The organism is Desulfitibacter sp. BRH_c19 (assembly GCA_001515945.1).
In the GTDB taxonomy this organism is placed as follows: Bacteria; Bacillota; DSM-16504; order Desulfitibacterales; family Desulfitibacteraceae; genus Desulfitibacter.
Genome location: LOER01000006.1, coordinates 1 through 50,319, shown reverse-complemented (window position 1 = coordinate 50,319; position 50,319 = coordinate 1). Strand labels below are relative to the sequence as shown.

Below are 50,319 nucleotides of genomic sequence, written 5' to 3'. Positions count from 1 at the left end.
TGATAGGCGGGTTCGCGCTAAAGCGCTCCCAACATCGCCTATCAGCAGGTTTGCAAAATTGCTTTTCCGGACAAGAAAACCCTTGTCCTCCAAAGCAACTTCGCAAACCCGCGCCACGTTATACGACAGACCCTTTGTGTGAGGAGGAAGATTAATGCGAAAATTAATGTGTGCTTTACTTTGCTTTATTATTGTTATTTTTACTGGTTGTGGAGGTACAAGTGAAATTGAACTACCTAAAGATGTAAGAGCAATATCAACAGAATGGCAGGATGATCAATTACTATATGCAACTGATAATGGATTATTTGCCTACTTTCCCTTAAATGGTAGAACCGAGAACTTAATGTCAGACAATACATTCAAAGGAAATATTACCTCATTAGATTGCGATTTATCACCTGATAAATCGCAAATTATAGTAATAAAAACGATAGGGTATTATGATAATGACGTAGAAATACGTAATTTAGAAACAGACAAATCCGTACTGCATCTTGATCTTGATAAATATCGTGAAGGAGTTGGGGTATACAGACCTCGGGTGGAGCAGGTTGAATGGTTTGATAACGAAAATATCTTATTCTCTAATAAATTCCGTCTTTTCTTGATTAATACTAAAACAGGTGAAGAAGTCCAAATAACCGAAGAGTGTGCCCCCGTTACTACAAAGGCAGACCCTGAAACGGTAGCTCCATACCTTTCATGGGCGATTAATGTTAAGAAGATTGGTGATAAGCTTTATTATAATAGCAAACGCCAACTTGATAACTTTGTATTGGGTAGCATTTACGTCGGCAATAAAACAGGTGAGAATGAATTAATAAAAAATGCAAAGTTATTATTGGTGGTTGATGATAAACGTTTTGTTTATCTTAAGGAGTCCCAACCGGATGTAATGGAAACTTATCTTTATGATATTCCCACAGGAGTATCCTCACTAATAACTGCTGAACGTTGTTTAAGAGGAGGAATATTCCGTACAAATGAAGGTAATTTAGTTTTTATGACTGGAGAAATGACCGGGGGTATTTACCAAGGTGTAGTTTATAATCCTGATACCAAGCAGTCTCAGGTATTTGATATCTACAACGGAGAAAAAGATTTCCCTGATGAAGATATAGATAGAAGACAGTTCATACGTTTTATGGGGGCTTTCGAACAGGATGAGGAATGCGTATTCATGTTCGGCGTTGAAAACTACAGCAAATCTAAGGAAGAATATGTGGGAGAATATTTTGCATATAGCACCAAGAGTAAGAAACTTATCAAAGTTGACGACTATCGAGACACATTTATGGTGTATATGAACATCTGCCCATCAGGTGACTATATTGTTGTAACAAAGTATAAGAGTCTTGGCGATGATGACTTTTTATTTGATGTGCTAAAATCTGATAATCTACTTAATCGACTTAAGTGAAAGGGGTCCGTCGTATAACAGTAAATTCCCAAAATCTGAGAGAATATGAGTGTAGTAACCAGACTTCGGGAATTCACGGAACGTTATCGGAAAGATGAGGCGGGGTCGCCGCGTCCTGCGGCGAAATATTGTTAAGAGAGAGGTAATTCTATGGAATGCGAAATCAATGATGTCATTATAAATGAATTTCTTAAAGATATTGAAAAACCACGAACGGTAGAGGAAATGAATCTCTATTATAAGGAGATCATGGATAAAGTCGGGAGTAACACAGAACTAATTAAGCTTGCTAGGTTAAGGAAAGGTCTTTTTAAGGAATTTTATGAAGAATTTATTCCCCTATATAAGTTTGCAAAATCTGAGTTTGGCGTTTCAGATAATAGATATAATGTTGTAATTGGAAATCAGAAGTATGACGGGATTATTCAAGGGCCTGGCGGAAGTATTAAAATTGAAATTTCAAAATATCATGACGGATATTTAAAGAATAAGAGTGCAAAAGAGTTAAATTCCAGAGGAGTGACAGAGGTAATTGTTGGGGATGTAAATGATGCATTTGATACCTACATTCATCGATTTCTTAATTGTGTTCTTGAGAAGAAAAGTAAAAATTACATTGACACTTTGATTCTTTTTGTAATTGACGCAGGTGAAACCTGGTGTTATCTATTCGATTTTAACAAAGACTTACTAATTGAGAGATTGAAACAAGGGATCGGTCAAATTTTTGAGGGGTCATCAGGAGTATACTTACTTGTTGAAAAGCAAGGTGACACATTCCCAGAGGACGTAGTAATTAAAATTTGTTAAAGCATTAATTATTAAGGGTGCGACGTCCTGTCGCACTCTGGCTTCGGGGGGCCTCATCCATCCGATAACAGCGAATTGCCAAAATCTGAGAGAATATGAATGTAGTAATCAGACTTCGGCAATTCGCGGAACGATAGGACGGAAATTGCTCGCTGCGCACACAATTCCGTCCTATCGTGGCGCCGGTTACACCCGCTGATAGGCGGGTTCGCGCTGAAGCGCTCCCAACATCGCCTATCAGCAGGTTTGCAAAATTGCTTTTACGGACAAGAAAACCCCTTGTCCTCCAAAGCAACTTCGCAAACCCGCGCCACGTTATACGACAGGATGTGTTCGGAGAAATAGATGGAGGGAGCGGGAAATTATGAGAAGATTACATGGGGTATGGAGTCTTGTACTCATCTTAGTAGCTATTTTAATAGGAGCTGTATCAATTGCGCAATCGTCGAGAATCACTGCTTTAACTTACTTCGTGCTTTGTACAGTTTTATTTTTCATAATTGTTTATGCCTTTTGTTCGAAATGTCCGTGCCGTCGAAACTCATGTGGACACATTTTGCCAGGGAAAGTTACGAAATTATTACCGGAAAGATCAGAGGAGCCATATATGATAGGAGATTACATCGGTGTTTTACTTCCATTATTATTCATCGTTGGATTTCCCCAATTTTGGCTAATAGGCAGACTACAATTGATGGTTATTTTTTGGGTGTTAATTATTGTTTCAGGTGTAGAGATAACTTTTAAAGTTTGTAAGGGATGTGGGAACAGAGCGTGCCCCATGAACATTAGCCTCAACTAATTATTACGTACACATTCATTTAAAGGTTTGTTGGAGCTTGATTTGGGGACACATCCCATCGTATAACAACGTATTAGCGAAAGTAGTAAATAGTTTTTGAATAGTCCTGAGAAGGTTAAAATTGCGTTTGTAATGGATTTTGAGGTAGTTTCTAATACCTTCGCTAATACTGGAACGTTATATAAAAAAATCGCGCGCGGTGGCCGCCACATCGTGGGGCGGATAGATCTGATTAGTGATGTTTAGTAAATATCAATATGAAGGGGTTAATCACTAATGGACATTAAATACCCAGATATGGGGATATGTGGTCTTTCATGTCAATTGTGTCCAATGTATCATACGGATGCTAAGAGTAGATGTGACGGGTGCAAGAGTCAATCGCGAATGACTCTTGGATGTCCTTTTATAACGTGCGCTATAAAGAAAAAAGAGGTTGAATTTTGTTGGGAATGTAAGGAAAGTTCTAATTGTGAAAAATGGGGGAAACATCGGGAAGCGGGAGCAAAATATGACTCATTTAAATGTTATCAAAAGCTTAAGGAGGATATTATTTATATCCAGAAAAATGGATTTGAAGAATATAAAAGATTGCAGGACATAAGAGAAGAACTGCTAAAGGATATGTTAGATAATTTTAACGAAGGTCGCTCAAAAAGCTATTATTGTGTAGCAGCAACCGTTATGAAAATTGAAGAGATAAAAGAAGCATTAGTAGGAGCAAAAGAATCATCATATGGTTTAGATATTAAAGGTAAATCTAAAGTTCTGCATTCCATACTTGGCGAGATTGCACGACAGAAAGGATATTATCTAGGACAACGAAAAAAAAGGTGAACTATTAAATATCTATTTGGAGGGGCTAACGTCCTGTCAGCCTCTGAAACTAGAGGCGCGCGACTTTTACATAACACGAGCTTTCCCGGTGCGTCCTGGCAGGTCGCACATTCTAGCAGGGGGAGATCCTGCCGAGGTAAGGACTAGCCATCCGCCTCGTATCGAGTCTTGGAGGCATTGCGGTAACGTAGTGTTTTAAGCGTAGACAGAAAGTCAGCGAGGTAGAATCGACTGGGTGGTATCCCAGCGGTGAACGGGATTGAGCCCCGAAAACTCTGTAACTAATGATAGAGGCAGAAACGGTCGGGAACGTGGAAAGCAATATCACCTTGTGCGTATAAGGCGAGGACAAGGTGACCTATCCGGGGTCGAAGACCATACCTAGCAGAACACTAAGAATGTGTGGAAACCCAGGGAGATCCCAACGGTCTTCTCACCATAGAGAAGTATGCCAAACAAGCTGAAGAGGTAAGAGAGGCAAATGCCAATGGGAAGTCGGACACTCTCATAGTACCGATGAAAACGGGTAACGCCGGAAAGAGGGAAGGAGAGTGACATATGAGACCGTATGCAAACGACACATTGCCTGGACTCAGAACCAGGATAACAGTGAGAACAAAACTTGCAGACATAGCACAACGTGCAAGGGCAGATAAAAGTAGCAAATTCTGTTCACTAGCTCATCTTATGGGTAAAGGAACATTAAGAGAAGCTTTCAAAAGAGTATCAAGCTCGGCTGCCCCTGGAATTGATGGAGAAACTAAAGAGATTTACAAATTACATCTTGAGGAGAATCTAATCAACCTACTGGAGAAGCTGAAGAGAGGTACATATAAACCACTCCCAGTAAGAAGGAAGTATATTCCCAAAGCAGGAAGCAATAAAATGAGACCGCTTGGAATCCCAGCTTTAGAAGATAAACTGGTTCAAACAGCACTAGTTATCATACTAGAAAGCATATACGAACAAGACTTCCTTGATTTCTCCTTTGGATTTAGACCAAAAAGAAACTGTCATGAAGCTCTAAAAGACTTAAGCCGTAACATAGGAACAAAGAAAGTAAGCTATATAGTTGAAGCAGACATTCGTGGCTTTTTCGATCATGTGGACCACGAATGGCTAATGAAAATGCTAGAACACCGAGTTAAAGACACCAAAATACTCAGGTTAGTTAAACGTTTTCTCAAAGCAGGAATAATGGAAGAAGACACTTTCATCAACACTACAGAAGGTGTCCCGCAAGGGGGTAGCTTATCGCCGTTACTGGCAAATATATATCTTCACTACACCCTTGACCCATGGTTTGACAAAGTTATTAGAAAAATGAGTATTGGTGAAGCATACCTAACAAGGTATGCTGATGACTTCGTAGTTTGTTTCCAATATAAGAGAGATGCACAACTTTTCTACCAATCATTAAAGGACAGACTGGCAAAATTCGGGCTAGAAGTAGCTGAAGAGAAAACAAGAATTATAGAATTTGGTCGGTTTGCTGAGAGAGATGCAAAAAGACGTGGCGATGGAAAACCTGAGACTTTTGACTTTCTGGGAATTACCCACTACTGCGGAAGAAGTAGAAAAGGACGCTTCAAATTGAAATGGAAAACAGCACGAAAGAAATATAACGCAAAGGTGAAAGATTTTGCTCAATGGATTAAGGAAAATAGACATCAATCCCTAAAAGAAATATGGAAAACAGTAAACTCTAAACTAAGGGGTCACTATCAATACTATGGTGTTAGTGATAACTGGCAAAATCTATTGAACTATAAAAGGCAAATCATTATTCTGCTAGCAAAATGGCTTAATCGGCGTAGTCAAAGGAATAATTTAGAGTGGAGTAAATTCAATAAGATGTTGAAGCTCTATCCACTAGAAAATCCTAAATCTTTAGTTAACCTTAATTCAGCATATGTGTAAAGAGGCTCATATGGGGAGCCGGATGCCTTAATTGGGCATGTCCGGTTCTGAGAGGGCGAAATTTCGTGAGAGATTAGCTACTCACCCAAGCGGCGGTGGGGTGAGTTTTGAGGTAAGCCGCCCACATATCCTCTGTCACAAGACTTGCATTTGGGAATGTACCATAGGGTGGGCAAGTCTTGCGCCAGCCCTAGCGGGACGGACACGTCGGGAATGCAAAGAGCGTTATGTGAAATATACTTTTGAAAGGAAGGCGAAAATGAAGAAAGTAACGATGAAAATAATTGAAGATATGTTTAGGAATCAAGTGCGAAAAGATTCTAAAGTAAAGAATGCTTATTTATTAGTTCATTCGCAGAAGTTAGATTTTCATATGAATATTGCTGAAGGTTCAACAGGTGATATGCGTGCCAACCCTCAGCAACCTAATTATATGGCTAGTGTTGGCAAATTATTTACATCAACTATAATTAGTATGTTATTTGAAAAGGGAGAGCTATCTTTTGGTGATAGCATTAGCAACTATTTAGATGAGGAATTACTGAATGATCTTCATATTTACAAGGGTAAAGATTATACAAATAATATTAAAATCAAACATCTGTTGAAACAAACATCAGGTTTATATGATAACTTTTGGCCACTACTAGATAAGCTTCTTGAGGAGAAGGAATTTAATATGAGCCCACGGGAAGCTATTATCTGGGGTAAAAATAATTTAAAACCTTATTGTCCACCAGGGAAAAAGACAAAATATACAGATACTAATTATCATCTTTTGGGATTAATCATTGAAAATATTACAGGTAAGCCATTCCATGAAGTATTGAAGGATTATATTTTTGTTCCTCTTGGAATGGAGAACTCATCTATGCTTAACTATTCTGATCCCATAAAAGAATATTCATATCCAATTGCGCATTTTAGTATTGATGGGACAATAGGGAACGATTTAAAAAACTATGCTGGACTTGACTATGCTGGTGGTGGAGTTGTAGCTACTAATGAGGATTTACTTAAATTTATGAATGCTTTAGTGGCAGGTCAAATAGTTTCAAAAGATACTTTAGAAAAAATGAAGAATGATTCAACTAAATTATTTTTTGGAATAGATTATGGTTATGGTATTTGGCAGTTTAGAACTATACCAGTCTTACTCCCAGGAAAATATAATTGCTGGGGATGTGTTGGGGCAACAGGGGCATTTATGTTTTACCATCCAGGATTAGATGCTTATTTGATTGGGAATTTTAATGATGTATCTTATAAAAGTAAAGGTCTTAAGTTTATGATAAAAGTAATTAAAGAATTGTTAAAAGTAGCAGATAAATGAAAACGGCTGGGGTTGTATACTTCACATAACAAAAAGTTTACGGTTCCGCTACGCTTCACCCAAATTCATGCCTAAGCCAAGTCTGGCTAAGACCCATGAACTTCGTAAACTCGGTTGCGTTATCGGGAATCTCCATTTCGGAGCATAATTTTAAGCTTATTTTTTGGAAAACAAAAAAGACCTGCAAGAGGTCTCAGTTATTTACTTCTATTATTTTGTCGAGGATTCTAAAAAATTCATCTCCATCTAATTCTCCACAATAAGAGCCAAGTTCATCTTTGGCAATTCTATGGAGTTTATGAGTCTTAACATAAGATAGGCGGGAAAGTCCAGCATCTTTCCATTTATAAATGGGCTCTTTAAATTGATCGAAGTACGTTGCAGGATTATTTGGCGGAGAACTAGTAATTTCAGCTATTGTGAGGAGATTAGAATCTTTCTCATGGTTTACAATCAATATGGGTCTGATTTTAGATTCATCTTTGTCTTCGTAATAAATTTCAAGCCAATAAATATTACCAATGTAAGACATCACTTATACTATTTATCCTCATACCAATCTTTGTGGCTGGGATTGTCTGGATTTAATTTTACTTTACCTTTTTTTGCATTGAGTTTTGTAGTTTTTGAGCTAATTCTGTCTAATATAGATTGGCGATCAATCTGTACTTTCTTAGGAATTGCTGACATTTTTTTCTCCTCCTTATCAAGAGGTGCTTTTTTATCTTTATCCATATAATACCACCCTTTAAAAATCTATTCAATAAATATTATGCCCATATGATCTAATTTAGAAAAAAACATGGCATTGGCACATTATGGTATATAATAAATAAGAAAGCTTTGGTAAGCATTCTTTGAAGCTGGACCCTTCCGATAACACGATAATTTGCGGCTCCGGCTGCGCCTTCGACCTAACTTGAAGGTTGTCACGATTTTTGCAACGGAGAACGAGCGTGGCTGTCGAACTGAGTGGATATCTCCGATTTCAGCAATAATACCAGAAGCAAAAACAGGACCGATGCCATCCACAATCGCTTGGACAATGCTAAAGCATTGCCCACATACCCACAAGCCCTGCTACGATGAATAATTATTTGTTGTAGTTGTTAAAGAACAAAAATTAAAAAATGAGCAACTTCCCAACTGGAAATTACGTCCAGATCGGGTGCTGCTCATAGTATACAAGGAGGAATAAAAAAATGCCGAGAAAAGCTATTAATGCAGATGGAGCCGTATCAGTTGGTCCATATTCACACGCTGTTGAATCAGGTAATTTGATTTACCTTTCGGGACAGACTCCTATTGATTCCAAAACGGGCAAACTTGTAGAAGGTGATATTATTACTCAAACAGAGCAGTCTTTTAAGAATTTATTTAATGTGTTGTATTCAGCAGGCTTATCTCCAGATGATGTAATAAAGGTCACTGTTTTTTTAACTGATATGAGAGACTTTTTGGCTATGAATTCAGTCTACTCAAAACAATTTTCTTCTCCTTATCCTGCACGGACAACTATTGGAGTTAATGAGCTACCACTAGGGGCACAAGTCGAAATCGAAATGATTGCTAGAAGAGGTTAAATAGGCTATAGCCTATTTACAAGTTATCCGATGACTATCACCGCTAGCCTTGCATGGGTAACAGGGGAGTCCCGCAACTTAGAATAGATGAATTACTATGACGCTACGAGAATGCCGGGAACGTTACCTGCCATACTGGGCTTTTTTGGTTAATTATTAGAGTTACGAAAGGGGTGGAAGTTGAGTAAAATGAAAAATAATGGGAGAGAAATACTAAAGCTCTTAGAAGAAATGATAAAAATCAACTCGGTTAACCCTGTACTTGTTAAAGATGGAAATGGAGAATCTGAAATTGCTCAATTTATTGGCATCTATCTTGCTCAAATGGGACTAGTAGTTGAATATCAGGAAGTTGAAAGAGATAGATTAAATGTCATTGGCGTACTTAAAGGGAATGGTGATGGTAAAAATTTAATGTTGAATGGCCATACCGATACTGTAGCAATAGAAGGAATGGAAATTGAACCATTATTGCCAAAGCATGAAAATGGCAAAGTTTATGGCCGAGGCAGCTTAGATATGAAAAGTGGATTAGCTGCAATGATTGGAGCAGTAAAATCGATTATTGATTCAGGCGTAAAATTGAAGGGGGATGTGATTCTGGCATTTGTTGCTGATGAAGAATATGCTAGCAAAGGGACTGAAGTATTAGTTGAAAAATTCTCAGCTGATGCAGCAATAATATTTGAACCTACAGATCTAGAAATAGCAATTGCCCATAAAGGTTTTGCGTGGGCGAAAATCGAAATATTCGGTAAAGCAGCACATGGAAGTATGCCTGATAAAGGAATTGATGCAATTACAAAGGCAGGAAAAGTGTTAATCGAAGTAGAGAATTTACAAAAAAATGTACTTTCACGTAAACAACATCAATTACTTGGTTTCCCTTCAATTCATGCGTCATCAATAAGTGGAGGTAAGGAATTAAGCACATATCCAGATTACTGCAAGATAGAATTAGAAAGAAGAACACTACCCGGCGAAACTAGAGAAGATGTCATGGAAGAGATACAAGGTATTATTAACAAAATAAAGGCATCAGATGAAGAGTTTAAGGCTGATTTTGATGTATTTTTCTACCGTCCTGCACTTGAAGTATCGAAGGAAGAGCTAATTGTAAAATCTTTAGAAAAAGCATTTACAAATAGATTAAGGATTAGTCCACACTTTATAGGTATGAGTGGATGGATGGACTCAGCAATATTAGCAAGTGTCGGAATACCAACAGTTATTTATGGTCCAAGCGGCGATGGATGTCATGCTGCAACTGAATATGTTGAGTTTGCTTCGGTAATTGATACAGCCAGAATATTGACTGATGTGATTATTGATTTTTGTGGTATTTCGAAGTGCAATAACACGGGGTGAGTTATATAGGTACTATTCTAAATCTCTATCTTCGAAAATGAAAATTTCTTCAATTGTAGAATTAAAAACACGGGCAACTTTAGCAGCAAGTTTAAGCGAGGGATTATATTCTCCCTTTTCAAGAAACACAATAGTTTCTCTTCTTACACCGACTATTTTTGCTAATTGTTCTTGGGTTAGATCAAAACGTGCTCTAAGTTCCTTTATCCTAGTTTTCATTTTACTCAAAACCCTTTTTACGATTTAATAGTACCCATGATAGATAAAATGAAACAGTCATTCCAAATAAACCAATCATCAACAGATCGTCATCTAAGTATTTGTTAAATGCAAGTAGTAAAATCCAAACATATAAAGAAATGAAATAGGCATAGCCAGCAGCGTATAATCTAACCTTTTTTGTTCTTTCATCTTCACCTGGCACACCAGCTTTTAAATCATAATAGCACTTTCTGATAAAGACCGAAAGAATCCCTAAAGGGATAATCATTATGAATAATAGTACTAATGCCATTGAGCTATTTCCGAGTGAGATTAAATTAGCAGAAAAGAAGATAGTACCGATAACCATTAATAGGGATATAATTAGTAAGAAAACAAACCTTTTTTTAGAATTCATTTAAAAAACAAACCCTCCTTTTAGTTAGTTATATATAACTAAATGTTAGTTATATATAACATTATATAGAAATGCCATCTGACTGTCAATGGTCCTATGGATATATCTTGACAATGAGTTATCAGCAATTGCAATAAATGCCGAATTGTATGTCCCAGAGCATTTGGAAAAGAAATAAAACTTCACAAATCGGGCCATGTTCTACGAAATGGGAGGTAAAAGTTTGCACCTGTCCAATAGAAAGGAGCAAAAGGTATTATGAAATCTGAATTAATCAAAGAATTTGCGCTTAAAGCGGGAGCACATATGTGTGGAATTACAGGAGTTGAAAAGTTTGCAGATGCCCCTCAAGGGTTTCATCCAAAAGATGTTTTTAGTCAGTGCAAAAGTGTGGTTGTTTTTATTAAACAAATGCCCATCGATGCCATTCTAGCAGAGAATCCGGTTCCTTATACTCATACTGCATACAAGATGTATGAAGAGATTGACAGAATTGCTATGGAACTATGCCAGTTCTTTCAAAGCAGTAACGTAAAGGCTGCTCTAATCCCCGCCGATGTGCCATATTTATCGTGGGATCAGGAAAACATGCATGGAAGAGGTATCATATCACTAAAACATGCTGCAGTACTTGCAGGTCTGGGGATTTTGGGGAAAAATACAATTTTAATTAATGAAAAATTGGGGAACATGGTTTACATCGGAGCAGTACTAATTGATGCGGAAGTCGATTCAGACCCTATTGTCAAAGGTTTCAATTGTCCTCCTTCCTGCCATAAATGTCTGGACGCTTGTCCGCAGCAAGCCATGAATGGAATAACGGTCAATCAAAAATTATGTAGAGAAAAATCCTTCTTCAAAGCAGGAAGAGGGTTTGATCTATACAATTGTAATGAATGTCGTAAGGTTTGCTTGTACCGTACAGGCCGTAAATAAAGTTGCTACCATCTGTACAAAGGCATTATTCAGTTAAATAAATGAGGCTTTAAAAAGAATTGTGAATGTAAGAAAGTTTATCATCATTAGCGAAATTCTCAAGTTCGGGTTTTTAGAACATCGAAAAAAGAGCCTTTAGCCTAATTGTACTAATTGCTATTTTCCCTTCCATGGAATAAACATTAATGCGGCAGGGCATTAAATAGGTTAACAGATGTGGGGGTTGAAGTAACATTCCGAGCAGGAATTGGAATGGTTCATTGCTATCCATTATTAGCTCCAATGTTTAATGATGCGACAGAAGCTATGAATGAAATATGTAATTTTATTAGAGAGCATTTAAAGATTGATTAAACCTAAAATAACCAGAAACCATTAATAGTAAGGGTTAGGTGAGAGAGATGAATGTATTAATTTTTGGTGGGTCTGGTTTTGTTGGAAGAAAACAACAGAGGAATTACTTTTATTACACAGTCAAAGGGCTGTTTCGAAGAAAAGGGTGAAAATAACAATGGATATTAAAATCGATTATTTAATAAACCATCCTAACTTAATAGAGGAAATCTCAAAATATTTTTATAGTGAATGGGGTTATTTGTATCCGGAAAGGAGCATAAAAGAGTTTGAAGTTTCTATTTCTGAGAGATTGAATTTGAATAAACTCCCTCTAGCTTTGGTCGCTATGGATCAAGATAAATTTATTGGAACTGTATGCTTAAAAGAATATGACATGGAAACAAGAAACGATATTACTCCCTGGTTAGCAGGCTTGTATGTTAAAGAAGAATTCAGGAATAAAGGTGTAGGGAAAATACTTATTGATAACATAATTGAAGTTGCCAAGAAAATGGGTATTAATACATTATATTTATATACACCAAATGCTAAAGAATATTATAAAAAATTTAACTGGAGTGCTATTGACCAAAAAGACTATTGTGGCACAAACTTTACTATTATGAAAAAGAGTTTACAAGAATAAGCAAGTCTTGCGCCAGCCCTGCATCGGGTTGATACATATTTAATATTTATATTTTGCAAGCCCTTAGATATAAAAATGTATCGAGAAAGGTTGAGCAAAGGTAATGAAAAGAGGACAAAAGATAGTTATTACGATAATTATAGTTATAGGAATAGTGGTAGTGTATTTACACTTTGCTCCAGTAAGTTTTGATGCTTCAGCCTGTGGTGGGGGATATAAGAGATGGGTTGCAGATAGTCACTCAGAAGGTTTGATCAATCTTTTTATCGAGGAAAAAGGACTAGATAAAGGAACAAATTTGATTCTAATGTCAAAACCAAGTGACATCGCAGATACAGTAAATTGGAATGGTAGAGATATCTATGCAACAATTGAATTGGAGGTTGATGGGAGACCTTTTTCAGTATCTTATAGCGGGAAACGATATTGGATAGAAAAATATGCTTGGAAAATTGACAATATAGTAAGTGGGATTGTGATTAGGAGAGGGGCGAATTAAAATGCTGAAGAAAATTATGGGAATGTTTTTTGGTTGGGAGACTATTTACATGACAAGCAATCTTCAGGAATTTGCTACCATGAGGGGAAGACTATTAGACAATGGAATAAAAACCAAAACGAGAACCGACAATAATAGTTTTGGTGGTACAGGACAATCTAGAATAGCAATTGGTTCAAGTATCCGAACCAACTATGAAATTCTAGTGAAAAAAGAAGATGTACATAAAGCAAATCACGCAATACATGGTCCTAAGTAAGATTATTTTCGTATAATGTTTAAGGGGCATCTGGCGGCCTCCTGAATGGTGGGCTTCTACACTAAGTATAACAGGGGGATTAAGAGTGTGGATTATCAGGTTTTGACCAATCTTAAAATAGTAGTCCCTTCAATTCTCACAATTATATTATTCGGATTAGTTGTTAATTGGGGAATAGGTAAGCTATTCAATGAATTGGAATTGATTTCAAATAAAATCGCGCAAAAAATTGTTCCATGGTTATCAAAGTTTAGATTAAGCATTATAATTTTAGAATTTGCTTTTCTGGCTTTCTCAATTTTATTTCTTATTGTAATGTGTAAAGCAAAATATTGGGCCTTTATTCCTTATGTTATATATTCCTTTATCAATTCAGCAATCTTAATTACCCTGAGGAAACAAACACCTAAACAGGCTTCCTTTTTTGATTTAGCTGGGATAAGAAATAAGAAGTTTCATAATGAGAATTACTTTTTCAGCCGTTTAGGTTATTTTGGTAAAAATGGATTTAGTTTAATAATTCTTCTTGTGTTAATACAAATAATATTTCGATTTTTGCTTCTATTAGAGTGGCCAATTAGTGTGTATTACATTGCATATATTGTATTTCCTCTCTATGTAAATTTTTGGATATACTTTGATAAACTTAAATTTAATGAAGATAAAATAATTGTCAATCTTAGACGACTTATTGCATATTTTTTCTTGGTAGCATATGGATTTTTTAATGGGTATCAGAAAGTTATTAGTTTTTTTATTGACAATGAAGCAGTAGATGAATACAGTCTCTTTTTTTCTATTTCAAGTGTAATATTTATTGCCTTAGATAGATTTACTAAAGCTTTAGCTAATGATTATAAAGAATTTTATAATAAAAAAAGTAATGAGCTTTGAGAGGACATAAAAACAAAACTTGCGCCAGTAGTTCTAGCATTGTGCCTTTTGCAATGCGTAGAAATACCAGTACTATAGTGCGCCAAGTCCTTAGACGCGGGCGGAAGCATGCAATTATTGCACCAGGGCAAGGATTTTTTCCAAAGTTAGATTATGGACTATTTTCATCAAACCTCACAAAAATGGTGATTAATGGTGGTCTAGGAGAAAGTGTGTTACCTATTAGGTTTTATAATCGACCTGAGATTGTACTAATAACTCTGGAGACTGGGTAATGATTATTCATACTGTCATGAGGACAGGAGAAAATGCATAGTAGACGTTAAAGTTGAATTAGGTTTCTAAAAAGGTGGCTTATTATTGATGAATGATATCAGCTCTATTGACAGGGAAATCAAGTGGAATGAATCGGATTCAGAGCAATTTTTACAATTTGGAAAAGCACTTGTGCCATATCGCGAAAAGATGGAAAAGATATTAATTGATTTACTATTCACCTACTCTCAAAATGAATTTACAGTCGTAGATATTTGCGTTGGTGGAGGGTGGCTCGCAGAATCTATCTTGAAAAGATACCCTAAATCAAAGGTCATAGCATTAGATGGTTGCGAAAAAATGTTGAATTATGCAAAAGATAGATTAACTTCTTGTGCGGATAGGGTGACATTTAAAAAATTTGACATACATAAACAAAGTTGGGAAGAAAATCTCGGCAAAGTGGATTGTTTTACTAGTATATTAGCTATCCATCATTTAAATGATAGTGAAAAAGAAATGCTTTTTAAAAGACTCTACTCTGGTCTAAAGAGAAAAGGAAGATTCATTATTGCTGATATAATCAAACCCGTTACAGAGGAGTCAAGACTAATAGCAGCACGAGAGTGGGATGAAATTGTAGAAGAACAATCTATGAGTTTTTACGGGGATTTAAGGGCTTACAAGTTTTTTGAACGAGAACAATGGAATATATTCTATTATCCTGATCCAGTTGATAAGCCTTCTATACTTGCGAGTCAGTTGAAATGGTTGAAAAATGCAGGTTTCAGAAATATTGAAGTTCTATTTTACCATGCAGGGCACGCCCTTTTTACTGGCTCAAAGTAAACTTCTCATATTTGCAGAACGTTATATGATTTATTCTTAACGCATGGTTGTTAACACTCTCAATCTGCCTTATAAATTGGATATACTGGCAACCAACCTTTTAACTTTCCATATTTAAAGAGATTAAGCAATATTTCCATTTCCTCTTTTACAAAGTCTATAAACATAACACGTAAGGAATCATTGTTAAGGATCATCACAGCATTACGAAGGTTTTTCTCTACCGCTGCTATACACCCATTGCGCATTTGCTCAAATAAAAATTGGTCACTAATTAATGAACTATTATTTACGTCTTTAGAAATCTTAACACTTTTTGGTGACCTACTTGGTTGAGGTACTTTATATTTATCCAATTGTTCCTCTACTAAAGATATTTCCTTTTCCAAATAATTCAATCCTGCTTTAATAAGCGTTACAAAATCAGCATCATTTGCCCAGTTGTAATATTTATGAGTTTGTTCTAGACAACTATATCTATAATACAAATGCTGTGATAATATAAATGCTTCACCAATATCTATCTTTGGTGGTGTAACGCTATTAGTTGTACCAATGTGAAAGTTCCCAACCTGAATCATAATAATACCCCCAAACTAGTTAGTAATATTTATTTTGCCAATTTAGTGAAATTCAATACACAATTTTTGTAGTCCATCTTATGGGTTTGCCAGGATATGTAATGTATGGGAAAATAACTATATTCTATTTAATACTAACTAGGGGTCCTCATTACAGCTTTAGAAAAGGAGTATAGATAATGAAATTTAAAGCAGTTGAACTGGAAGAAGCGCAAGATATATTTTTCGATGATAAAACAGCAATAGCTGATAAAATTCTTGATGCTTTTCAGGAGATCGATTTAATAAAAAAGCACTCAACGCAGGTATTTAAGGGTGCATCTAAATTACGAAAAAGGACAATGGATTGCAAGGCAAATAGGTAAACAAGCATCAAGTGTAATGAGATCAATGGTTGGTTGTAATGCATTGATAGATATACCGGCAAATTCAGGGACAATCCCACTAGGAGCACTAGTTAAAGCAGTACTCTTAGGCGCGTTAGTAATGCCAGGAACGTTATCGGTTCATATCTCTAATGTTCTATTTTAAGGAGTGCAAAAACAACATTAATTAAATCTAATTTTGGGGTGATAGTTTTGAAAGATTTAGATCAGATAAAACATGATTTAAATTGTTATATTAACCATGACAAGGCCGAATTTCTTCCAAAATTTTTTAAGGCAGTACCCGGTGGTTATGGTGAAGGAGATCAATTTATAGGTATAAGAGTGCCTGATCAACGCAAAATTGCAATGAAACATTATCGAAATGTATCGTTAGAGACTGCTCAGGAGCTATTAAGAGAACCAATTCATGAATATCGATTTACAGCATTAATAATATTAGTCTACAAGTTTGAGAAAGCAACAACAGAGCAGGATAAAAAGAATATTGTAGACATGTATCTAAGAAATACTCTGTACATTAATAACTGGGACTTAGTTGATGTATCTGCAGAAAAGATTTTGGGTGCATATCTTATGGATAAAGATAGGAATATCTTATACGAACTTGCAAACTCAAATATTCTCTGGAAACAAAGAATTGCAATCATTTCTACATTCTATTTTATAAGAAAAAATGAGTTTAAAGAAACCTTAAAAATGGCCAAGATACTACTTCATCATGAACATGATTTAATACATAAGGCTGTAGGTTGGATGTTGAGGGAAGTAGGAAAGAGAGATTTTTTAACAGAACTTAAGTTCTTGGAGGAGCATTATCAATCAATGCCTCGGACAATGTTAAGTTATGCAATAGAGAGGTTTGAACCGGAATTGAGGCAGAAGTTTTTAAAAGGCCTGGTTTAGGAATAAAAAAGAGACATAGATTGTCATTTTACAGAAAAAGTAAATTAATGAAGGATAGATGGCACTTTTGTGGAATTAATTTATATGTTTAATAGATTCAAATGATGTAACATGTAATAAATTTGGAAATATGTGAATGCAATATGATATAGATGTTTGGAAGGGGGGAGAAGAACTTGGCCTTAAGATTTGTACTTGGTGCTGCAGGCTCAGGTAAAACGCAATACTGTCTTAGAAGCATAAGAGAAGAACTAAGGGACAAGCCTGATGGACATGCCTTGATTTATTTAGTTCCTGAGCAGGCTACCTTTCAGCTAGAGAAGGAGCTGGCTTGTACTCCTGGACTAGGTGGGTTAATGAGGGTTCAGGTTCTAAGCTTTCGGAGATTGGCCTGGAGAGTTTTTCGAGAAGTAGGTGGGGAAACTCGTAAGCCCATAGGAGAACTTGGAAAGAAGATGATCTTAAAAAGACTTTTAGAAAATAGAAAAGGAGATTTACAGGTATTTGCTCAAGCAGCAAAGCAGCCTGGATTTTTAGATATCCTCTCAAAAACCATGTCTGAAATGAAAACCTACTTGCTTACACCTGAGCAATTAAAGGGTAGCGCGGGTTTTTTTGACATGGATGAACAAAAATTGCTTGGTGCAAAGCTTAACGACATCAGCATTTTATATAAAGATTTTGAAGACTATCTAATGGATAAATATCTAGATCCAGATGATTATCTTACATCACTAGCAGAAAAAATAAGGCACTGTAATTTTGTGAGGCATTCGGAAATTTGGATAGATGACTTTACTGGCTTTACACCCCAGGAGTATAAAGTTATAGAGGAACTTATAAAAACAGCTAAGCAAGTAAATATTTCACTATCCTTGGACCCACAAAACATCAATAGGCCCTTAGAGGATGAAGACTGCTTTTACATAACAAAGGAAACCTATATAAAAATAAACAAGCTGTCTGTAGGTTTAAAAGTACCTGTAATTGAGAGACTCAGCTTGCCAACTCCTAGCTTAGTACCCTATAGATTTAGAGGATCTCCTGATCTGGCGTATTTAGAAAAGCATTATTATAATCCCGATTTACCTTGCTACCACCAGGAAGTAAATAATCTAGAAATAGCTTCGGCAGTAAATAGAAGAGCAGAAGTTGAAAGCATAGCCAGAGAGATCTTAAATTTATCCAGAACTAAAGGGTACAGGTGGAGAGAAATTGCTGTTATCCTCAGGGATTTTGAAGAGTACCAGGAGTTAGTGGAGACAGCATTCCTTGATTACGGAGTGCCCTTTTTTATGGATAAGAAAAGGTCTATGATTCACCATCCCCTTGTAGAACTGATTATTTCAAGTATGGAAACAGTTCTTGAAAACTGGCCTGTTGAGCCCTTATTTAGGTCATTAAAAACAGACTTTTTTCCTTTAGATAGGGATGCTGTAGATAGACTAGAGAACTATATTATTGCCCATGGTATTAGGGGCAAGGCTTGGCTCCAGTCATCTCCCTGGAGCTATAGAAGAAAAGGAACATTAGGAGAGGATAATGAATTAAGCTACTGGGAAAAAGATGAAATTACCTATATAAACAAAACCAAGGAAATGGTTCAGGAGGTCTTACTTGAATTCCATCATTCCTTAAAGAAAGCAAAGACTGCTATTGAGAAGACTACAGCAATCTATGAACTATTTGAAAGGTTAGAGGTTGACATAAAGCTTAATAACTGGATTGAGGAAGCCCGGGAGAATGGAAATCTTGAAGAAGAGAGAGAACACTCTCAGATTTACCAGGCAGTTATCCAGGTATTTGAGGAGCTAGTAGAATCCTTAGGTGATGAAAACTTAACCCTGGAAGAGTATTCTCAGATTTTAAAAGTAGGTCTTGAGGGTATTGAGCTTGGTTTAATTCCTCCTGGCCTTGATCAGGTAGTGGTGGTATGTCTCGGACGCTCTAGAACACCTAACATAAAAGCGGCATTTTTGGCAGGTGTTACAGATGGTGTTCTCCCTATGAGACCATCCGAAGAGGGCATGCTAACAGATAGAGAAAGAGAGGGTCTTCAAAGGGTGGGAATGGAATTAGCACCTGGAGATGAGAGGTTACTAATAGATGAGGATTATCTAGTTTATACAGGCCTTACTAGGGCAAGTGAGTACCTATGTATAAGCTACCCATTGGCTGATACAGAAGGAAGGGCTCTTATGCCCTCGATGGTCATAGATAATCTTAAAAGACTATTTCCTCAAATAAGGGAAAAGTTCTGGATACTAGAGCCTAAATCACCAGAGGAAACATTAGATTTTGTATGTAGCGGAAAAGGAACTCTACCTTTGATGGTAAGCCAGTTTCGTTATCTAAAGGAGGGAATGGAGGTTGATTCCCGCTGGTTTGATGTTTACAACTGGTTCATTAATCAAGAAGAGTATACACAGAAAATAAGTAGACTATTTCAGGGGCTTTTTTGGACCAATAAAGAGGAACCTCTTTTTATACACACCAGAGAAAAGCTCTTTCATTCAGTAAAAGGGGACACACCTGCTACGTCAGGAACCTCCTCAAGCTTAATAAAAACTAGCGTTTCTCGTTTAGAAAAATATAAGCAGTGTCCATTTGCTCATTTTCTAAACTATGGTTTAAAGCTCAGGAGGAGATTAACCAATAAGCTAGAGGCACCAGATTATGGGCAATTTTATCATGCTGCTTTAAAAGACTTTTTTGAAAAAGCTGCTTCAGAGCAATTGGACATGGCTGATATTACTGAAGCTAAGCTGACAACCATTCTTGATGAAGTGGTAGGTAATTTAGCACCTCAGATGCAAAATGAATTACTTTTAAGCTCAAACAGATATAAATTTCTTGCAAAAAGGCTACAAAATATTATTGAAAGCAGCCTAAAAGCAATGATAGATCATGCAAAAAAGGGCAAGTCCCGTCCCATTGGCCATGAGATAGACTTTGGTTACGAGGGTAGCATACTTCCTCCCCTGGATATACCAATTGATGAAGAAACCACTCTTCAGATTGCTGGTAGGATAGATAGGGTAGATTCTGTAGCTGGTGAGGATGCAAGATATCTTTTAATTATTGACTATAAATCAGGAAATACTCAATTAAAGCTTGATGATCTCTATCATGGCTTGAGCTTGCAGCTTCTTGCATATTTGCTGGTCTGTCTTGAGAACTCAGGATACTTGGAGTTAGATGAAGCTCTGCCAGGAGGCATATGCTATTTTAGGGTTCACAACCCTATAATAAAGCTTGATAAAATTGAAGATGAGGAAAAGATCAAGAAGGAGCTAGGTAAAGAGTATAAGCTTAGGGGAATAGTACTTGCCGATCAAAAATTTGTACGTCTAATGGATAGTGAATTTGCAACGGGCTGGTCACAAGTAATTCCTGTTGGATTAAAAGGGGATGGATTTTATCAGAAGTCCAAAGTATTTACTAGTGAAGATTTTGAACTTCTAAGAAATCATTTTTATAAAACAATTAAGAAAATTGGTCAAGAAATATTATCAGGTATTGTAGCAATTGAACCCTATAAAAAAGGTAAGATAAAGCCATGCACATTCTGTGATTATAAGGCAATCTGTCAATTTGATGTACTGTTCCAAGAGAACAATTACAGGGTTTTAAATAATATTCCTCATCATACAGTCTGGGAGCAGCTAAATAAGGAAAGGGGACACAAAGCTGATGAAGAGTCAAGTAATGCCCCTGAACCTGACATGGAATATGGTGTAAAGGAAGGTGACAATAATGAGTGAGCTAACAATACAGCAGCAGGGAGTAATAGAAGCAAGGGGTTGTAATCTATTAGTTTCTGCAGGGGCAGGTGCAGGTAAAACCCATACCCTTGTGGAACGAATTATTCAGCTTGTATCAAATGAACAAGAGCTTGTTGACCTTGATAGACTCTTGGTTGTCACCTTTACCAATGCAGCAGCGGCAGAAATACGTCAGCGTGTGGGAGAATCAGTAGCAGCTCAAATTCGTAGTGGAAACAGGTCAAAGCACTTACGCAGACAGGTCAGGCTATTGAATAAATCCTCGATTTCGACAATTCATTCCTTCTGTTTAAATGTTATAAGGCAGCATTTCCACAAGCTAGATTTAGACCCTACCTTTAGAATTGCAGATGAATTAGAAAGTGATATCTTAAGAACAGAGGTAGTTGAGAAGCTTCTAGACAGATACTATGATAACGGAGATCTGGATTTTTTGGATCTTTTAGAAAGCTATGGGGGGCAAAGAGAAGATACTCCTTTGCAAAAAATGATACTTCAGATACACAACTTCTCTGCAAGCACACCCTGGCCTGAGAGATGGCTTGATGGGGTTGCCTGTGGGTTTTGTGATGAAAACATTCAGAGCGTTGATGATTACCCATGGATTGACTATCTTAAAGAAGAAATCAGTCTTGAACTACAGAGAGTTAGAGGGGTCTTGGAAAGGGCTTTAAAGATAGCAAATCAAGCAAATGGCCCTACACCACTTGCTGAAAATTTAGAAGATGACATGAGTTTGGTGGATGATTTACTTCTTAACTGTAAAGGCAAATGGAATGTGCTAGAAGATGGATTTCATAGCCTCACCTTTACTCGTTTAAAAAGCTGTAAAGGAATAACTTTTGACGAAGACTTAAAAAAACGCATTCAAGATTTAAGGGATGAAGCTAAAAAGAGTCTTAAAAAAATAGAGGCCCAATATTTTTACAGAACAGAAGCGGAATTTTTGGAGGATATGCATAGTGCTGCTCCCTTAATTGAAAAACTTGTAGAGCTCGTTAAATCATTTAATGAAGACTATAAAAGGGTAAAGCTTGGTAAAGGTCTCCTTGACTTTGGTGATTTGGAGCATTACTGCCTGGAATTACTATCAGAGCATGTAGGTGGTGAGATAAAACCATCTGAAGTTGCAATGGAACTCAGGGAAAAATTCATGTATGTGCTAGTGGATGAATATCAAGATATTAATGAGGTTCAGGAAACAATCCTACAATTGGTCTGTAAACAAGCTCAGCAGGGTCCAAACTTCCTGATGGTTGGGGATGCAAAGCAGAGTATCTATCGTTTTAGGTTGGCAGAGCCTTCCCTTTTTCAGGATAAACAGCAAAGCTTTTCCACGATTGAAGGAAGTAAAAACAGGAAGATAGACTTAACAAAAAACTTCCGAAGCAGGGATTCAGTTATAAATGGTGTGAATTTTTTATTCAGGCAAATAATGACCTCTCTTGTGGGAGAAATAGAGTATAACATAGAAGCTGAGTTAGTTTGTGGTGCAGTTTATCCTGAGGCAGATCAAAATTGTGACAGAAGTATTGAGCTACTGCTTATTGATCGAGCTGAGGGAACTGCTTTGGATAATATATCTGAAGAATTAAATGCTGATGATAGAGATGAAGCCTCCGATCAGAATGATGAAGAAGAGGAACTTGAAGTTAGTCAAATGGAGGCCAGGACAATTGTCCGTAGAATAGAAGGATTTGTCAATGAGGCCTATCCAATCTATGACAAAAGACTTAAAGGCTACAGACCCCTAGAATATAGAGATGTTGTTATTCTACTTCGTGCAACAAGGGGCTGGTCAAATTCCTTCCTTGAAGAGTTCCGCAAAAGGGATATTCCAGCCTATGCAGAGCTTAGCTCGGGGTATTTTGAAGCAGTAGAAGTAAATACAATCATGTCACTATTGAGGGTTATTGATAACCCCAGGCAGGATATCCCCTTGGCCGCTGTACTGAGATCTTCTATAGTAGGGCTTACAGCTGATGAACTTGCTACAATGAGATTGAATAAAAAGGATGGAGATTTTTTCGAAGCAGTCATTGAAGCATCTAAAGGTGAGGACTCTCTTGGCAATAAATCAAAATTAATAGTAGACATGTTAGGAAGGTGGCGAACCATGGCCCGCCGAGGTAGTCTTTCAGGGCTACTATGGAATATTTATGGTGAGACCGGATATTTTGATTTTGTAGGAGGTCTTCAAGGGGGCCAGCAAAGACAGGCCAACCTAAGGTCTTTATATGACAGGGCAAGACAGTATGAGAATCTAAATTTCAGAGGTTTATCCCGTTTTCTGCATTTTATAGAGACATTTCTTGAAAAGGGAAAGGATTTAGGAGAAGCCCGTAGTATGGGAGAAAAGGAAAATGTAGTAAGGATTATGAGCATTCATAAAAGCAAAGGCCTTGAGTTTCCGGTTGTTTTTGTAGCAGGTCTTGGCAAGCAGTTTAATATGATGGATTTAAATAAGGATATTTTAATTCATAAAAAGCTAGGCCTTGGCCCAGAACTAGTAGATAGTAAATTACGTGTCAAAACGTCTACCTTGGCAAAACTGGCTATTAAAAATAAAATTCATCGAGAAAGTCTTGCAGAGGAAATGAGAATTCTTTATGTTGCCCTAACTCGAGCAAAGGAAAAACTCATACTTGTTGGATCGGTAAAGGAATTGAACAAAGCAGTTTTAAAATGGGAGCAAACCCTATTCCATGAGGGATGGCAGCTTCCAGATGGGAATTTGGCTGGAGCAAAAACCTTTTTGGATTGGCTTGTACCTGCCCTACTCAGACACAGAGACATGAAAAACTTGCGTACCTTCCTATCATCAGATAATATACCGAACGTGGGCATATATGAAGACCCTTCTATCTGGAAGTGTATGCTAATTAATAAATATGAACTTGGTATTAGTAAGCAGATTGAGGAAAAAAGTCAGACTATTAAAATTCTAGAAAGAATTAAAAATATAGAAGTAGTTGAAACTGATGGCTCTAATCTTGATACTGTTGAACAGATTTTATCTTGGAAGTATCCATTTCAAGCTACAGTTGGCAAATCTGCAGTTGTTTCAGTAACAGAAGCAAAGGGAATGCTGATGGAGCATCCTGACTTAGCCCCTAACCTAAATCAGGGAGAGATTGTTAAGTATCCTCCCAAAAGAAACAAACCAGTTTTTCTGCAAAAATTAAGGGACCTCAATCAGCTATCCTCTACAGAGTATGGAAATCTAATGCATAAGGTGATGCAGTATCTAAGCTTTGATGCTATTAGGGAGCAGTTAGATATTATAACAATAAAAGGGCAGGTTGAATTAATGCTTGAGCAGAATATCGTTACTCCTGAAGAAGCCAACCTAGTCAATTTTAATCAGGTACTGCAGTTCTTTGAGTCTCCACTAGGTGCTAGAATCTTAAAAGCTAGTGAGGTTAAGAGAGAATTGATATTTACTCTAGCAATTCCTGCTACTGACATTTATAAAGGGGAAGAAAAATTGCTTAAAGATGAATGTGTTCTAATGAGAGGCATCATAGACTGTTTGTTTTATGAAGAGGATGGTGCGGTTGTCGTTGATTATAAGACTGATTATGTTAACCAAACCAACCTTGAAGAAAAAGTTGAGAGTTATAAAAATCAGCTTAATCTTTATTCTCAGGCTGTGGAAACAATTTTAAAGAAACCTGTCAAAGAAAAACACTTATATTTTTTAAGCATCAACAAAGCCATTAGAATTCCAAAGGGAGTTGAATTTAATGAGAGTACTTCACACATCTGATTGGCATTTAGGGAAAAACCTAGAGGGACGAGATCGGCATAAGGAACAAGAAGATTTTATTGAGGAGCTTAGTCAGATCGTTAAGGATGAGAAGATTGACCTTGTTTTAATTGCGGGAGATATTTTTGATACATATAATCCCCCTGCCTTGGCAGAACAACTCTTTTGTAATGCTATAGATATACTGGCAGAAGGAGGTAAACGTGGGATAGTGGTTATTGCTGGAAACCACGACAATCCTGATAGACTGTGTGCCGTGGAAACTTTAGCACAGCGTCAAGGAATATTTCTGTTGGGGCTGCCTGCAAGTGAAATCCATCCCCAAGTCCTTTCCAACAAAGCAAGCTGTGTGAATTCTGGAGCAGGTTGGATTGAGATTTCAGTACCTGGTTGTGAACATAATGCAGTAATACTTACCCTTCCCTATCCTTCAGAAGCTAGGCTTAAGGAGGTTATGAGTCTTGAACTGGATGACGAGAAAATGCAGCAGGCTTACTCAGAGCGTGTTAAAAATCTCTTAATGGCAAATTCCCAAAACTTTCGCAAAGACACAGTTAACCTATTGATGAGTCACATCTATACTGCAGGGGGTAAGATCTCCGATTCTGAAAGAAGCTTTCACTTAGGAGGAGCATGTACTGTTTATCCCGATGCCTTGCCGTCAGAAGTTCAGTATGCTGCATTAGGTCACCTTCATAGGCCTCAGAGGGTGAAAGCGGACGTACCTGCCTACTATTCTGGTTCTCCCCTTGCCTATAGTTTTTCCGAAGCTAATCAGACTAAATCTGTTTACATAGTAGACATAAGCCCAGGTGGTCAGGCTGATGTGAAAAGTGTTCATTTAAATAGCGGAAAGCCCCTTGTTAGGTGGGTAGCAAAAGGTGGTGTCAATGAGGTTCTTGAGTGGTGTGAGGAAGGTAGAAATATGGATGCTTGGATAGAGCTGGAGATATACCTTAAAGAGGTAATGAATCACCAGGAGTTAGCGCTGATTAAAAAAGCTCATCCAGGTATCATAGCCATCAGACCTGTTTTTATTTCAGAAGACAAAGATACTCTGTCAGCAGTAGATCGTTCAGGTGTTGCCATTGATGAACTCTTTAAACAGTTTTATATGACAAAGTCAGGAGGAACCCTGCCTGGTGAAGACCTTATGAACTTGTTCCTAGAGCTTCTAAATGAGGATCAGGAAGAAAGTGAGAAGGAGGTGGAGACTGTATCATGAAGCCAATAAAATTGAAACTACAGGGATTGCATAGCTATCAAGACATTCAGGAGATTGACTTTAGCAAATTATGTGAAAGGGGTACATTTGGTATATTTGGCCCGACCGGAAGTGGTAAATCAACGGTTTTAGATGCAATCACCCTAGCCCTTTTCGGTAAAGTGGAAAGAGCCCCGAAGAATACCCGCCAGGGAATTATTAATCATAATTCTGATAAGGTTTATGTTTCCTATACCTTTGAACTAAATTCTGGGGATGGTTCAAATAGATATATAGTTGAAAGACAGTTCAAGAAAATACGTGAAAATACAGTTCAAAGTGGCAACTGCCGTTTAATTGAAGAAGGTGATTTTGGGCAAAGAGTACTTGCAGATAAGGTCAATGATGTTGATCAGTCTGTTGTTCAGATACTAGGACTTACCGTGGACGACTTTACTAGGGCGGTTGTACTTCCTCAAGGAAAATTTGCCGAATTTTTATCTCTTCAAGGACGGGACCGCAGAATGATGTTGCAACGGCTTTTTAACCTTGAATCATATGGTGACAAGCTCCAGGAAAAGGTAAAAAAGAGAAGTGAAGTAGTAGTCAATTCCATAGAGGGGATAGAGCGTGAAAAGCAGGGTCTAGGGGATGCGTCAGAAATGACCCTAGAAAATGCTAAAGTGTCCCTCGAAAAAGCTAAAGAAGCAGAGCTACAAAGTAAGGTAGCACTTGAAAAAACACAGAAGATCTTTGATCAGTACAGGGAGATCTGGCAAAAGCAAACAGAGCTCCATGGAGTTATTAGTGATAAAAAACTTCTGCTTAAAGAAGAAGGAGAAATAACAGCCTCTGAAAAAGAGTTAAATCAAGCTGAAAGGGCTGAGTCCATAAGGCATCTTTTGGAGGAACAGGAACATCTTGATAGATTAAAAGACATCCAAGCAAAAGAACTAGAAGGCGCCCAAGATATATTTTATAGAACTGAAAGTGAACAGAAAAATCTTCAGAAGGTATTTTTAAATACAGAAAAAGAGTGGGAAGAAAAACAACCACTTCTCATTATGAGAAAGACAAGACTAGAAGAAGCTAAAGTTCTTGAAAAAGAAATTACAGCTTTAATGATTGATGCCACGGAAAGACATAAAAACAAAAAGGCCTGTACTGCAGTAGTAGCTGAATTAGATACTCAGATTCATATCCTAAGGTCAAAAAGGGAAACTAGCCTTAAGGAACAAAATGCAATGAGAAGTATAGTAGGAAATCATACAGTTTCTCCAGAAGATAGGCAGCAGATCAACCTTGCATATAATACTTACCGAGAGTACCAGGATATCTTAGGTCAGCTGTCAGAAAGCAAAAAAGAATTTAACCATAAAAAGAAACTATATCAACAGGCTGAAAATGGATTCCAAGAAGCAGAGCAATTTCTTCTTGCAGTGGTTGCAGAGGAGAAAACTATTTCTGAAAACTATCAGAAAGAGAAAAAAAGAAGTCCAGGAGATGAAAAGAAGTTTTTTTACCACATTAATGAAGTAATTCGCTATGAAAAAGAGATAAATGATCTTAAAGAAAAGATCACCACTCTTACAAATGATTTGTCTACAGCCCAGATAAATAGAAAGAAAACAAGAGAAGACTACGAAACGCTAGAAAAAAGCATCAAAGCTTTGGAGGAAGAACGAAACAAGATCGAAGGTGAATTAAAGGATCAGGAGAGACAGAATCTAGCTGGAATGCTTGTTGAGTCCTTAGAAAATGGTGCACCTTGTCCAGTCTGTGGAGCTAGGGAGCATCCTGAACCAGCCCAGGCAAATGATAGTATTGAAAATTTAAATATATTAAAAGAAAAATCAGCAGAATGTACTAAGGAATTAGATAAATTAGCAGAAGAACTGCGGACTAGTGAAAAAAGCATTTATCAGCAGCAGCTATACCTAGATAGTTTAAAGGATAAACTTGAGCAAGAAAATATTCTCATTGAGGAAAAGCAAACCTACCTGTCTCATCAAAGAAATAGTCTTCCTGAAGCATGGCAGAAGCTTGACTCAGATGAGCTTAAACTAACGTATGAGAGACAACTAGCTACCCTAGAGCAGCTAGAAAAAGCAGTTACAGAAGTCAAAGACAGGCTGAATGCTGCAAAATCAAAAAGAGATGTTTCCCTAAGCAGAAAACAAAGCCTATATGAAAATATTGAGGAATCGGAAGCAAAACTTACTGCGCTAGAGTATAGACTAAAAGAAAAGGAAGCGCAGTTAAATGGAGCAAGAGGCGACATTGATATTCTAGAAATAGTAAATGAATGGAAAAAGCTAGGTGAGTGGGATAAGAAAATTGCTGATCTAAAAACAAGAATAGAAAAAGTTGAACAAGAAATTGAGGACACAAATATTTCCTTACAAGAAGCAGAAAAGGGTATTAAGGAAAAGCAGATTGAAGAGGCCGAGTTGGCAATGAATTTAAATCAGCTAAAGATTTCATATGAGGAAAAGAAGACTCTTTTGAATAATATAACAGCGGGTGAGACTGTTGAAAAACTACTAGTTGAAACAAATAAAGAATTAATGGTTTTAAAGGATAAAAAAGAACAGGCAAAGGTAACCCTAGAGAACGTCTCTGAAAAGAGAACAAAGGCGGAAAAGAATCTTACAACCTTCAAGGCTGATTTTGCCAATACTTTAAATAGAATAGAAATACTAAAAGATAAGCTACTTATGGGTTTAAAGGAACAGGATTTTGAAAATGAAACGGATGCAAGAAGTTCACTACGGCCTATAGAAATTTGCAGGGGGCTTAAGGAAAAAATTCAAAAATTTAACAAGAAGCTTGAAGCACTACTAGAAAGAGAAAAGGACTTAGAGAAGCTTCTAGAACAGAAGACACTATCAGAAGAAGAGTGGCAAACTGTTCAAGCACAATTAAAGCTGTGTATTGAAAACCACGAAAAGGCTTTAGAAGATAAGGGTGCTGCGATAAGAGCTCTAAAGGATATTCAAGCCAAGCATTTCAGATGGCAGCAGTTAGAGGAAGAATTTAAGAAGCTTCAGAAACATGGTAATCTTTTAAGGGAATTAAGGAGGGTATTGACGGGCAATGCCTTTATAGAATTTATGGCAGAGGAGCATCTCTTAAATGTTGCTAGGATAGCATCTGCCCGACTTGGAGAGCTTACAAAGAATCGCTATACTCTAGAGGTAGATTCTGAAGGTGGATTTATTATTAGAGATGATGCTAATGGCGGCTTCAGAAGACCTGTCAGCTCCCTTTCGGGAGGAGAAACCTTTCTAGTGTCTTTTTCGCTAGCATTAGCCCTTTCATCTCAAATACAGCTAAGGGGGACCTATCCACTAGAATTTTTCTTCTTAGATGAAGGCTTTGGCTCATTAGATCCGGAACTCCTTGAAGTAGTTATTTCAGCTTTAGAAAGGCTTCAAATGGGGAGCTTGTCCATAGGGGTAATAAGTCATGTCCAGGAAATGAGAAATCGCATGGCAAGAAGACTGATTGTAACACCTGCCCAAGTGGGTGGGGAAGGAAGTAAATTAACCATGGAAATTGGCTAAAGGGGCAACACCATCTGGTGAAAATCATTTGATATGAAAGGATGTAAAATGGAAGATTTGAAAGAATGTTAGAATAAATCGAGATACAACTGAAGATACTGCCCCAAATATTAATTGATAAACGAATCAACTATTGGAACAATATATCTATAGAACAAGTCTAAATAAATATAAAACTAGTTCAGGACCAAAATATTCTTCTTATGTACCCTGGGCTGATTCATATAGTAATACAACAAAATAACAGCAGATAAAGAGGAGGATTTTTGTGGTCAGATTTTTAGTAGGATTATTAATTGCCATATTTATGGTTTCACCTGTAAATGCAACTGAAATTAAAACAGAAGAAGCTCCAAAGCCAGAGTTAAAGGAAACTGTACCAATTACAGCAGGGGCGGTACTCAAGGAATATCAGTGGCAAACGTCTAGTGGTCATGTAAATATTAATGTTATTGAGGTGGATTTGAAAAATCCCCATGTTCAGGTGGATGTAATACCAGGGGCTGGAAAGCTTACTCAAAGATTAAATGTTTCTGCTATGGCCAAGAATACTGGGTCAGCAGCAGCAATAAATGGGGACTACTATAGTATGAGTGGGGAAGGATCGCCATTAGGTCCGATGATAATGGGCACAAGACTTGTGTCATCTCCATCAAAACTAGAAAATATTTTTGCTCTAGGTATAACAAAGGATAGAATGGCCTACATAGAACCCTTTACCTTTGAAGGAAAGGTTAGCGCTTCTTCAGGAGCTGAGTTTCAGCTATCAGGACTCAATAAAACAATATATTGGGAAGAACCTGTGGGGAGTCATAGTCATGCAAATAAGCTTCACGTGTATAGTGACCTTTGGGGAGGAAAAACTAGGGGTCATGATGGCTCCACAACTCCCACAGAGATGCTTGTAAAAGATGGTCAGGTAGTAGAAATAGTAGTGGGAGAATACTTTGACCATGCAGTTCCAGAAGGAATGTATATTTTGAGGGGTCATGGTGATGCAGCAAATTTCATGGTGGAAAACTTCCAGTCTGGAGATATGATAGATATTCAATATTCTATTGAACCTAATAGAGATTGGTCCATGATAGTAGGAGGACATTCGTTACTGGTAAATGAAGGGAAAGCCATTCCATATTCCAGGAATACTTCTGGTTTAAGTGGAGTCCGTGCGAGGACAGCTGCTGGCATCTCCAAGGATGGACAAACATTGTACTTTGTGGGAGTAGAAAGAAATACTCCAATTAGTGTTGGTTTAAGCCTAACCAACCTATCCAAATTTTTTGAGGAAATTGGTGCATGGAAGGCTTTAAACCTTGATGGTGGAGGATCCACTACAATGGTATCAAGACCTCTTGGAGAATGGGAAACTAAAAGAGTTTTTGAACCAGAGCAGCCCCAAGAACGTTTAGTGGTTAATGCAATAGGAATTTACTCAAAGGCCCCACAGGGACAATTAAAAGATTTAATTATTGGTGGAACAGAGATACTCTTAATTAACGAAGAGACTAATTATACATTGAAGGGCTATGATGAATTTTACAACCCTGTCGACGTTAAAACATTACCTGTACAGTGGCAGGAGACCGGAAAGCTAGGAACCATAGAAGAAAATAAATTCATAGCTCGGAAACAAGGTGCTACTGAAATAAAAGCTACTGTAAATTCTACTAACATTAAAATACCTGTTCAAGTATTAGGTAAAAGTGATCTTAATACAATGGTATTAACAGGTACTTCTAGTGCTAATGTGACAGGATCCCAGAAGCAGTTGCAGCTGAATTTAAGTACTAAGTCTGGTGAGAGCAGGCAGGTTCCAGCTCATCTTGTAGATTGGCAGGTACATGGAATAGAGGGGCACGTTTCTCCTCAAGGAGTATTGACTATACAGGATACTAAGGGTAGTGATATCGGATTTGTAGTTGCTAGATACCAGGGCTTTAGTGCTCCGTTAGTATTACAGTTTCAAGGGGAACGGGAAGTTTTAGAATTTGATAGTATGCAGGGAATTTCCTATGAAGGCGTTCCTCAAGGAGTGCTTGGTGAGATATCTCTTGTTAATGACCCAGAAAACTCTTCAGGACAGGTAACAAAACTAGCATATGACTTTACAAAGGGCCAGGGAACAACCGCAGCCTATGTGAGATTTGTAGGAGATGGTATTCCAGTTGATGATACTACAGAAGGTTTTGCCGTAAGTATTTATGGAAATAAAGGAAATGAATGGTTAAGGGCAGAGCTCCAGGATGGTAGTGGAAATATTCATAGACTTGATTTGAGCTCAGGGATTAATTGGTTGGGTTGGAAGACACTACAGGTTAGTACAAAGGACTTAACTAAACCAGTATCTCTTAAGCGCATTTATCTAGCTGTACCAGAAGAACAAAAAGGTCAAAGAAGCTTACAGGGGAGTATTTTAATGAAGGGTTTAACCTTTACTTATGGTACCAAGGGGACTGAACCTTCAGAACAACAAGTACTGGAGCTTACAATAGGACAAAAAATCTTAAAAATTGATGGTAATGAAACTGAAATGGATGTAGCTCCAGTAGTGATTGAAGGTCGCACCATGGTCCCTGTCAGATTTATATCAGAGGCGTTAGGTTCCTCTGTACTCTGGGATGGAGATACTAGAAATGCAACAGTTATTAAGGAACGTCGCTGGATAGACCTATGGCCAGGAGAAGATATTATGGTGGTTGATGGAACTGCAGTTTCTTTAGATGTAGAACCTCAAATAATGCATGGGCGTACTATGTTACCTCTTAGAGCAGTAGCAGAAAGCTTAGACTTATCTATCCAATGGGATCCAGAGACAAAAAAGATAACATTAGAATAGATCCAAATTAGAAATAAACTCTCCCTGCAAAATATGGAGGGAGAGTTTATTTATAGAGTATGTGCGAACCAAAAACTAAGGTAACAATGGAAATGATCTAAACATTCAGGACGGCCCTAATTCTTTGGGAATTTAGGGCCGTCCTTGTTTTTTAGGTTATTCTGTTTCTTTCTCTTCTTTTTCATTCTTTGGACTGCAGCAATCCATTTTAGAGATTATGTCTGGCACCATTTCAAACAGCTTGTCTAAGGATCCCTTATTGCTTAAAGGAAGCACACTTACCTCATCATTTTTTAGTACAAGCATTGCATTAGGCTGAATTTTAGCTCCTAAGCCTCCACCAGATCCAGTACCATCATTACCCTTTTCATCCTTACCACCGCCACCTCCAGCGCCTACGCCAAAGGATACAGTAATAATAGGTATTAGGGTTATATTCCCTACTTGAATGGGTTCACCTACTACAGTTTCAGTACGAATAAATTTTTCTAATTTCTCGAACATAGAGTTAATTACATTTTCAGTTGGGTTCATTTTAATCTTCCTCCTAATTTATATTTTTAAATTTTAATTTTGTCTTAACAATTATAGATACTCACAATTTATAGCTTAAGTTGCATGTTTTAAGATATTTTTTTTCTTTTTTTCACTTCTATATACTCGCCATACCTTTAAAGTATTTTTTGACATGAAAAACCTAAGGAGTCTAGCGACTATAACTATTATTACCAGACGCCCTTTTATTTCAAGTTCTGCCTCATAATACTCATCATCCCAAACAGTCTCTACATCAATTATAGAGTCAATATTTAATTCAGAGAGAGAGGAAAGTATAGCCTGGAGCCAAGCTGTATGATGCGGTTCATAAAAACCAATTTTGCCTTTTATCATTAAAATCTTGGGTTTTAAAATATTAATTAGATCTCTTAAAAAAAATAATACATGGAAGAGAATATCCTTTTTGAAAAGCTGCTTAACAAAACCGAAGCTTTCCTTACCTTGACTAGATTTTCCTTTTTCCTTAGGGTTCTTTTTAAGTTTAAATTTTTTAGCTCTTGCTTTCTTATTCTTAGCAGTCTCTGGATCAATATTAATGGAAAAACCAAAAAGGTTGATTTTACTAATAGTGCCATTAGTATCATACGAAAACAAGATTTTACAGAAATGTAATACACTAATACTACCAAAACCGTAGAGGCTATTTGTATATCCTCCATTAAAAGAATATCTTATTGGAATAATCATTGCTGCTAACAATACAATTAAGATAAATAATAGCAAAAAAAGTATTATATTAAGTATTATTGACATTGGTCCACCACCTATAACCCAATGATTTTAGAAAGCAAAGACTTATTTTTTGTTTCTCTATTGCTACTTGTAGTTGTTTTTTTAAATGCATTTTGAACCATTTTTTTGCCGGGCAGATAGTTTATAAAGCTTACTGTGTTTTTTAAGTTTTTATATTGAAAATTCAAGATGTCCTTACTTTCAAAGGAGGTATCTTCTTTATCTAATGCTACAAAATAAGTATCTAGTGCAGAGGAACGGATAGAAGCTAGCTCTTTGGGAACCTCAGGTATATCTAGATTATTTAAGTCCCAATCCATTACCTTTAGCTGATTTATATCCTTACGGCATTCAGGACAACTTAAAAGATGATTCTCCAGCACTATTTTTTCAAGTGGGGCAATATCTTTATCGATATACTTTTGCAGTAAATCTTTATCCATCTTACACATTTTTTATACCTCCAGTATTCCGTAAGATTGAAGACTTTTCTTCAATAGATTTCTAGCTCTAAAAACACTATTTTTGATAGTACCTATGGGTTGCCTTAAAACAGTAGCAATTTCCTCATAGCTCATGTTTTCCATATACCTTAAGGTTAAGGGTATACGATAGTTGTCAGGAAGTGTTTGCAATGATTTGATAACTATTTCTTGTGTATCATTATATAGTGCAGTTTCTTCAGTATCATCTGCAGCAGCTAGGCAATCCAACAAGGTTGACCCTTCATTTACACCAGCTTCCTGATCCAAAGATATTTGCTTAACCTTTTTACTATCTCTTTTGTAGCTTAAGCAGGTATTAATAGCTATTTTTTTCAACCAGGGTAGGAAGGGGCGAGTTTCATCAAAGCCATGTATGTGGCGAAATATTTTTATATAAACCTCCTGCATTATATCAAGTGCTTCATCCTGGTTGAAGGTATATCCATAACAAATGTTATATAGATACCGCTCATATTTGCTTAGCAAACTATCAAATGCAGCCCTGTCATTATTCTTACACCTTTTTACTAGTCCAACATTAATATCCACGATTTCACCTCTTATAACAACCCTAACTATGTTATACACTAAAAAACACAAAAAAGTTGCAGTTTATTGCAATTTTTTTGCAAATATTTATTTGCAAATATTAATTTGGAAAAATGATTATAAAGATCTTTAGAATGCTACTTAGAAGGATATAAATGAGAATGTGGAGAAATAGTATTAAGTAAATATAGGTAAATACTATTTATTCAGGAGGTTACACCAATAGTTACTAAAAGAATTGAAATGAGGGGTGTTTCTAGGAGAGAATTTGTGGAATACTTTAAAAGCTTGAGTAAGTTTTCTTACGAAGAAAAAAGGTTTTATGGTTCAGATTGGCTAGTTGAGCTTGGTGATGAAAAACCATGTGTATTGTGTTCAATAAAACTGATAGCTGTTGAAATAGCTTTTACTGCTCCCAAAGAATCCTTGAAAGATTTGCTAGCTGATTTTCGCTTGAAGTTTATGCGAGCCGGAGGTTGAACCAGTCGTTTGCGTGTTGTAAAACAAACAATTTATATTATGGGAGGGAGGAACCAGTATGAGTAAACTTGAATTTTTTGCCTATGCTTTAATAAGCGTATTTATATCATCTTCCTTAACCTTTAGTTTAGCCAAAAAATATGATAATAATAAAAAGGTAAAGTATGTACCTGTGTTAGTGGGACTTATCTTAGCTTGTGGTATGGGAGTTAGGGCTATATTATCTGATGGTGCTCAAAGTGCCACTTTTATGTTTTATGCCTTTTTCGGGGTGCTGGTAGCTATGTCTTCTTTAACAACAGCATTATCTATTGAGAAAAGCAAAGAAGAAAAATAGGGGGGATTTAAAATTGGGCTTTACTATAATAGAAAATATTAAATTTGATTTGGATTTTGAAGAGTTACTTACCAGATTACGTATCAAAGAAGGCACTTCTTATGTAAAACGATTAAAACAACTTGTCCAGGAAGCAGAAAATGTTGCAAATTTGAAGGTTCTATATAAATTAGCATATATAGAGGACAAAGGTGATGATACTGTTGTTATTGATGGGATAAAGTTTTCCAGTCGTGTCTTACGTGTTAACTTAGAAAAAGTGAACAGGGTATTCGCATATGTTGCTACCTGTGGGTATGAATTGGAAAAATGGTCAGAAGGTTTTACAGATATGCTAGAAGTATTTTGGGTAGATGCAATTAAGGAACTAGGGTTAAGGTCGGCAAGGAATGCCCTTACTAAGCATTTAAAGGATAAGTATGAAATGGGTAAAATTGCAGAAATGAATCCAGGCTCATTGGGGGACTGGCCCATTAGTCAACAAAAGGAACTTTTTCAACTTCTAGATGATCCTAAGGAACTAATCGGCGTGGAGCTTAAATCTAGTTTTCTCATGACACCTATTAAATCAGTATCTGGCATATATTTTCCAACAGAAACAAATTATAAGAACTGCATGCTTTGTCCAAAAGAAGAATGTCCAGGAAGAAAAGCTCCTTATGATGAAAAACTATATAATGAAAAGTATGCTAAATAGTGAACTAAATTTTTGTATAGTATTTAGGCATTGCTGTTAAAATAGAATAAAAAGGTGATATCATCTTTAATGAAGGAGATAAGATATGGATAGGAATCTTGGAAGTATCTTAGCTGCTGTCTTAATAACAGCAATTATTATTGGTGGTGGAGTTTACTGGTGGCAAAATTCTACTTGGACTGATGAAGTCGATAGACTTAATCAAGAGATAGTAGAATTGAGGCAGCAGGTAGAGGAAGGCCAAGTAAAAGACCCGCCGGACGAAGAGCCAAACGAATCACCAGATGATCAGGTTCCAAATGATCAGGTTCCAACTGAAACTGAAATATCTCGTAAACCTAAAGCTGGTTGGGAACAATTCTTTCCTGCAGCTGAAGAGACAACTCTTCTGGGTAAATCTATAAGTGAAATAAGAGAAACCCTTGGAGAGCCGCCTGTACTTGTTAGGAGTATTGCAGCAAATCCAGAAAATAGTAAGGAAATGTGGGTATATCATCCATTTGATGAAGATCCAACAGGCTTATACCTATTTTTTAAAGGTGGAGAACTGGTAAACTCTCGTTTAGATGAATTTTCTGGTCTGTCTGGTATAGCATTTTGGGATGAAGAGGAGTTTTGGCAAAATTAGAAGAAAAAGTCACACTTAAGTGGCTTTTTTTTTCTTAATTTTTTTAAAAGATAAAATGAAACTATTTATGGAACGTATTCGTATAGATTAGTAGGTGGCGAAGGAAGGGATCTGGGTTGGATTTAGATGTTTGTGTAGAAAAGATTTTTAAAGGTCAAAAAGAATACTTCAATGTCCTTGTTAAACAACTACAGGTGCCAGTATACAGACTGGCAGTTAAAATGGTAGGAGACAAGGAAGAGGCAAAGGATCTGACTCAGGAGATCTTTTTAAAGGTATATAAAAGTTTTGCCACCTATGATAGAAGTGTTAAAATAACAACCTGGATTTACCGTATTGCTACAAATACATGCATTGACTATTTGCGAAAGAAAAAAGAATTGCTAATGCTGAAGGAAGATCAAGCAATCCAAATAGAAAAGAGAGCTGACTTGCTGCCGGAGAAAGCATTTGAAGTTAAGGAACTAAGTCAGGATATTAATTCAAAGATCAATCTTCTGCCTGAGTCTTACAGGGTGGTAGTAATTTTAAAATATATAAATGAATTAACATTTGAGGAAATAGCAGATATTTTAAAGCAACCAGTTAGTACGGTAAAAACAAAGCTTTATCGAGCAAGAGAAATGTTAAGGGGTCATCTTTTAGAAACCAAAAGAGAAGGGAGTGGGTAGAATGGACTGCAAAAATATTGGATTATTAATGCATCAAGTATTAGATGAACCTGAGAAAATGCTTAAGCAAAGAGAAATTATTGATTCCCATTGCCAGCAGTGTCCTACCTGCTCATCCTTATGGTTTGAATTACAACAGATTGAGAATGGTCTTTTTGAAATGGATGTAGTGGAGTTACCTGTAGACTTTTCAACCATTGATTGGGAACTACTGATGCAAACTGAAACAGAGATGGCTGAGAGTTTTTCTACGAGCATGGTGTTTCCAAAACTACCAAATTGGGTATTGGTTCTAATAACGGGGGTAGTAATATTAACATTAGGTGTCTGGGGAGTTCTGGTTTTACCCGGTTTCTGGGTGACCATATCCCAGGGTTTAATTGTGACTCAGGCAATAGGCCTAATAAAAGATATTGCCTATTGGGTTGTTCTGTTTAGTACATTCTGGGAGCAAAGCTTATTATTTATACTAACTAATTTTATTCAAGTAACGGTAGTTATTATCGCTTGTTTTGCTGCGTTAATATATTTGTTAAAAACAAGAGAAAGATTTATATTAAATTAGGAGATGAAGGTAATGAAAAGAGGACATAGAAGCATATTATTTATTGCAGTACTATTAATAATCCTACTTGTTCCCGCAGGAATTTCTCTTGCAGAGGAGCATAAGAATGATATAGTACAATTTGGCGGAGACATTGTTATAGGTGAAGAGGATGTAGTAAGTGGTGCTGTTGTAAGCTTTAATGGTGACATTACAGTTTTGGGTCACGTACAGGGAGACGTGGTCAGCTTTTTGGGAAATGTTACCCTGTCAGATGGCTCGGTAGTTACAGGTGATGTGGTAGTATTCAAAGGTGATGTGTTAAAAAAGGATACTGCTGTAATTGGTGGCAAAATAGTTGCTGCTGAAAATCTTGGAGAATTAGAAGTTTTAGAAAAGTATTCTAGAACACATGATAATTTTGTGCCTACAAACCCAAGCGTAGTAAATCACAATTATCGAAGCGGAGGTACTAATACCTTTTTTTCTTCAATAATGCAGTTACTTGGACTTCTGGGTTTAATTGCCTTAGGAGCAAGTATATTTCCCAGGCATCTTAATACAATGTCATTAGAGCTTAGTAAAGATTTATTTAGAACATTCTTAATAGGTCTGGCAGCTTGGATTATATATCCATTTACAATGCTGGTACTTACATTAACAATAATAGGTATTCCGGTAGCAATATTGATGGGTATACTGGTACCTGTTATCATTTTACTTGGCGCATTGGTGTCTGCTGTGGCACTTGGTAGTGCTAGATTAAGGCCTATACTAAGAAATACCTTTAACTGGGCAAAGGAGCCAAACTTATTGGTTGAAGGGCTACTGGGTATCTTCGTGCTGTGGCTTGTTAGCAAAGCACCAATAGTGGGCTGGTTAGTCATCCCGGTAATCGCAATTTTTGGTCTGGGAGTTATCTTGACTACAAAATTTGGTACAAATAGACCATGGTTTGCAAAAAAAGAGAAACTAGTTCAAGTGTCTACTCCTGCTTCGCTAACAGGGAATGAAACTGATAATAGAAACAAGGAAGATGTTTCTGAAGATATTTCGCAAGAGATTAAGGATGTGGAGGAGGAAAGTGATGAAGAAAATAATGATGAGAAATAATAATAAAATTTTTATATTTTGCCTATTGCTATTAGGTGCAATGCTATTAATGCCAACCGCAACTTTTGCTGCCGATGATATTGTAAGATTTGGCGGGGGAGTTAAGGTTGGAGACGAACAAACAGCTCAAAATGTGGTCGCATTTGGAGGGCCTGTTAAAGTTGAAGGTGCAGTCAATAGCGTAGTTGCCTTTGGTGGGTCTGTGAGATCCACAGGAATTATAAAAGGTGATACAGTAGCCTTTGGCGGTGGCGTCAATCTAGATGGACCAGTTGCAGGAAATGTAGTTGCTTTTGGGGGTGGAGTTGCCTTAGGAGAAAATGCTGTAGTAAATGGAGACATAGTTGTCCTAGGCGGAAAAGTAAGCAAGCATCCTAGTGCCACAGTAAGTGGAGAGATTAAAATTTATAATAATCCATCTGACATTATTATAAAGAGCCCTCATTTTTTCAGAGATACCAGCCATGATGTGTTTACAGGAATAACCTGGTGGATCAAAATTGTTGGTAGCATTCTGATGGTTGCACTTGGCTGGTTAATTGCCATTTTACTGCCAAGGAATACTGAAAATATAATTGACAGAATTTGTAATGATGGACCCAAATCCTTTGGAATAGGTCTTCTTATAAAGCTCTTGGCTCTTCCAATTACCATTGCACTTTTAATAACCATTCTTGGAATTCCATTGATACCCATATTCTGGCTGGCATTATGGTTTACTCAGTTAATGGGTCTTGCGGCACTTGGCCTATTACTAGGAAGAAAGCTCTTTAACAGGCTTGGTCACAATATTAGTTTGGGAATAGCAGTATTAGTAGGTTTGATCATAATCGCTTTGTTTAGGCAAATACCCTTTGCAGGAGTAGTAATACTATTCTTTGTCAAATCCTTAGTACTAGGTGCAGTTGTTACTTCCAAATTTGGAACTAGTACTTGGGGAAATAAAGGCAACTAACTGGCAAAGGAGTCGAACTATAATATGTATGCATTAATGGGAATAGCAGGTTTACTAACCCCCTTAGGTTTTCTTAGTAATGTTTTTGGTAACGTTAATTAAAAAAACTGGAAAAGCAAAGAGAAATAAGGCTATCTTTACGATAGCCTTTCTCACATTCTTTGCTGCAGCCGTTATTGATTCTGGTTCAGAACAGGAAATGCTAGAAAATGGAGATATTCTTATTGAGGAAGGTATAGATGTAGAGGAATCAAACACTAATCAAGAAGATGAAAAGGAAGCTGCTATTAATTATAGCAAAATGAAACTAGTAATAAATCTGAGCCAAGTGATGTGGACGAAAGCGGAGAAATATTAGAGGTTCACTACATTGATTCTTTAATATCTATTTGTTCTTTTTGCCCCTTTGATTGTTTGAATATGGAAATTGGCACAGGATATCTCCTTTCTTGATAAGGTCTTTTCTAATTTTTTATTCATGATCAATTACCTTATTTTCATCCTTTGGAATACCTAATAATAAGCATTTTCACCAAACTATCATTGGTTATGCAATTACTGATCATTATATTAAGTAGTATCTATTTTGGAGTTAAATTATCACTTATGGCTAATGAATCTTTTTAATAAGATACAGTCTAACTATCTGAGGGACCCAGCTAATGCACCCCAAAGAATAAAATATAATTTTCACAAAGAAAGTCGGGACAGGTTAGTCCACCGTTTCTAAGGAACCTCTCTTATCAAGCCAGCGAAGTGTTTGTGCCATTAATAAGCCCCAAATGAGTCCCCCTGTGTGATTAGACAAAACTGTTTCTATACTTGCATTAGCAATATGAGGTGTCTGAAAAATAGTTGGGATAGCATAAATTATTAGACCTACTACAACTCCATAAAATGCTCCCTTTATTAAATATCCTCTTGATGTTGTATAACGCATTAAGTAGGCGAACACTACCCCAAGCAAGCCTACCCATGTTAACTGGATTATTAAAGCATAGAAGCCTTTAAAATGCGTGTCAGGTGGTGAACCATACAGTATGACACCTGCCCAATCAATAAATCTAATAATTTCTAAGTTTAGAATTGTGACTGCAAAAGCAGTCCATAGGTTCATAGCCACTCCACCAACTATACCTGCCACTAATCCACGATGAAATCTATCCATAGAAGAGTTCCTCCTATATCGCCAATATTTATTGTTTATTAGACTTAATACATTTTTCTTGTCTTACAGATGTCTAACATTATGTATAAGCTAATCCACATTCATTTTAGTTTTTCCAAGACTTGTTTTATCATGCTTTTTTTAGACTTCTTGAAGCTCATAAGTTTACTTGGTTTCTTTATAATAATCTTTTTAGCTACTGGTTGTACGGATACCTTAAACCTCATTGGCTTCTTCTTACACTCTGATACATTATTATCACTATCAGAATAGGAGTTAATATTGTATGTTTCAGCAAATTTTTTGCCTAAGATATTCACATACACTACAGCTCCTACAATTCCAAAGATTGAATGTCCAATGAATGCACTTAAGTTTGATAACGGATCACTTGGTGCTGAACCTGTGGTAAAAGGCAGGTTGTGGTAAAGGATACCATAAAAAAACATCCAAGCGGCTAACCCAACACCCCAACCTTTAATGATATAGCCACTTTTCCCCCGCCTTTCTATCAGTAAACCTATGATGACGCCAAACATAGCTCCGACAACAATATCTATCAATAATCCCACTATCGTTCCCGAAATTGTTTGTATTTGCTTCTGTTCTATCATTAAGGCAGCTCCAACACTCCATATATAAAAGTCGGCAAAACCAATCATTTTTGCAAAAACACTATATATATCACGAGCAATTACACCTGTTATGCCAGCTATAACCCACAAAATGAAAACATCTTTGCCTTTGTTCAAATTATTTACCTCCCAATTGATATGTTAAATCATGCAGTATTGGTTTCTGGAAATTGCGTGTGTACAAGCTGTATATGAACTAAACCTTGCACTTAGTAGATTGCATGGATTGATTTTAATGTCTAAGAGCTACCTTTAAGAGTACTAGTTTTGTTGATAAATAATAGCATTAGCTATTTCTCAATCATTTAAGGTATTTTCTTTATGTAATTTAGGCTACCCTTTGTATTTCAATAGGCTAGCAATAAATTGAGTAAAAATACTAGGTTTCTATCACTAGTTTTCATCAGTAGGGTCACTTAAAAAACTGTTCTTTGCTTGACTAGGCTTAAATAAACTCTCATCTCCTAATCTTACAGCAGCCTCACTAGTAACTAGACCATAAACAGTATGACAAATTAGACCATTAAGATTAGTGTCTTCATCCATGGGATATACGCAACTAGCACCCATTCTTGCGAGGACACCATATAATGAACTCCATGCAGCATAACCAGTTCCTGTCATTCCACGCTTGTGTATCCAAATATCAAACACTTGAAGAGGTGCAGATACCAGTGCTCCAGTAATTGCTCCTAGTAGAATTCGGTCTTTTACTTTTTTTATTAAAAATTTCTCCTTGCTTATTATTATGTTTTAGCTACGGATAATAAAAAATACAATCTAATAATTTCCATAGACTGGGCATTCCAATTTATATAAAACATTTTTTTATTTTAGTCCTTAAATTCAATATCGAGTGAAATTATCCATTTGAAATCCTTAAACTATACATTTCTATTTTTAAACACAAATAGGGAAATACTTGGTTTTCGATATGAACGAAGTATGCAAAGATAAATACTTTAAATCTCGGCGTTTACTAGTAATTGTCTATATATAAAGATCACATAGGACAGCTAGATAAAGTACTAAAGGAATTTAAGGTTGCCGAAGTTTGGGATGTCTGGGGATACCCATAGATCAAAGACCTTTGAAAGGGTATTAGATGCTATTTTAGATAGTGGTGTAGACTACAACGAACCCAGGGCAGGAGAAACATATAAAATTGGCTCTAGTGTCATTGAGGTATTAAACCCCAATACTCTTACAGGAGATTTCCATGTAGGAAGCCTTGCGGTTAGGATTGTTTATGGAGAAATAGGGTTTATGTTTACAGGGGATGTGGAAACACCAGTAGAAAGACAGATTATTGATAGGGGGTATAACCTGAAGGCACAGATTATCCAGCTGGGACATCATGGATCAAGAACTTCAAATTCGAGGGATTTTCTAGATAAGGTTAAACCTGAGGTGGCCATATATTCAGCGGGTAAGGATAACAGCTATGGTCATCCCCATGATGAAATAATCCAAAGACTTTAAGAAAAAATAGATTAAGGCAATCAGAATGCTCAGCATTAAACTGCTGAGTTTTTTTCTGCCAAAAACAGAGGCTTTATAATTAGAAATAAATCTTGTAATTATACTAATGCAAATGGCGTCCATGGTGTGTTTAAGAAAAGTTTATTAAAAATAATAAAAGTATATAGTGATTTTTCAATAATAATAAAACATGCTACCTTTTGATATAGGTAGGATTTCGCGATTATTTACAATAGAATGGCGGCTAATATTAAGAAAGAGGATAAATTATGCGCCATTGTATTATTAAAAAATTTGGAATTAACTAAATATTTTAAGTGGAATAAAACTTGCATAATTTATATATGAATTTCTTTAAAAAGGGCGCTCATTGTTAAAATAGGAATAACTATAAATTTCAAGTATAAATTGTACAAACGGACTAATCATGCTAATAATTACAGTTAGAGTTTAGATAAGCAACTAACCGATGGGAGGATGAAGCATGACAGGTGCATGGGAAAGTATGACAGCGTTATGTGACTATATGATTAGGAGACAAGATGCCATTATAGAGCTTGTGATTGACCATGCTGGATTGGTCTTTCTTGCAGTCCTAGTTGCGATAGTTTTAGGAATTACATTAGGGTTATTTTGCTCTTATAACGAGAAGCTTGCAAATGTAATTTTACCATTTACTCAAATCATGATGACAGTACCCAGTATAGCTTTAATGGCCCTATTATTACCTATCCTAGGAATAGGATTTAGGAATGCTTTGGTAGCTTTAATTGTTTATTCATTGTTACCTATCGTACGAAATACATATGTGGGAATAAAAAACATTGAACCCGATATTCTTGAAGCAGCAAAGGGAATGGGGATGACAGAAATAAGTATTTTGAGTCGCATAAAAGTTCCTATGTCTTTACCTGTTATCATTGCAGGAATACGAACAGCTGTAGTAATGGTGGTTGGCATTGGAGCTATTGCGTCATATATTGGGGCTAGAGGTTTAGGTGAGCTAATATTTAGAGGTATTTCACGAACTAATCCACAAATGATTATTACTGGAGCCATTTTAATTGCTATTTTAGCCATAGTTGCTGACTATGGCCTGGGCTGGTTGGAAAAAAGAATGATTAAGCGTCAGAGCTAGATTTTATACATACTTAAACAATACGACTTAGTGAGTGGGAGGGTTAATATGATCAGATTTAAGAATGTGACTAAGATATTTGTGAAGGGCAATACCAGGGCTGTTGATGATTTATCACTAGATGTACCAAAGGGCAATATTTGTGTTCTAGTTGGGCCATCTGGATGTGGAAAAACAACATCAATGAGGATGGTAAACCGTTTAATAGAACCTACCCATGGCGAAATATATATTAACGGACAGGAAAGTTCTAAAATAGATCCAATAAAATTAAGGCTTGATATAGGATATGTAATTCAAGGAATTGGATTGTTTCCTCATATGAGCATAGCAGATAATGTTGCTACAGTATTAAAGGAAAAAAAGTGGCCAATGAAAGAAATAAAGCCTAGAGTAGATGAACTATTACAGATAGTGGGTTTAGATCCTGAAATTTATAGATATAGAAGGCCTTCAGCTTTAAGTGGTGGACAAAGACAACGGGTTGGAGTTGCCAGGGGCATGGCTGCTAAACCTCCAATAATGTTAATGGATGAACCATTTGGTGCAGTTGATCCCATAACAAGAGCTAAGCTACAGAATGAATTTTTACGACTGCAAGCACAAATGAAAAAAACAATTATTTTTGTAACACATGACATTGATGAAGCAATTAAAATGGGAGATATGATTGCAGTTTTATCGGAAGGCAAGCTTGTTCAATATTCTACACCAGATCAATTGCTTAGTATGCCTGTAAATGATTTTGTTATTAGTTTAGTGGGTCGCAACAGATCTATTAAACGGCTGCATCTTATGCGAATAAGAGAAGTGGTTAAACCTAGAATACCTATTGTTTCAGAAAATGAAGGAATTGATAATGTTAAAGAACTTTTGGCTTCAAGTGAGTTGGGAATTGTAGCTGTATGCTCTAGTAATGGAAAGTTTAAGGGTATTGTTACAAAAGAAGATTTAAAAGATGATGCACAATGGGTAGGAGACGCGTGCATAGCTACTGAAAACTGTATCGAAGAAGGTGCAACTTTAAATGATGCTCTTTCATTGATGTTAAACTTTGGGGAGAGTTATATAGTGGTACTAAATAAGGAAGGAGAATTGCTTGGTGCTATTTCTATAGATGATATATTTAAGGCGGTGAAGCCTAGTGAAGAATAGATCAGAGAATTTTAATTACAGGCCTTTTGTTGTTCCTGCTGTGGTTGCTTTAATTATGACCATTACAATTATATATTTTGTCAATAACCCTGGTGGGGCTATGGGGGCTAGAATTCTAACGTATAAAGGTATCTTAAAAATGTTGAGGCAGCATATAAATTTAGTAGTAATTGCGTCTTCCTTAGCTATTATGACAGCCGTTCCACTTGGCATATTGATTACAAGACAAAAATTTAGGGTTCTAACCCCTATAGTTGATAGTATTGTAAATATTACACAGACAGTACCGAGCCTGGCAGTCTTAGCCTTAAGCTATGTGTTTTTAGGTATTGGTTTCAAAACTGCGGTTTTTGCATTGTGGTTGTATGCTTTGTTACCAATTTTAAGAAACACTTCAATTGGCATACAGAGCATTAATGAAGATATTATTGATGCTGCAAAGGGGATGGGAATGACCCCATTAAGAATACTTACCAGAATTGAGCTTCCATTAGCACTATCTATTATGTTTGCGGGAATTCGAACTTCTATAGTAATATCTGTTGGAGTTGCAACTCTTTCTACATTTATTGGTGCAGGGGGACTGGGAGATTTAATTGTAACAGGTTTGAGCTTAATGCGAACTCATATAATTTTGGCAGGTGCCATTTTAAGTGCCCTGTTAGCAATTTTACTTGATAATGTTTTGGGGAGTGTGGAAGCTAGATTAAAAAGTGAGGCATAATGCTTAATTATTCAGGCAGAAGTTAAGAGGGCACCTGAATAGTTACATAAAAAATAAGAAATAAAATTTAAAGGGGAGGTTAAAGAGGATAATGGGAAAAAAATGGCTGTCTGTTTTATTGATTGTTTTGTTGGCGCTGGTACTGGTTGTAGGCTGCGGTCAAACGGATGATGGTGATGATGGAGCAGATGTAAAAGGTACAGTAAAAATTGGTTCAAAGGAATTTACAGAGCAGCTAATACTTGGTCAAATTGCTATACAGATTTTAGAAGATAACGGATATGAAGTTGAAGATAGGACTGGTTTAGGTGGAACAACTGTTTGCAGGGAAGCCTTAGAAAGTGGTGAAATTGATCTCTACTGGGAATATACAGGTACAGCATGGTTGGTGGCCTTAGGACACGAAGAAGCACTAACAGATTCTGAAGAGGCGTATCAAAAAGTGAAGGAAGAAGATTTGGGAAATGGCATGGTTTGGTTGCCTTATGCACAATTTGATAATACGTATACATTAATGATGAATAAGGATCAAGCTAGTGAATTAGGTATAGAAACTATCTCTCAATTAGGAGATTATATTAACCAAGGTAATGAAGCGATATTTGGAACAGACCATGAATTTGCTATAAGACCTGACGGATTACCTGAATTAGAAAATGTTTATGGGTTTAAATTTACTGATGTAGAAATAATGGATATTGGTATAACTTATGGTGCTTTGAGGGATGGCTTAGTACCTTGTGCAATGGGTTTTGCAACAGATGGAAGAATAGCTGACTTTGACTTGATAAACCTTCAAGATGACAAAAAGTTTTTCCCTGTATATAATCCATCAGTAGTTATTAGGCAGGATACTTTAGAAAATATGCCAGAGATTGAGCAACTTTTAGGAGATGCAGGGCCATTACTTGATACTGAAACCATGACTCAAATGAATTATCTTGTAGATATTGAAGGTGAAGAACCAGAAGATGTAGCAAGACAATGGCTCCTGGATAATAATTTACTTTCAAATTAACTACGGAGACAAAGTAGATAAGCTTTAATAGCTTATCTACTTTTTCATAATCAGTAGTTTACAAGGAAACGAAATTATTGGAGGAGTATTTATGCGAAATGGAAATCTCAAAGTAGCTAAATTCATAAAAAACTTGGACTATGAAAATTTACCAGAAGAGGTTATTCTTAAGGCAAAGATATGTATTTTGGATTTATTAGGGGCTATTCTTGGAGGTAGTCAAACAAAGGTTGCAGGGCTTGCCCGGGAATTTGCTAGAAGTATGTGGCCGGGTCAAAGTTCTACCATAATTACACAAGGGAGAGAAAGCAACTGCGTAGGAGCTACATTTGCTAATGCCTTTCAGGCAAATGCATTAGATATAGATGATGGCTATAGACCGATAAAGGGGCACCCAGGGGCCTTAATAATTCCTGCTGCCCTTGCTGTTGCAGAGCTAAAGCATAAAACTGGCAAGGAACTTCTAGAAGCAGTTGTTGTGGGATATGAAGTTGGAATGCGAGCAGGGATCATCTGGCATGACTATTATCCTGTTTATCATTCCTCAGGTTCCTGGGGTTCTATAGCGACGGCTGCAACTACAGCAAAATTGTTAAAGTTAGATATAGAGTATATTTATAATGCCCTAGGAATCGCTGAGTACCAGGCTCCCATTAACCCTATGATGCGCTGCATTGACTATCCATCGATGGTTAAGGATGGGATAGGATGGGGGAGCCCAGTAGGTGTAACCTCTGCACTAATGGCTGCCAAAGGATTTACAGGTATTCCGAGTATTTTTGGATTTCATGACTATTCAGATCATGTAAATTCACTTGGAAAAGAATATAATATTCTCAAACTCTACTTTAAACCCTATGCCTGTTGTCGTTGGGCTCAGCCTGCCATAGCAGCAACTCTCCAGTTAATGGCTAAAAACATCTTAGACACGGATGAAATAGAGAAAATCAATGTATATACCTTTAAAGAAAGTGCCAGGCTTAAAACAGCTGTTCCAATAAATACTGAAGAAGCACAATATAATATAGCATATCCTATTGCCGCAGCTATTGTAGAGGGTGAAGTTGGCCCAAGGCAGATCTTGGATGATACATTAAATAGTCCAGAGATATTGAAGGTTCTTAAGAGGATAGAAATTATACATGATGCTCGTTTTGACGAATATTTTCCAAAGGTTGCAGAAGCAGAGGTTCGGATTATTACTAAAAAAGGAGACACATACTTATCAGGCAGGGTCAAAGCAAAGGGAGACTGGGATAATCCTTTAAGTGAGAAAGAGCTTAAAGACAAGTTTTACTGGCTGGCAGAACAGGTAAAGAGCACGGGAGAAGCAGGGCAAATAGTAGAAGTTGTGGAGAATTTGGAAAATTTTAAAGACCTTGACTTACTTTTTAGATTATTATAATATCAAATAATCGAAAGGGACACACTAGGGGGATTAATTTGAGAATTCTACTTGTTAATAATGAAAAAGATAAAGATGATTTTGGTAGGATACCTGAATTAAAGAAGAATATATCACAGATAGTAGATGCTGAATTTGTTGTAAAACACTTTCACGATGTAACTTTTAAAGACATAGCTGTTTATTCTGTAGATTACATAATACTTTCAGGAAGATTTAATTCCTCTTGGGGAAAGGATGAAGAACCCCTTTTCCAAGGTGAATATGATCTAATAAGGAATTGCAATGTTCCACTTCTGGGTATATGTGCAGGTATGCAGTTAATAGGCGTGGCCTATGGCTCTAAAATGGATTATATTTGTCCGATAGAAAAAGAAAAATTGAGTGAAAGAGATTATGTTGAGGTGAAGCTGCTACAAAAAGATAAAATTTTTAAAGGGCTTACATCCCCCATTGTAGTCTATGAACATCATTACTGTGAAATCAAGGATGTGTCGCCAGGATTTATCCATTTAGCAGCAAGTAGTTTAACCCCTATTCAGTGTATAAAGGATAAAGATAGAAATGTTTATGGAGTTCAGTTTCATCCTGAATTGTATAACGATGATTATCGAGATGGCAGGATAATATTGGAAAACTTCTTTTTGTTTTGTTGAATAATGCCGAAAAGTATTAAACTTGATAATCCACAGTCAGGTATTATCAACAATAATAAGAAAACATGCAAAATATCAAAGCCCTTGATGCTTATATTCTAAGTGTCTAGGGCTTTTTTCTATGTTTTTGGTTTTGGCACTAAAATTGCTACTCCTATATTAGATAGTAAAAAGCATGCTATAAAAGGAGGAGCAATAAACCATGTTTCCAGCTTTAAACGGAGGACAACTCAAATTATTAACAGAAGAGCAAATTAATTCAGTACATGAAGCAACAGTAGAAATTCTAGAAGAAGTAGGTATGAAGATAAAAAGCGAAAGAGCACGCCAGATATTTACAGAGGGTGGAGCTATAGTAGAAGGTGAAATAGTTAAAATTCCAAAGTCTATGCTAGAAGCTGCTATTAAGTCGGCACCATCTAAAGTAGTCCTTTATGGACAGGACGAAAAAAATGATCTCCACCTAGAAAAAAGCCGTACCCATTTAGGTACAGGAGGTACAGTTTTATATGCTCTTGATTTAGACAATGGTCAAAAACGTAAAACAAATACCCATGATGTTAGAGATATAGCTCGTATGGTAGACTATCTTGATAACGTTTCCTTCTATGTAATAAACACCTTCCCAACAGATGTACCAGACGAAGCAGCAGATATAAATCGTTTTTATTGGGCATTAACAAATACAACCAAGCATGTAATGGGCGGCATGTACACAATGGAAGGTTTACGAAACGCCATAAAAATAGCAGAAACAATAGCAGGAAGCCCAGAAAAGCTAAGAGAA

Annotated in this window: 50 protein-coding genes and 1 pseudogene; 39 read left to right on the top strand and 12 right to left on the bottom strand. The window is 36.6% G+C overall.

From position 1 onward, the window contains the following. Positions 1-154 precede the first annotated feature (154 nt). From APF76_03715 to APF76_03690, 6 genes are all read left to right on the top strand, one after another. Positions 155-1,423 carry a hypothetical protein gene (locus tag APF76_03715; protein KUO53160.1) on the top strand — a complete coding sequence of 423 codons (1,269 nt, stop codon included), beginning with the start codon at positions 155-157 and terminating at the stop codon, positions 1,421-1,423. A gap of 150 nt (positions 1,424-1,573) precedes the next feature. Beyond that, a complete protein-coding gene (locus APF76_03710) occupies positions 1,574-2,233 on the top strand; it encodes a hypothetical protein (protein KUO53159.1) in 660 nt (219 codons plus the stop codon). Positions 2,234-2,597: 364 nt separating this feature from the next. Then, on the top strand, positions 2,598-3,035 hold the full coding sequence (locus APF76_03705) for a hypothetical protein (protein ID KUO53158.1): 438 nt from the start codon (positions 2,598-2,600) through the stop codon (positions 3,033-3,035). A 276-nt stretch (positions 3,036-3,311) separates the two neighbouring features. After that, positions 3,312-3,872 (top strand): hypothetical protein, encoded by a 561-nt coding sequence (locus tag APF76_03700; protein KUO53157.1) that lies wholly within the window; start codon positions 3,312-3,314, stop codon positions 3,870-3,872. A 558-nt stretch (positions 3,873-4,430) separates the two neighbouring features. Then, a complete protein-coding gene (locus tag APF76_03695) occupies positions 4,431-5,792 on the top strand; it encodes a group II intron reverse transcriptase/maturase (protein KUO53156.1) in 1,362 nt (453 codons plus the stop codon). A 259-nt stretch (positions 5,793-6,051) separates the two neighbouring features. Further along, on the top strand, positions 6,052-7,125 hold the full coding sequence (locus APF76_03690; GenBank protein KUO53155.1) for a serine hydrolase: 1,074 nt from the start codon (positions 6,052-6,054) through the stop codon (positions 7,123-7,125). A 193-nt stretch (positions 7,126-7,318) separates the two neighbouring features. Here the strand turns inward: APF76_03690 and APF76_03685 are convergent, their stop codons facing one another. Next, positions 7,319-7,660: a hypothetical protein gene (locus APF76_03685; GenBank protein KUO53154.1), complete on the bottom strand. Its 342-nt coding sequence runs from the start codon at positions 7,658-7,660 to the stop codon at positions 7,319-7,321. 5 nt (positions 7,661-7,665) lie between these two features. Next, positions 7,666-7,860: a hypothetical protein gene (locus APF76_03680; GenBank protein ID KUO53153.1), complete on the bottom strand. Its 195-nt coding sequence runs from the start codon at positions 7,858-7,860 to the stop codon at positions 7,666-7,668. A 467-nt stretch (positions 7,861-8,327) separates the two neighbouring features. Between APF76_03680 and APF76_03675 the strand changes: the two genes are divergently transcribed. Continuing rightward, positions 8,328-8,708, top strand: coding sequence for a reactive intermediate/imine deaminase (locus APF76_03675; protein ID KUO53152.1), 381 nt, complete (start codon positions 8,328-8,330; stop codon positions 8,706-8,708). Between the two features lie 189 nt (positions 8,709-8,897). Continuing rightward, on the top strand, positions 8,898-10,076 hold the full coding sequence (locus APF76_03670; protein KUO53151.1) for a hypothetical protein: 1,179 nt from the start codon (positions 8,898-8,900) through the stop codon (positions 10,074-10,076). Between the two features lie 12 nt (positions 10,077-10,088). On the opposite strand, the gene APF76_03665 is transcribed toward APF76_03670, so the two are convergent. Beyond that, positions 10,089-10,295: an XRE family transcriptional regulator gene (locus APF76_03665; GenBank protein ID KUO53150.1), complete on the bottom strand. Its 207-nt coding sequence runs from the start codon at positions 10,293-10,295 to the stop codon at positions 10,089-10,091. 1 nt (position 10,296) lies between these two features. Next, complete coding sequence (locus APF76_03660; protein ID KUO53149.1) at positions 10,297-10,695, bottom strand: hypothetical protein; 399 nt, start codon at positions 10,693-10,695, stop codon at positions 10,297-10,299. Between the two features lie 258 nt (positions 10,696-10,953). Between APF76_03660 and APF76_03655 the strand changes: the two genes are divergently transcribed. From APF76_03655 to APF76_03625, 7 genes are all read left to right on the top strand, one after another. Beyond that, the gene (locus APF76_03655; GenBank protein KUO53148.1) at positions 10,954-11,631 is read left to right on the top strand and encodes a (Fe-S)-binding protein; all 678 of its coding nucleotides are present in this window, start codon (positions 10,954-10,956) and stop codon (positions 11,629-11,631) included. 511 nt (positions 11,632-12,142) lie between these two features. Further along, the gene (locus APF76_03650) at positions 12,143-12,613 is read left to right on the top strand and encodes a hypothetical protein (GenBank protein KUO53147.1); all 471 of its coding nucleotides are present in this window, start codon (positions 12,143-12,145) and stop codon (positions 12,611-12,613) included. A gap of 103 nt (positions 12,614-12,716) precedes the next feature. Continuing rightward, positions 12,717-13,112: a hypothetical protein gene (locus tag APF76_03645; protein KUO53146.1), complete on the top strand. Its 396-nt coding sequence runs from the start codon at positions 12,717-12,719 to the stop codon at positions 13,110-13,112. A 1-nt stretch (position 13,113) separates the two neighbouring features. Continuing rightward, positions 13,114-13,371 (top strand): hypothetical protein, encoded by a 258-nt coding sequence (locus tag APF76_03640; GenBank protein KUO53145.1) that lies wholly within the window; start codon positions 13,114-13,116, stop codon positions 13,369-13,371. Positions 13,372-13,458: 87 nt separating this feature from the next. Continuing rightward, complete coding sequence (locus tag APF76_03635) at positions 13,459-14,265, top strand: hypothetical protein (GenBank protein ID KUO53144.1); 807 nt, start codon at positions 13,459-13,461, stop codon at positions 14,263-14,265. Continuing rightward, positions 14,262-14,540 (top strand): hypothetical protein, encoded by a 279-nt coding sequence (locus APF76_03630; GenBank protein KUO53143.1) that lies wholly within the window; start codon positions 14,262-14,264, stop codon positions 14,538-14,540. The genes APF76_03635 and APF76_03630 overlap by 4 nt, the downstream gene beginning before the upstream one ends. An 88-nt stretch (positions 14,541-14,628) precedes the next feature. Continuing rightward, positions 14,629-15,369, top strand: a complete 741-nt coding sequence (locus APF76_03625) for a hypothetical protein (protein KUO53142.1) — start codon at positions 14,629-14,631, stop codon at positions 15,367-15,369. Between the two features lie 59 nt (positions 15,370-15,428). Here APF76_03625 and APF76_03620 read toward each other — a convergent pair whose 3' ends face one another. Next, complete coding sequence (locus tag APF76_03620; GenBank protein KUO53141.1) at positions 15,429-15,950, bottom strand: hypothetical protein; 522 nt, start codon at positions 15,948-15,950, stop codon at positions 15,429-15,431. Positions 15,951-16,129: 179 nt separating this feature from the next. On the opposite strand from APF76_03620, the gene APF76_03615 reads away from it, so the two are divergent. From APF76_03615 to APF76_03585, 7 genes are all read left to right on the top strand, one after another. After that, positions 16,130-16,315, top strand: a complete 186-nt coding sequence (locus APF76_03615) for a hypothetical protein (GenBank protein ID KUO53140.1) — start codon at positions 16,130-16,132, stop codon at positions 16,313-16,315. Between the two features lie 213 nt (positions 16,316-16,528). Then, complete coding sequence (locus tag APF76_03610; GenBank protein KUO53139.1) at positions 16,529-17,242, top strand: DNA alkylation repair protein; 714 nt, start codon at positions 16,529-16,531, stop codon at positions 17,240-17,242. 176 nt (positions 17,243-17,418) lie between these two features. Then, positions 17,419-21,006 (top strand): hypothetical protein, encoded by a 3,588-nt coding sequence (locus tag APF76_03605; GenBank protein ID KUO53138.1) that lies wholly within the window; start codon positions 17,419-17,421, stop codon positions 21,004-21,006. Next, the gene (locus APF76_03600) at positions 20,999-24,796 is read left to right on the top strand and encodes a hypothetical protein (GenBank protein KUO53137.1); all 3,798 of its coding nucleotides are present in this window, start codon (positions 20,999-21,001) and stop codon (positions 24,794-24,796) included. The genes APF76_03605 and APF76_03600 overlap by 8 nt, the downstream gene beginning before the upstream one ends. Continuing rightward, positions 24,774-26,021, top strand: a complete 1,248-nt coding sequence (locus tag APF76_03595) for a hypothetical protein (protein ID KUO53136.1) — start codon at positions 24,774-24,776, stop codon at positions 26,019-26,021. Before APF76_03600 ends, APF76_03595 begins: the two co-directional genes overlap by 23 nt. Then, positions 26,018-29,566, top strand: a complete 3,549-nt coding sequence (locus tag APF76_03590) for a hypothetical protein (protein KUO53135.1) — start codon at positions 26,018-26,020, stop codon at positions 29,564-29,566. Before APF76_03595 ends, APF76_03590 begins: the two co-directional genes overlap by 4 nt. A 268-nt stretch (positions 29,567-29,834) precedes the next feature. Further along, positions 29,835-32,402, top strand: a complete 2,568-nt coding sequence (locus tag APF76_03585) for a hypothetical protein (protein ID KUO53134.1) — start codon at positions 29,835-29,837, stop codon at positions 32,400-32,402. Positions 32,403-32,558: 156 nt separating this feature from the next. Here the strand turns inward: APF76_03585 and APF76_03580 are convergent, their stop codons facing one another. From APF76_03580 to APF76_03565, 4 genes are all read right to left on the bottom strand, one after another. Then, positions 32,559-32,942, bottom strand: a complete 384-nt coding sequence (locus APF76_03580; GenBank protein ID KUO53133.1) for a sporulation protein — start codon at positions 32,940-32,942, stop codon at positions 32,559-32,561. A gap of 69 nt (positions 32,943-33,011) precedes the next feature. Further along, positions 33,012-33,713, bottom strand: a complete 702-nt coding sequence (locus APF76_03575) for a hypothetical protein (GenBank protein ID KUO53132.1) — start codon at positions 33,711-33,713, stop codon at positions 33,012-33,014. 11 nt (positions 33,714-33,724) lie between these two features. Beyond that, positions 33,725-34,144 (bottom strand): hypothetical protein, encoded by a 420-nt coding sequence (locus APF76_03570; GenBank protein KUO53131.1) that lies wholly within the window; start codon positions 34,142-34,144, stop codon positions 33,725-33,727. Between the two features lie 3 nt (positions 34,145-34,147). Continuing rightward, entirely contained in the window at positions 34,148-34,726 is a 579-nt protein-coding gene (locus tag APF76_03565; protein ID KUO53130.1) for a hypothetical protein, read from the bottom strand. Between the two features lie 243 nt (positions 34,727-34,969). On the opposite strand from APF76_03565, the gene APF76_03560 reads away from it, so the two are divergent. The 9 genes from APF76_03560 (at position 34,970) to APF76_03520 (ending at position 40,509) form a co-directional block, all read left to right on the top strand. Continuing rightward, positions 34,970-35,206: a hypothetical protein gene (locus tag APF76_03560; protein ID KUO53129.1), complete on the top strand. Its 237-nt coding sequence runs from the start codon at positions 34,970-34,972 to the stop codon at positions 35,204-35,206. Positions 35,207-35,264: 58 nt separating this feature from the next. Further along, a complete protein-coding gene (locus tag APF76_03555; GenBank protein KUO53128.1) occupies positions 35,265-35,543 on the top strand; it encodes a hypothetical protein in 279 nt (92 codons plus the stop codon). Between the two features lie 13 nt (positions 35,544-35,556). After that, complete coding sequence (locus APF76_03550; GenBank protein ID KUO53127.1) at positions 35,557-36,240, top strand: hypothetical protein; 684 nt, start codon at positions 35,557-35,559, stop codon at positions 36,238-36,240. Between the two features lie 85 nt (positions 36,241-36,325). Next, positions 36,326-36,868 (top strand): hypothetical protein, encoded by a 543-nt coding sequence (locus APF76_03545; protein KUO53126.1) that lies wholly within the window; start codon positions 36,326-36,328, stop codon positions 36,866-36,868. 116 nt (positions 36,869-36,984) lie between these two features. Continuing rightward, complete coding sequence (locus APF76_03540) at positions 36,985-37,539, top strand: hypothetical protein (GenBank protein ID KUO53125.1); 555 nt, start codon at positions 36,985-36,987, stop codon at positions 37,537-37,539. Position 37,540: 1 nt separating this feature from the next. Continuing rightward, a complete protein-coding gene (locus APF76_03535; GenBank protein ID KUO53124.1) occupies positions 37,541-38,104 on the top strand; it encodes a hypothetical protein in 564 nt (187 codons plus the stop codon). 12 nt (positions 38,105-38,116) lie between these two features. Beyond that, complete coding sequence (locus tag APF76_03530; GenBank protein KUO53123.1) at positions 38,117-39,196, top strand: hypothetical protein; 1,080 nt, start codon at positions 38,117-38,119, stop codon at positions 39,194-39,196. Next, positions 39,171-40,151: a hypothetical protein gene (locus tag APF76_03525; protein ID KUO53122.1), complete on the top strand. Its 981-nt coding sequence runs from the start codon at positions 39,171-39,173 to the stop codon at positions 40,149-40,151. Before APF76_03530 ends, APF76_03525 begins: the two co-directional genes overlap by 26 nt. A gap of 79 nt (positions 40,152-40,230) precedes the next feature. Continuing rightward, the gene (locus APF76_03520; protein ID KUO53121.1) at positions 40,231-40,509 is read left to right on the top strand and encodes a hypothetical protein; all 279 of its coding nucleotides are present in this window, start codon (positions 40,231-40,233) and stop codon (positions 40,507-40,509) included. 354 nt (positions 40,510-40,863) lie between these two features. On the opposite strand, the gene APF76_03515 is transcribed toward APF76_03520, so the two are convergent. The 3 genes from APF76_03515 to APF76_03505 form a co-directional block, all read right to left on the bottom strand. Beyond that, positions 40,864-41,319 (bottom strand): hypothetical protein, encoded by a 456-nt coding sequence (locus tag APF76_03515; GenBank protein ID KUO53120.1) that lies wholly within the window; start codon positions 41,317-41,319, stop codon positions 40,864-40,866. A gap of 101 nt (positions 41,320-41,420) precedes the next feature. Continuing rightward, positions 41,421-42,071 carry a hypothetical protein gene (locus APF76_03510; protein KUO53119.1) on the bottom strand — a complete coding sequence of 217 codons (651 nt, stop codon included), beginning with the start codon at positions 42,069-42,071 and terminating at the stop codon, positions 41,421-41,423. 276 nt (positions 42,072-42,347) lie between these two features. Further along, complete coding sequence (locus APF76_03505) at positions 42,348-42,608, bottom strand: hypothetical protein (GenBank protein KUO53118.1); 261 nt, start codon at positions 42,606-42,608, stop codon at positions 42,348-42,350. Between the two features lie 405 nt (positions 42,609-43,013). Between APF76_03505 and APF76_03500 the strand changes: the two genes are divergently transcribed. The 8 genes and pseudogenes from APF76_03500 to APF76_03465 all read left to right on the top strand — a co-directional run bounded on the left by APF76_03500 (position 43,014) and on the right by APF76_03465 (position 50,319). Continuing rightward, a complete protein-coding gene (locus tag APF76_03500) occupies positions 43,014-43,436 on the top strand; it encodes a hypothetical protein (protein KUO53117.1) in 423 nt (140 codons plus the stop codon). A 505-nt stretch (positions 43,437-43,941) separates the two neighbouring features. After that, entirely contained in the window at positions 43,942-44,574 is a 633-nt protein-coding gene (locus tag APF76_03495) for a choline ABC transporter permease (protein KUO53161.1), read from the top strand. A 48-nt stretch (positions 44,575-44,622) separates the two neighbouring features. Beyond that, on the top strand, positions 44,623-45,729 hold the full coding sequence (locus APF76_03490; GenBank protein KUO53116.1) for a glycine betaine ABC transporter ATP-binding protein: 1,107 nt from the start codon (positions 44,623-44,625) through the stop codon (positions 45,727-45,729). Further along, the gene (locus APF76_03485; GenBank protein ID KUO53115.1) at positions 45,719-46,453 is read left to right on the top strand and encodes an ABC transporter permease; all 735 of its coding nucleotides are present in this window, start codon (positions 45,719-45,721) and stop codon (positions 46,451-46,453) included. The genes APF76_03490 and APF76_03485 overlap by 11 nt, the downstream gene beginning before the upstream one ends. Before the next feature lie 91 nt (positions 46,454-46,544). Continuing rightward, positions 46,545-47,471 (top strand): hypothetical protein, encoded by a 927-nt coding sequence (locus tag APF76_03480; protein ID KUO53114.1) that lies wholly within the window; start codon positions 46,545-46,547, stop codon positions 47,469-47,471. Positions 47,472-47,562: 91 nt separating this feature from the next. Then, entirely contained in the window at positions 47,563-48,876 is a 1,314-nt protein-coding gene (locus tag APF76_03475; GenBank protein KUO53113.1) for a hypothetical protein, read from the top strand. A 38-nt stretch (positions 48,877-48,914) separates the two neighbouring features. Next, entirely contained in the window at positions 48,915-49,532 is a 618-nt protein-coding gene (locus APF76_03470; protein ID KUO53112.1) for a hypothetical protein, read from the top strand. A 202-nt stretch (positions 49,533-49,734) separates the two neighbouring features. Further along, a pseudogene (locus APF76_03465) lies at positions 49,735-50,319 on the top strand.

What these genes read in the sequence shown, in the direction of transcription:
- APF76_03650 (KUO53147.1), top strand. Translation starts at nt 12,143, where the DNA reads ATGGATATTAAAATCGATTATTTAATAAACCATCCTAACTTAATAGAG.
- APF76_03495 (KUO53161.1), top strand. Translation starts at nt 43,942, where the DNA reads ATGACAGCGTTATGTGACTATATGATTAGGAGACAAGATGCCATTATA.
- APF76_03710 (KUO53159.1), top strand. Translation starts at nt 1,574, where the DNA reads ATGGAATGCGAAATCAATGATGTCATTATAAATGAATTTCTTAAAGAT.
- APF76_03500 (KUO53117.1), top strand. Translation starts at nt 43,014, where the DNA reads ATGTCTGGGGATACCCATAGATCAAAGACCTTTGAAAGGGTATTAGAT.
- APF76_03705 (KUO53158.1), top strand. Translation starts at nt 2,598, where the DNA reads ATGAGAAGATTACATGGGGTATGGAGTCTTGTACTCATCTTAGTAGCT.
- APF76_03525 (KUO53122.1), top strand. Translation starts at nt 39,171, where the DNA reads ATGAAGAAAATAATGATGAGAAATAATAATAAAATTTTTATATTTTGC.
- APF76_03715 (KUO53160.1), top strand. Translation starts at nt 155, where the DNA reads ATGCGAAAATTAATGTGTGCTTTACTTTGCTTTATTATTGTTATTTTT.
- APF76_03515 (KUO53120.1), bottom strand. Translation starts at nt 41,319, where the DNA reads ATGGATAGATTTCATCGTGGATTAGTGGCAGGTATAGTTGGTGGAGTG.
- APF76_03615 (KUO53140.1), top strand. Translation starts at nt 16,130, where the DNA reads ATGAAATTTAAAGCAGTTGAACTGGAAGAAGCGCAAGATATATTTTTC.
- APF76_03645 (KUO53146.1), top strand. Translation starts at nt 12,717, where the DNA reads ATGAAAAGAGGACAAAAGATAGTTATTACGATAATTATAGTTATAGGA.
- APF76_03665 (KUO53150.1), bottom strand. Translation starts at nt 10,295, where the DNA reads ATGAAAACTAGGATAAAGGAACTTAGAGCACGTTTTGATCTAACCCAA.
- APF76_03480 (KUO53114.1), top strand. Translation starts at nt 46,545, where the DNA reads ATGGGAAAAAAATGGCTGTCTGTTTTATTGATTGTTTTGTTGGCGCTG.
- APF76_03545 (KUO53126.1), top strand. Translation starts at nt 36,326, where the DNA reads ATGGATAGGAATCTTGGAAGTATCTTAGCTGCTGTCTTAATAACAGCA.
- APF76_03660 (KUO53149.1), bottom strand. Translation starts at nt 10,695, where the DNA reads ATGAATTCTAAAAAAAGGTTTGTTTTCTTACTAATTATATCCCTATTA.
- APF76_03570 (KUO53131.1), bottom strand. Translation starts at nt 34,144, where the DNA reads ATGTGTAAGATGGATAAAGATTTACTGCAAAAGTATATCGATAAAGAT.
- APF76_03700 (KUO53157.1), top strand. Translation starts at nt 3,312, where the DNA reads ATGGACATTAAATACCCAGATATGGGGATATGTGGTCTTTCATGTCAA.
- APF76_03690 (KUO53155.1), top strand. Translation starts at nt 6,052, where the DNA reads ATGAAGAAAGTAACGATGAAAATAATTGAAGATATGTTTAGGAATCAA.
- APF76_03575 (KUO53132.1), bottom strand. Translation starts at nt 33,713, where the DNA reads ATGTCAATAATACTTAATATAATACTTTTTTTGCTATTATTTATCTTA.
- APF76_03530 (KUO53123.1), top strand. Translation starts at nt 38,117, where the DNA reads ATGAAAAGAGGACATAGAAGCATATTATTTATTGCAGTACTATTAATA.
- APF76_03560 (KUO53129.1), top strand. Translation starts at nt 34,970, where the DNA reads ATGAGGGGTGTTTCTAGGAGAGAATTTGTGGAATACTTTAAAAGCTTG.
- APF76_03490 (KUO53116.1), top strand. Translation starts at nt 44,623, where the DNA reads ATGATCAGATTTAAGAATGTGACTAAGATATTTGTGAAGGGCAATACC.
- APF76_03595 (KUO53136.1), top strand. Translation starts at nt 24,774, where the DNA reads ATGAGAGTACTTCACACATCTGATTGGCATTTAGGGAAAAACCTAGAG.
- APF76_03620 (KUO53141.1), bottom strand. Translation starts at nt 15,950, where the DNA reads ATGATTCAGGTTGGGAACTTTCACATTGGTACAACTAATAGCGTTACA.
- APF76_03670 (KUO53151.1), top strand. Translation starts at nt 8,898, where the DNA reads ATGAAAAATAATGGGAGAGAAATACTAAAGCTCTTAGAAGAAATGATA.
- APF76_03600 (KUO53137.1), top strand. Translation starts at nt 20,999, where the DNA reads ATGAGTGAGCTAACAATACAGCAGCAGGGAGTAATAGAAGCAAGGGGT.
- APF76_03640 (KUO53145.1), top strand. Translation starts at nt 13,114, where the DNA reads ATGCTGAAGAAAATTATGGGAATGTTTTTTGGTTGGGAGACTATTTAC.
- APF76_03625 (KUO53142.1), top strand. Translation starts at nt 14,629, where the DNA reads ATGAATGATATCAGCTCTATTGACAGGGAAATCAAGTGGAATGAATCG.
- APF76_03475 (KUO53113.1), top strand. Translation starts at nt 47,563, where the DNA reads ATGCGAAATGGAAATCTCAAAGTAGCTAAATTCATAAAAAACTTGGAC.
- APF76_03655 (KUO53148.1), top strand. Translation starts at nt 10,954, where the DNA reads ATGAAATCTGAATTAATCAAAGAATTTGCGCTTAAAGCGGGAGCACAT.
- APF76_03675 (KUO53152.1), top strand. Translation starts at nt 8,328, where the DNA reads ATGCCGAGAAAAGCTATTAATGCAGATGGAGCCGTATCAGTTGGTCCA.
- APF76_03520 (KUO53121.1), top strand. Translation starts at nt 40,231, where the DNA reads ATGTTTTTGGTAACGTTAATTAAAAAAACTGGAAAAGCAAAGAGAAAT.
- APF76_03555 (KUO53128.1), top strand. Translation starts at nt 35,265, where the DNA reads ATGAGTAAACTTGAATTTTTTGCCTATGCTTTAATAAGCGTATTTATA.
- APF76_03590 (KUO53135.1), top strand. Translation starts at nt 26,018, where the DNA reads ATGAAGCCAATAAAATTGAAACTACAGGGATTGCATAGCTATCAAGAC.
- APF76_03535 (KUO53124.1), top strand. Translation starts at nt 37,541, where the DNA reads ATGGACTGCAAAAATATTGGATTATTAATGCATCAAGTATTAGATGAA.
- APF76_03680 (KUO53153.1), bottom strand. Translation starts at nt 7,860, where the DNA reads ATGGATAAAGATAAAAAAGCACCTCTTGATAAGGAGGAGAAAAAAATG.
- APF76_03695 (KUO53156.1), top strand. Translation starts at nt 4,431, where the DNA reads ATGAGACCGTATGCAAACGACACATTGCCTGGACTCAGAACCAGGATA.